We start from the raw sequence: 57,671 nt of genomic DNA on the forward strand, positions 1-57,671 counted from the left end.
ATTAATATGTAACTAATTAATACTTCAATTGTTACTATTGGCAATTCGTAGTTGCTAAAGCATTGAAAATCGTAGTTTTCTTTTTTTTCAACATAACTTTGCACCGTAATTTTTTAAAAAGGAAACTATGAGATTTCATACAAGAAAATTAGTGAAGCCAGGTGATTTGAATTCTAACGGAACATTGTTTGGAGGTCAATTATTAGCTTGGATAGATGAAGAGGCCGCATTATATGCAATTATTCAATTAGAAAACGGAAAGGTAGTTACCAAATATATGTCTGAGATTAATTTTATGAGCGCCGCTGTAAAAGGTGACGTTGTTGAAATAGGAATTGAAGTTGTCAAATTTGGTAAAACATCGTTGACCTTAAATTGCGAAGTTCGTAATAAAATGAACCATGAGACAATAGTAACGGTCGATAATATAATTATGGTGAACCTTGGGGAGAATGGAAAACCGACTCCGCATGGTAAAACAAAAATTGAGTTCGTTAAAGATCGTTTAGCAGCCTTGGGTGAAGATTATTAAATCTCACCCAATATTTTCGCCTGAGCTTGAACCTCGTCTAATACACGCATAAGGTTACCGCCCCATAATTTTGCAATATCTTCTTCTGAGTAACCACGTTCTACAAGTTCTAAAGTTACATTGAAGGTTTCTGATGCATCATTCCACCCCTCAATACCGCCACCACCATCAAAATCTGAACTTATACCGACATGGTCTATACCTATTAGTTTCACCATATAGTCAATGTGGTTAACAAAATCGGCAACATTTACTGCAGGTGGCGCATCAGTTTTATTTTCAACCAAGCCCTTACCAATTTCAAGTACTTTAGGGTAGTTTTCCATAAAGGCTTCTTTTTCAGTATCAGATAAACCTGAGAACTGAGAACGCTCATACCAAGCTATTTCTAATGAATCGGCAATTTTTTGGTAAATAGATTTCATATATGCGGCTCTGGCATCATGCTTTTCAGTATTTAAATAAGAGCTGAACGCAACGGTTTGTACAACCCCGCCATTTTCTTTCATCATCATTAACTGCTCATCATCAAGGTTACGGCTGTGTCCGCATAACGCTCGTGCAGACGAATGTGATGCTATAATTGGTGCTTTTGACAATGCTATCATTTGCTTCATCGCTTCTTTTGAAGGGTGCGAAACATCAATCATTATACCTAGCTTATTCATTTCTACTACTGCTTCCTTACCTAAATCACTTAATCCGTTATGTAACCATACATCATCTGCTTCACCGGTATTGGAGTCAGAAAATTGACTGTGACCATTGTGCGCCAAAGAAATATAACGTGCCCCTAAATCATAATAGGTTTTAAATTGGGTTAAATCTGTACCAATAGGGTATGCGTTTTCAACACCTATCATTGCAACTTTTTTTCCAGCCCCAGCAATTCGTTTTACATCTGCAGAGGTTAAAGCCAATTCTATTTCATCGGGAGCAATTTCTTCACACAATTTATGAATAGCCTCAAACTTTTGAATAGCGTTCTCTTTTGCCTTGGCATAGCCATCATCCGTCAACGTATCTTGACCTGTATAAACGATGAGCCAAGAGACGTCTAAACCACCTTCTTTCATCTTCGGTAAGTTTACTTGGGTATCTAACCTCTGACTGTAATTTACACTGTCTGTAAAGTTTTTAACATTGATATCATTATGGGTGTCAATGGTTATTACATCATCGTGAATTCGATGTGCTTTTTCTAAGGTAGATTCCTCAATTTTTTCTTTTTTTTCTCCACAAGAGAAAATGGTTGTAAGACACAGAAAATAGATAAGCTGCTTCATGAAGTGAGTTTAGACCTACAATTTAAGTGTATTCACAACAAATAACCACTCTTAGGGAACATTTTATTGTTCTCGCAACAGTATTGATGCATTTTTAGGTAATAATAAAAACCAACCCCCTTAAACTAAAGAATATTTATTTATGTCAATTTCAAAAACTAAGGATTTACTTGGTCAATTAGCCCAACTTGAAAGAACCGTTAGCGAGTTCTCTTTTGATGAGTTAAGTGCAGACGATGCCAAAATCTTAAAAGGTTCATTTAACACCTTTCGAGCTAGTTTAGAAAATCATATTTACAAACCTAAAAAAGGTGCGGTTGTTTCGCATGCTATCAAAGCCTCTAATGATGAAAATCAAGAGATTTCACAAAAACAATTTATTGCGCATATAAGTCATGAAATTAGAACCCCATTGAACAGTATTATTGGTTTCGCCAATTTACTGAACGACGAAAAACTAACTAGTGGCCAACATAAAAAGGTAGATGCCATACAGTTTGCTTCCAATACATTATTAAAGCTTATAAATGAAGTGTTAGACTATTCTAAGATTTCTTCTGGCGTTTCTAATTTTGAAACGGTCGATTTTAACTTACATAGTTTACTTAAAGATGTTATGTTTTTATGTGAAACTTTGATCGTTGATCGCAAAATTGAACTTTTAGTGGAGATTGATGACAATGTACCTAAAATTATAAAGGGAGACCCTTCAAAATTATCTCAAGTACTGCTCAATCTTCTTGGTAATTCTGTGAAGTTCGTTGAGCAAGGTTTTATAAAATTAGAGGTATTTAGTAAAGCATCTTATGATAACCATTGTGTGCTAGAATTTTCTGTAGCAGATACCGGAATTGGGATTGCTAAAGAAAAAATCGATACAATCTTTAAACGTTATACACAAGCAGAAGCAAATACTTCAAGTAAATATGGCGGTACGGGACTCGGTTTAACGATTACGAAAGAAATTATTGAGAAACTTAAAGGAGATATAGAAATTGATAGTACCATTGATAGTGGTACTACGGTAACCTTTCGATTGCCTTACACTATTGGCAAAAACATAGGTTTTTCTAAAATATCGAAAAAACCATATAAAAATTTAAAAGGTCAGCATTTATTAGCAGGTGCTGAGATTATGGTTTTTGAAGACAACCAAATGAATTCACTTCTAATTGTTGAGCAATTAACAAAATGGGGTTGCAAGGTGCATGCAAATGTTTCTTTAACCGAAGGTCTAGAAATTCTTGGTTCTAGTAATGTAGACCTTATTCTTATGGACTTAAAAATGCCTAACCAAAACGGGTTTGAGGTTTCAAAAATTATTAGAACTCACGAAAACAATAAAATCAAGTCTACACCAATTGTTGCCTTTAGTGCAGATTTCACCGAAAAGGATAGTATAGAATGTAAAACAATAGGAATTAACGATTTTCTGTTAAAACCATACAGCTTAAACGATTTAATGACGACCATTTTAAAGAATAAAAAAAGTAAAGTTGAACTCGAAGATTTTTCTTCAATACTTCAAAAGCCAATGATAAAGCCTAAAGAAACCACGGTTGTTGATCTAAATCATCTATTAAAAGATTGCTTTGGTGAGATAGATATGTTGAACGAGCTAGTAAAATTATTTAAACTGAACGCCATCGAATTCATTGGTAATGTTACTATTCATTTAAAAACCGATAACCTAAAAGAGATTGCCTTATCTGCACATAAATTAAAAGCAGGTTTTGCTATGATAAAGGCTGACGGAATGCGAAAGCTAATCGTTGATATAGAAGCAAGTTGCAAAGCAAATAAGGTAGAAAAAGTAAAAGAATTGTATGAAGTTTTCTTGATCGATTATCCAGTATTGGAAGAGAACCTTACCGCAGAATTAACAGTAATGAACAAAAAATAATATGAGTAAAACCGTACTATTAGCAGATGATGACCAACTATTGGCCTCTTTATTAAATTTTAGGCTTAAAAAGGGTGGTTATGTAGTACACCATTCGGCTAATGGTAAAGAGGTAAAAGAATATTTAAAAAATTCTATGCCTGATATTATAGTGAGCGATATAATGATGCCTTATTGTTCTGGTATAGAGCTTATTGACTATGTACGAAACGAACTAAAATCTAATACACCCATAATTATTATATCATCAGCGGGTAACGAACAGAATGTTCTCACCGCTTTTGAATTAGGTGCAAATGATTTCATCACTAAACCAGTAAGTCCAACTGAATTATTAGTTAGAATAGCCAGAGAAGTAGAGAAGTAGAGAATAGAGAATAGAGAATAGAGAATAGAGAATAGAGAATAGAGAATAGAGAAGTAAAAAAAGATAAAATTTGTTGATTCCCCCTAATCAAATTAAAATATCGCTGATCACTGCACCAGAATTCAATTTAGAATATCTCTGGTGGCTGACTATATTATTTTTTGTATTGGCGGTTATCTATTTTATTGGCGTTTTTGTCATAAGAAATAATATCAACACAAATAACCATCGAACGAAAGATAAGAAGATTGAATTTTCCCCCATGATTAACGAATTTTTGTTTTTTGAAGATTCAAATTCAAAAGAGGAGAAAATGAACTATCTAAATCTGAAAGTTACTATTAGAGAGTTGATCAAAAACGATTTTGATAGAAATGTGCTTACAGAGGTTTTACTTGATCTTCGAAAAGATTTATCTGGTGAATCTCAATCCGTGTTAATTAAATTATATAAAGACTTAGGTCTACACCACGATGCTTATAAAAAAATTGGTAGTAGAAAATGGCAAGTCGTTTCTAGCGGAATAGTAGAATTGACCACCATGGAAGTTGATGAGTCATATGGACTTATTATAAAATTCATAAACCATAGACAAAGCACTATTCGTAAACAGGCAGAAATTGCAGTAGTAAACCTAAGAGAAGAAGGCATTAAATATTTTCTTGACAATACAAAGTTTAAGATTGCTGAATGGCAACAACTAAAGTTGTTAGATGTACTTAGGCATAAACCTAATTATACTCCGCCACAATTCGCACTCTGGTTGACTTCTACAAATACCCATGTAGTTTTATTTTCTTTACGTTTGATTAAATATTATAGTCAGAACGGTGCTGAACAATCTATCATAACGCTTTTAAAACATAAGAACCGCGATATTCAGGCAGAAGCTATTGAGTGTATTAAAGATTTTCATTTCGTGAGTGCTTTAACGACATTGAAATTAGTGTATTCAAAGGCTAGTCATGATATTAAAATAGCAATTCTTGATGCTATTGGGGAGCTAGGTACCATAGCAGACGTTCCTTTTTTAGAAAATTTACAACTTACTGAACGCCATTTTAATATTAAAGGAAAAGTTATTGGTACGCTTAATAAAATCGATCCAGAAAGAATAATGCCTACCAAAAATATTTCGAGATCAGATTTTTATAAAACAGAACCCAATATCGATTCTCATTATGTTGAAGATGAAGTAATTTCTGAAAGTATAATTGAAGAACCTTTAGAAAACATTGTAGTAGTTTCAGATGAAGAAATTATAATAGAAACCGTTGATGTAACCGATAATGGTAACGGTATTGTTGCTGCCGAAGAAGAGCTAAAAGTGGCAATAATCGAAGAAGATTGTATTGAAAATCTTGAAGAGCAATCGGATAACATAATCGATTCAACTACAATAAATACAGAGGTTGTAACTAATATAGATGAAATTGACCTCTCATTTTTACCCCATGTTCATCATGAAACTGAATGGGTAGAAAAAAATAAAATTGAGGAAGAAAAATTAGAACTGAAGCAACATATAGACGAAGAATTAAGCATAGATTTTTTACCATTGGTTACCGCAGAAATACCTATTAAAGCCCCAGTTTCGACTTTTACACAAGAAGAATTTGAACCCTTATTTGAGTTAGATGACGATTATAGCGAACATAAAAAAGTAATTGAAACTGCAATTTTAAATGACGTTATACCGACAAAAGAAATTGAAAGTATTGATTGGTCATCGATTATTGCTAATAATAATTTGAATACTACTATTGAAGTAGGTGATGATTTAAATCCATTTGATTCTCTTGAAGAAAATGCTGTGTTTGTCGCTAATTTTATGCCTCAAGAAGAATTGGATACTATGGTGTTGCTAGAAAATATTGCTGAACTTGGCGATTGTAGAGAGTTAACAATACTGCATGAAATTGCTAATAATAATACATCAGACCTCGTAATAGAAAGAGCTAATGAGCTTATTACGAAATTCTCATATGAGACACCTAGACCTAGCGAATTATTTTCAGGAGAAAATGCTTTAGCTGAAAGTGTATTTACCGACATCTATAATCTCGCAGATCAAGAAACCAAGCTTATACTTTTAAACGAAATTAAAAGTATTGGTGATGAGAAAGAAATCCATTTATTGGAAAGTATCATAAAAACTGCGTCTGAAAAACTTGTAGAACAGGCTACAGAGGCTTTAGAGTACATAAAATCTCAATTAGAAATTACCGAACAACCCGAAACAGAAACAGAAGAAAGATCACTTTTTGAGGTTGATTTTGAGTTAGAACTGAACGAGTCAATTAAAAGAAGAATAGCATCTAACGACAACGGCTCTACTTTATTCGATCAGTTATGTTCCTTGTCCAACTCCTTATACAAAAAGAAAAATGGATAGTGAACTATTTGGTGTGGTATTGGAATATATCAATTTTGTATTCTTTGTTTTTACTATGATTCTTTTTACACTATTTTCTCTAATGGCATATTTCTCTACCAGAAATTCTATTCATTACAGAAATAAAAACAGTTTTACAGATATTTCTAAAATAATGGCTTCTCCTTTAGCACCGACAATTACTATAATTGCGCCTGCGTATAATGAGGGACTCACCATTGTTGAGAATATTCGTTCATTATTATCATTGCAGTATGTAAACTACGATGTAATGGTAGTGAACGATGGTAGTAAAGATGATACCTTACAAAAACTAATTGATTCATATGACCTTGAAAAAATAGATGTTGAAATGGATCCCGACTGGAAATCTAAAACAGTTCGTGGTATTTATAAATCTAAAAATAGGGCATTTGAAAAATTAACCGTTGTTGACAAAATGAACGGTGGTAAGTCCGACGCTTTAAATGCAGGTGTATCTTTATCTACTAGCAAATATGTAGGGTGTATTGATGTGGATTGCCTATTACAGCCAGATGCTTTATTACACGTTGTTAAATCATTTTTTCAACGTTCTAAGAAAAGGGTTATTGCCGTTGGCGGAGTAATTCGTGTTGCCAACTCTTGTATCATTCAAGGTGGTAAGCTTGAAGAAATTAGATTGCCGACGAATTGGCTGGCACGATTTCAATTGTTAGAGTATACCCGTTCTTTTATATTAGGTAGAATGGCATGGGGTAGAATCGATAGTTTGCTAATTATATCAGGTGCATTTGGTTTTTTTGAACGTGAAATAGCATTGGCTGTAGGTGGTTATGATACAGATACTGTTGGAGAGGATATGGAAATCGTTTTTAAAATGCGTCGTTATATGCATGATAGAAAAGAACCATATACTATTGAATATATACCTGATCCTCTTTGTTGGACAGAAGTTCCTGAAGACCTTAAAATACTTGTAAATCAGCGTGACCGTTGGGCTCGTGGAAATCTAGAAACTCTGTTCAAGCATAAAGACATGCTGTTCAATTCAAAATATGGTAGGCTTGGTTTATTAAGTTATCCGTATTGGTTTTTCTATGAATGGCTTTCTCCGTTATTGGAGTTTTTTGGCTTTTTCACCATCCTACTTTTTGCCTACTTAGGTATTCTAAATTGGGAATTCTTCTTCATGATTACGTTGGCAATATTCCTGTTTTCTATCATGATTTCGTTTTACGCCATTCTTTGGGATGTGTATTCGTACAACCAATACCGAAAAACAAAAGATATTCTAATATTAATGGGTCTGGCAATTCTAGAACCTTTCATTTTTCACCCAATTGTAGTGTATGCTGCAGTTAGAGGGAATTATAAGAAATTATTTAAAATAAAATCTGGTTGGGGATCCCAAGTTAGAAAGGGTTTTGCAAAAGCATCATAATAAGCAATGAACACAAGTCAAATAGATAGATATTCCTTAAAGCAGTATACCCGGCTTATGATATCCTTTTTCGGATGTTTGTTCGTGTTGACGCTTTTTCAATACGGCATGCTGTATTACAAAGGGGTTATAGATACTATTTTTTCGGTGAGCTTTTTAAAAGCTATTGTTCACCAAATAGGTTTTACCGCTTTAATGGGTATTGTTATGGTATTTCCCTTTAATTTTTGGGAAAATCTACGCTCTAAATATGGTTTTAATTTGGTCTTTGTTTTATTGAGTTTTATACTCATATTCGAAGCGCTACTTACTGCATATTACTGCACTACTTTAGTGCCTTTAGGTTCAGATATTTTAGGATATAGCTATGCAGATATAAAAATAACGATAGCTAATTCTGGCGGATTCATGATATCAGTTTATCTGCTCATTGGTATAGCTATATTAATAAGTCTGTTTTTGATACTTTACAGAATCACTTCTAAAGTCTATCATCGAATTAGCAAAATGTACCCGTTTACGATTGTCTTGTTCAGTCTTTTTATGGCGTCTTTATTTACAGATGGCAAGCCAATAAACCAAAATAAAGTACAATACCTGGCTGTAAACCTTTATAATTCTTCTACTGAAGACAATTCTTATACTTCTACGGAAGAATATCCATTAGTAGAAAGTGCAAATATCGAGAATGTACTTGGTGAATACTTCGAATTAAAAGAGGAGAAACCCAATATCGTTTTTATCATGGTTGAAGGTCTGGGTAGGGATTTTGTTGGTAAAGGTGCCGAATATGGTGGCTTTACTCCGTATTTAGATTCATTGACCACCAAATCTTTATACTGGGAGAATTTTTTGAGCAATACGGGTAGAACATTTGGAGTACTACCATCATTATTAGGTTCGTTGCCTTTTGGTAAAAGTGGCTTTATGGAATTAGAGGAGTACCCTAATAAGTTGACACTGTTCAGTGTGCTAAAAAATAATGGGTATCATACTTCATTTTACCAAGGTACCAATAGTTCTTTTGACAAGGTAGACCGATTTCTTAAAAGTGAGAATGTTGATTTCGTATTGGATAAATCAGGATTCGGAAATAAGTACCAACAACAAGCTGAAGATGCGGCTGGTTCTTCGTGGGGTTTTCCAGATTTAGAATTATTCAAAAAAAGTATCAGTTTAGAAAGAGGAGAAAATCAACCTAGGTTAGAAGTTTACATGACCATCAGTACACACGAACCATTTATTCCGCCAAGTCAAGATTTGTATGAAGCTAAAGTTGAAAATATCCTGTTAAAAGGAGGCTTCGATTCTAGGGTTGAAAAAATCATTGAAAAAAACGATAATGTATTTGCGACACTTTTATACACGGACAGTTCTATTAAGTGGTTTATGGAATCGTACAAAACGCAACCCAATTATGAGAATACAATTTTCATTATCACTGGCGACCATAGATTAATTCCTATTCCACAGCGTAATACTATCAGCCGTTTTCATGTGCCTTTAATTATGTATAGTCCAATGCTAAAAACTACACGAAAGATGAGCTCTGTTTCTTCTCATTTCGATGTTACCCCATCAATTTTGGCGCTTTTAAATGGTTCGTACGAATTAAAAATGCCTAAAAAAGTTGCTTGGATGGGTGGTGCCATTGATATGCAAACTGCTTTTAGGTCTACAAAGAATATTCCATTAATGCGAAATAAGAATGAGTTGAAAGAATATATAAGTGGCGAAACACTGTATACCGATGGCGATATTATGCAACTAGAAGAAAATATGGATATCAGTTCTACCTTCGGTGGTGGTTCGGTCCAAAAAACACTAGAGCGTTTTAAATCGGTGAATCATTACGTAACTACAGAGAATAAAATTATTCCTGATAGCTTGGCAATTTTCACCATTCAGAAAGAAAAGTTTACCGATAGTGAAACGGTTTGGTTGAACAGTGTTTACGATGGTAAAGATTCTGATAAGGGATATTTTGTTGCCAGGGATTTAGCATGGAATAAAAAATGGGACAAAGCGTTATTATTATGTCGCTACAACCTTTCTGGAGCACCTAGTCATATAGATACCAAAATATTAATGGGCAGGGTTTATTCATGGAAAGGAAACCATGATAAGGCTGCAGAGATATTGCAAGAATGTATTTCTATTAATCCGAATTACATAGATTCTTATGCTGCGCTATTTGATGTTTATTACTGGTCAGATAAGTTAAGAGAAGGTCTAGATTTAATAGACAAGGTTCAAGAAAATAGTTCTAGTGCCAATGAAATCGCAGATAAAATTTCACGGGCTCGAACCATTGCAAGAAATGCAGGTATTAAAATACATAAACCAGAAAAAAAAGAAACCGAAAAAACATTGGCGTCCGTTAAATAATGATCAACAAGTACTTTCATATTATTCTTTTGATTCTATTAGCCGGTATCTATCGTGGTACTGGTCAAGATTCTGCTGATAATTTTAATACGGCATATGAATTGGCTTATGAGGGCAAAACGAATACTGCCCATAATATGCTCTATGTATTAATCAATAATTCGGCTACCAATATAGATACTTCATTATTATGGGCGAAAACGTTGAGTTGGCGTGGTGATTATGATAGAGCTCGTTCATCCTTCAATACTATTTTATCCGAAACCAAAAAAAATAGAGAAGTATGGATCTCAGCCATTAAAAATGAATTGTATGCCAAAAATTATGCTACGGCATTGGGTCTGTCAAATAAAGCATTGGTGCATATAGAAAATAATCGTGAACTATTACGACTTCAAGCACTAGCTACTGAGGGTGTAAATGGTTTTTCGTATGATGATGATGGTTGGTATAATGTAGATAGTGCTGTCAAAACTAAATTAGTAACAGCCAAAAAACAGAAGGTAACCTTAGCAAAAGATATTGAAGATAAGAACGAAGTATTAGTTAGAAAAACACCGGTTACAGAAGAGAAACTAAAGAATTCTGTAATGGTAAATAGTTCTGTAACTGTTTTTGACCAGCGTTTTGATCCTATTACCACATCAAGCATTGCTTTTAAAAGACAGACTCCCTTGGGCTCTATCATACCTAGAATAAACAATAGTAATAGAGTAGGTAAAAACGGAATTCAATTAGACATTGATTTGTACCCAAAAATTGCAAAAGGCTTTTATGCTTATGTCAACTACGGTTATTCAGAATCGGATCTGTATCCTAATCATAAAGTTGGTAGCGATATTTATTATAACCATAAAAGCGGTTTAGAATTCTCTGGTGGTGGTCGGTACATAAATTTTGCAACTAGAGATATAAAATCAGTTACCAACTCAATAGGGTATTACAAGGGTAACTATTATTTTTCTTTACGATCGTTCATTACTCCTAAAGTGGATAACTTAACTAACGTTTCTGGAAATTTATTGGTACGTAAGTATTTAAAGGATGCTGAAAATTATATGGGAATTAACTTAGGTTACGGATTTTCACCTGAGCTGCGACAATTTACATCGGGAGATCAATTGTTAGCAGAAACACTTTTGTATATAGAATCGCAACGTTTAAGCGTAGAATACCAATTTACCAGTAAGAATAATTTAAGCGCTTATAGAACTAATGTGGGTGTTCTAAGGCAAGAACAGTCTTTTGATCCCGGAAGTTATTTTTATTCTATTTCTGCAGGACTAACGTATGAGTTTAATTTTTAGACTTCATAGTATCTATCCATTTGTCGGCATACATGCCATAGACCAAACCTAATTCATTATCATAAACATATTGTTCGTCTTTACCTGCATCAAAGTTTACATTATACACGTACACCTTAATACCTGCTTCTTTTAATTGCAGCATCAATTTCTTCTGACTTGCAATTATTCTTCTTGATAGTGCCACATGTTTTACATTATTCACTTTTAAGAAATTGACTTTATCACCTTTAATAGATATTAATGGATCTTGGGAAATCATGGCATGTATACCGTGCTCAGATGCTTTTTCAACTGCCATAACACTAAAGAGTTCCATTATTAAACGGTCTTTGTCAACAAAAGCGTCGGCAAAGGCTATGGGATCATTAACCTTGTCCGTAATTAAGGTAGCATCTGGGTGATTCTTGAACCAGGTATTAATGCCATCCATATCTAGCGTTGTATAATCACCATAAATTTTCTGTTTCATGAATTGAGAATGGGTAGGAGGTAAGCTTCCGGTATAATCGGTAAATCGAGCCCACATTTCCCAATCATGTGCGGCTACCAATTTCCCGTCAGATGTTTCTATAATGTCCAATTCAAAATTGCGGAATCCCTTTTTATAGTTTTCATCTAAAGCGTGTTTCGAATTGGTAGATTTTACTCCGTTAATCTCTCCGCCGGCATGGGCAATGTATCTATCTATTTTTGATTCAAATTCATACACCTCTTTTGGAAAGTAAATTGCCGTACTATAAATGCCTGATGTATTACTTAAGGTTTCTGTGATAGAATTATCATTTACCTGTTCGGTGATAACACCATTAAGATTATGCATAATGTATGCTTGCCTTCCTTTTAAGGCACTTAATTTTAAAAAACTTAAATCAGAAAGCTGCTTTTCAAAACCTGTTAATTGTGCAGCGGCGGAATCATGCGCTAATATGGCGAATATTGCTTTAGCTTCTACCATTTTAGAAAGTACTGCTACAAATGTCTTTACATCTTCTTTACTCCCATACGTATCAAATGTCTTGAATTCAAACTTGTTGTCTGCCTGTAGATGTATAATCGTTAATCCGCGTTCTACGGCTTCTGTTTGTGATGCGTAGGTAAAGGTGCTACGTTTATGTGTATTAAAACTATGGCTATTTAAAACTAATGCTGCAATTTCTAAATTTTGGGCAGGAGAAGATTTTAAACAGTTACCATCTGCTTTAACCGGAATTGTTATAAAAAGGATAGCTACTAGTAAAACCAATTTGTATATCAAAAGAATAGGGGAGAATCTCTTCATTAGATTTTAATTTTCAACTTTAGTAATATTATATTAATAGGGTCACTTTAAAAACGAATATATAGAACGGGTATTGTAAAAGGGTGATTCAATATGCTTTATTAATATTGCACATTGTCATGTTTAAGAAGAAATAAAAAATTTATAACCTTAATTTAAAGAACATATCATCTTTTTAGTTTATCAATTTTAACAGATAACTGCCTGTAAATAAGTCGTTTTTATAATCTATATCGATAAAATACCAATATATGGGATGAACTGCACATCTCTAAACCCCTATAAAACCTAGTGCTTGGGCATTTTCAAGCCTAAACAACACATTTTTGTATGTTTTACAACACTTTTAAATTGGTTCACCACATTTTGTTGTCACAATCTTATCATCGGTATATATTTACTTCAAGATATAATTACCCAAATCAAGTTTAACTTTTAAACCTACAATATGCTTTACGACACCTACGGAGAAGAATACCTAATTTTTCTTCAAGATTTAAATGAGATTCTTAGTATCAACGAACTGGCTGAGTTGGACTATATGTAAAAGTCAAATAAACCAAAACCAAAAAAAAATCCCATGGCACACCAAAATCAAGATTTTTCATCTTATCAAAACTTTATTCAGGATCTTAATAGCATCCTCGTAAATTTTAATATCAATAAATTAACCTATTCATAGTGTTTCAAAACAGTATAAAAAAGAAAGCGCCCGTATAAACGGGCGCTTTCTTTTTTTAAAACAATTGGTAAGGTTTACCCTAAATAGGTCTTTAACAATTTACTTCTAGAGGCATGACGTAATTTACGTATTGCCTTTTCACGAATTTGTCTTACACGTTCTCTTGTTAGATCGAATGTCTGTCCAATTTCTGCCAAAGTCATTGATTGTTGATCACCGATACCATAATAAAGCTTTACAACATCTGCCTCTCTTGGAGATAGTGTGTCCAATGCTCTATTTATTTCAGTATTCAGAGACTGTTGTAATAAAATATTATCTGGTCTTGGAGACTCGCCTGAACGCAAAACGTCATATAGGTTAGAATCTTCGCCTTCACGTAAAGGTGCATCCATAGATACATGTCTACCTGAATTCTTAAGTGATTGCTTCACTTCAGAAACCGTCATTTCTAATTCTTTTGCAATTTCTTCAGGAGAAGGCGGACGCTCATGTGCCTGCTCTAAGTAAGAAAATGTTTTTTTGATTTTATTAATTGAACCAATTTTGTTCAACGGTAAACGAACAACTCTAGATTGTTCCGCTAAAGCTTGTAGTATAGATTGCCTGATCCACCAAACGGCATAGGATATAAACTTAAATCCTCTTGTTTCATCAAATCTTTTTGCTGCTTTAACCAAGCCTAAATTTCCTTCATTTATTAAATCTGGTAATTTAAGACCTTGATTTTGATACTGTTTTGCTACGGAAACTACGAACCTTAAGTTAGCAGTGGTCAATTTTTCCAAAGCTGCTTGACTACCTTCTCTAATCTTCTGCGCTAGTTCTACCTCTTCATTCGCTGTAATTAAATCAATTTTACTGATATCTTGCAAATATTTATCCAGTGATTTCGACTCACGATTCGTTACCTGCTTGATAATCTTTAGTTGCCTCATATGTGTGTATGGAATTTAGAAGTTGTACAAGTTTACAGTATACCGCTTTTTATCCGTATTTCCTAATGAATACCACTATTGTTGTACAGCATTTATTAGCTTTAACAAAGATTTAAGCATTTGAGGCTTTTATAGTTGTATAGCCTATTTTTGATATTAGACACGAAATTTATATGAGTAAAAGAGCCTTAAAGACATATATATCCAAGCTTCCCAAAAAGGCTTTGGAACAGCAAATAATAGAGCTATATGAGAAATTCCCCACCGTAAAAACCTATTATGATTTTGCATTTAATCCCAAAGAAGATAAACTGGTACAAGATGCCAAAGCCAAAATATCCAACGAATATTTTCCGCTGAAGCGAAAAAGACCAAAAGCAAGACGTTCTGTTGCTCAAAAATTCTTGAAACATTTTATCAAACTAGGAGTTGACCCACATTTAATTGCCGATGTTATGTGCTATAATCTAGAAATTGCACAAACCTTTTCGATGGAGAAGAATGTACCCGATTCTTTTTACAGAAGCATGCTGAATTCATTTAACGAGGTTATTCAATTTACTACCGTTCAGGGTGTTTTTCCTGAATTTCGAGAGCGTATCTTAAAAATATATACAGAAACACAAAATCAGAAATGGCTTTTTGAGGATGAATTCTCAAAAGCATTAGATATTATAGATTAGCATATGGCAATAGTTGTTATCAGACGGGATAAGAAAATTGAACTTTGGAAAAATGCTCTAAAGAAAGCTAGCAATGGCATAAAAGTATATAGCTATCTAGAAAATCACCCAAAAGAAGAAATTACCATGGCGGTCATCTGGAAGCACCCAAAAGGTTCTTTGGCAGATTACCCTAATTTAAAATGTATTGCTTCTGCCGGTGCCGGGGTAGATTATATTTTTGAAGATGAAACCCGACCGATGAACGTTCCCATTACACGTATTGTGGATCCGTTTTTAGCGAGCGATATGTCTGAACATGTGCTAGCCGTGATATTGGCACATTTAAAAAACCTGAATGCCTATAAACTTGACCAAGTTGCAAATAATTGGGCACCAAAAGACTACCTGCGCATTAAAGATGTTACCATTGGTATTTTAGGTTTGGGCGAATTGGGGGCATTAACTGCTACCGATCTTACCAAATTCGGATTCAAAGTACAGGGGTGGAGCAGGAGTAAAAAGAAAATCGAGGGAGTAATAACCTTTTCTGGTGCTGATGCACAACAAGAGTTCTTAAAAACTACCAATGTGCTGGTGTGCTTATTGCCATTAACGCCAGCTACCGAAGGTATTCTAAATAAAGAACTGATGTCTCAACTACCTAAAAATGCCTTTGTAATTAATGTTGCCCGTGGCGGCCATTTAATTGACGAAGATTTAATTGAGCTGATAGATGCAGACCATCTTTCTGGGGCTTGCTTAGATGTATACCATACAGAGCCATTACCCGAAAGCCATCCTTTTTGGAATCATAAAAAAGTGCACATGACACCTCATTATGCCAGTGTTTCTGATACAACCTCCGTTATTCCGCAGCTAATAGAAAACTACAACAGGATAAGTTCTGGAGAAAAATTGCAAAATTTAGTAGATTCTGACAAGGGTTATTAATATTGTTTTTTTCAAGTTTTTTATTTCCTAGACCCATAAAAATCACATAATTTTATAAGGTTTTTGCATTGTTAACATAAATAAACGCCTACAAACCTTTTGAAGCTACATAACGAGATTACTGAAAAAACCCTTTATGATTATCAAGAGGAGGATCTTCATTCCATTTTTAAGTATTTAGATGAGAATGGCGATAATTCTAACCTGTTGTACCAATTACCTACCGGTGGTGGTAAAACCGTGGTATTTTCTGAAATTGCCAAACGCTATATTGCAAAGACAAACAAGAAGGTCATTGTTCTTACCCATCGTATAGAGTTAAGTCAGCAGACTTCTAGAATGCTAAAGGGCTTTGGGGTAAAAAACAAGATAATCAATAGCGAAGTTAAAGAGTGGCAAGACCAAGATGAGTTTATGTGTTTTGTGGCCATGGTCGAAACATTAAATAACCGTCTTCAAGAAGAGAAAGTCGAGATAAATAATATCGGACTAGTTATTATCGATGAGGCGCATTACAACTCGTTCCGTAAACTATTTAAATTCTTTGAGAACTCCGTTATTCTTGGGGTTACGGCTACTCCGTTGAGTTCTAATATTAAGCTACCCATGAAAGACAACTATAAAAAGTTGATTGTGGGCGAGTCAATAGAATCGTTAATACAGAAGAAATTTTTGGCAAAGGCAAACATGTATAATTATGATGTTAGCTTACAGACCTTAAAATTGGGTATTAGTGGCGATTATACCGTAAAATCTTCTGATGAACTGTATGGTAACCACAGTATGTTGAACAAATTGGTTTCTGCCTATAATGAAATAGGTAAAGGCACAAAAACCTTAATATTCAATAACGGAATTAATACCTCAAAATACGTTTACGAAATCTTTAAAAAGGCTGGTTATAATATTCGTCACCTTGACAATAAGAACAATGCTACCGAACGAAAAGATATTCTAAAATGGTTCAAAGAAACTCCTGATGCTATTCTTACTTCAGTGAGTATACTGACAACTGGTTTTGATGAACCTAGTGTTGAGACTATTATATTAAACCGTGCTACGCGCTCTCTTACCCTTTATTTTCAAATGATTGGTCGTGGCTCTAGATACTTACCTCAAAAGCAAGAATTCAACGTTATTGATATGGGGAACAACGTAGCTCGTTTCGGGTTATGGAATGCAGGTATCGATTGGCAAGAAATATTTCATTTTCCTGATTTCTACTTAGAGAACATTAAGAACGACGAAGAAATTGAACGGGAATTCGTGTATGAAATGCCGCCTGATCTCCGTGCAGAATTTGCAAATTCTACCGATATCGATTTTGATATTAAGGCAGAATATAAGAAGAGCTTTGCCAACGGTGAGAAATCTAAATTGGTACTTGAAAAGAGTATTCAGCAGCATGCTAAAATTTGCGTTGAAAATTCTGAAGATGTTTTTGATGCCCGTATTCTAGCCAAAAAATTAAAAGAGGAAATCAAATATCGTGTTCGCCAATATTCATATTGTATAATGAATAATACAAAGAACTATAAAGAATGGCTAGAAGAAGATTATGAGCGAAAATTGCGTTCTAAAATCTCTAAGATGTTTGCAGCGAAAATGTAAATTTTAAAGAAGTTTTAAATTCACAACTACGTTTGGTCTCATTATCAATTCGCTATTCTAGGTTGATGATAATTAGTTGATATTCAAAAATACCCTGTGGGTTATTTATATTCATATAAGTTGTTTAAATTCAAGTGCTAGAACCACCAGAATTTACCCTTCTAATGAAAAACCGCTTATTCTACTTCATTTCACTGCTTACACTTGTCTTTTATGCAATTGCCGGATACCACTTTTTAACCGGTTGGCATCCGCTTATAATGATGCTCATAGCCATTCTTTTAGGGGTAGTCATCAATTTTGGTGTTTATATCCTATTTAATTTTTTAGGAAAAAGAATCAGGAGTATACCACTGAAATCGGTTACGGCAATTTTGAGCGGTATCGTAGTTTTCATCATTTTAAAATATGTTGGTTTTGGGTGGCCTTTGGTACTCTATAGTACAATTGCCGCTGTCGGTATACTTTTGTGTATTGCCATTTATAGATTTCAATTAAAAAGAAATTTTTCTTCAAGTGCTTTTCTAATCATAATGCTCATCGGTATCGGTTATATCTTATTCATTTTAGCTAATTCAGGTACTGACCCTTATGATAAAGAAGTTCCTTTGGCTTTTTCTGAGAGTACTTCAATGGTTTCTGAAGTGGAGATAGAGAATCCTGCTGCTACTGGTTCTTACACGGTTAAAACATTTACGTATGGCAGCGGAACTGACGAGCAACGTGAGGAGTTCTCAACGGGAGTAACCTACACCACCAATTCCGTAGATGGTACCTGGCTAATTCCTGATTGGAAGGACAAAAAGAAAAAATGGCGTGAACGTTATTGGGGTTTCGGTGCTGAAAACTTTCCGCTAAATGGCAGGGTGTATATGCCCGAGGGCAATGGTCCTTTTCCATTAACGCTCATTGTGCACGGTAACCATAGTATGATCGATTACTCTGATGATGGTTATGGCTATTTAGGCGAACTTTTGGCAAGTAGGGGAATCATAACTGTTTCGGTGGATGAAAATTTTTTAAACGGACATTGGTCCGGTGATTTTATGGGTAAAGAAATGCCAGCTCGTGCTTGGTTGCTTCTAAAACATTTAGAACAGTGGCGAAACTGGAATAATGAAGATGGTCATGAGTTATCTCACAAAGTAGATATGGAGAATATTATGCTCGTTGGTCATTCTCGTGGTGGCGAGGCGGTTTCTATCGCAGCAGCTTATAATCCGTTACCCTACTTTCCTGATCAGGCGAATCAGAAATTCGATTTTAATTTTAATATTAAAGGTGTCGTGGCACTAGCGCCTACAGATTATAGATATGATCGCAAAATCATACTCAACAATATCAATTTTTTGAGCATACAAGGTTCTTATGATGCCGATGAAGTTAGCTTTTGGGGTATGAGACCGTATCGCCGTTTGCAGTATACAGATTCTATTAATCGATTTAAATCGGGAGTATATATTCACCATGCAAATCACGGCCAATTTAATTCCACTTGGGGTAATTCAGATTTTGGAGCACCGACAAAGTGGTTGTTGAATCTAAAGCCATTACTTAAAGAGAAACAACAGCAAGAAGCTGCCAAGGTATTTATTAGTGCTTTTGCCGATGCTAGTTTAAAAGGCAAAAAAGAATATCGCTCTATTTTTAAGAACGTTGCCGTAGCCAAACAATGGTTACCTGTGGAACATTATTTGACATCTTTTGAGCCATCTAATTTTCATACTATTGCTAATTTTGAAGAGGATTTAGATATCACTACCGCTAAAAATAGTACAAGTATTAATACGAGCAACTTAGGATTATGGAAAGAGCAATACCTGCCAACACGAGATGAAGGTAGCCAAGAGAATAATGCTGTTATTTTAGGATGGGATTATGAAAACCGGACTAGTTCTTCGGATAAAGGAGTGTATGAATTAAGGCTTTCTGCGGATGATTCTATTTCGTTTTCAGCAAAATCAAGTTTACAATTTACACTCGGGGCAGGAAATCATGAATGGCTAGATATTAATTTAACGGAAGCTCAGAAGGAAGCAAAGAAAGATGAAGAGAAACGGGAAGTTCCAGAACTGGATTTCACTATTCAGCTAACAGATGAATCAGGACAAACTAGTTCCTTAAAAGTGAGTGAGATTAAAGGCATTACAAAACCCTTAAAAACTAGGTTTACCAAATTCGCATTTTTAGATAAGCAAATGATCGGTGCAGATTGGGAAGTTCAACTGCAGACCTATCATTTTCCCATGAAAACCTTTTACATCATTAACTCCGAATTTAATGTGGATGCTATAAGTTCCATAAAATTCATTTTTGACCAAACGGATTATGGGGTAGTGGTGCTTGATGAAATTGGTGTTTCCGGAGATGATTAGTTGTTGGTTGTTCGTTGTTGGTTGTTCGTTGTTGGTTGTTCGTTGATGGGTGTTCGTCCTAGCGAGCAGAGCGCGGCTATCTGTTTGTTTGGAACACGCGAATATTCTATACAACTCTTTTGTCAGTTCGAGTGAATTTCGAGACACGAGAAATTAGCTTGCCCGCCGATTAGGAGGGTATCGAGAACCCTTTTGTGTACCAAAGTTCTCGATACCTGCCCGCCGGCAGGCAGGCATCTTTTAAGTTTCCGCTATGCTGCAACTAAAAGCCACTCGAAGTGACAGTATTACTAAACTAGAACATTGGAAACTGAAACTGAGTACTGAAAACTATTTTCTAGCAATCAACGAACAGATTGCCACATCGCGAAAAGCTCCTCGCAAAGACGAATTAAAACTGAATACGGCTAACTGAAACTGCCTACTGATACTATAAACTTGCCAACCAACAACCATTTCCCTTACTTTGTACTTAATACTTCGGACTTTGTACTTAAAAAATAACACCAAACAACTCCTCGTAATTGCACTTGTATGGCCAGAACCTGCATCTACAGCTGCTGGAGTGCGCATGATGCAATTATTAGATGTGTTTAAAAAGCAAGGGTATTCGATAACCGTTGCGTCGGCGGCTTCTAAGTCTGATTATTCGGCGGATATGGAAGCTCTTGGATATCAAACGGCAGATATTAAAATGAACGATAGTTCTTTTGATGTTTTTGTAAAAGATCTGAATCCTGATGTGGTGTTGTTTGATCGCTTTTTGACCGAAGAACAGTTTGGGTGGCGCGTGGCGGAAAACTGTCCCGATGCGCTTCGTATGTTAGATACCGAAGATTTACATTCGCTACGTCATGTACGTGAGCAATGCTTTAAAAAAGATATTCCATTTACTACAGATGCTTGGTTGGCAGATGATAAAACCAAACGTGAAATCGCAAGTATTTATCGATGCGATTTGTCATTAATTATCTCTAGTTACGAATTAGAATTATTGACCGATGTCATAAAAATAGACAAAAGTCTACTAATGTTACTTCCTTTTATGGTCGATGAAGTTACTAATGAAACTACTTGGAAAACCTTTAAGGAAAGAACGGATTTCGTATTTATTGGTGGAGGAAAACACGCGCCCAATATTGATGCGGTAAAATGCTTAAAATCGATTATATGGCCATTAATTCGTAAACAATTGCCAGAAGCCAAACTACATATTTACGGTGCTTATTTACCGCAGCAAATTGTAGAAATGAATAATCCAACAACGGGATTTCTAGTTCACGGTAGGGCAGAAGATGTGAATGAAGTAATGCAATCCGCAAAAGTATGCCTAGCTCCGCTACGTTTTGGTGCGGGAATTAAAGGAAAACTACTTTCTGCTATGCAAAACGGTACACCAAGTGTTACTACCACTATTGGTGCCGAAGGCATGCACGGCATTTTAGATTGGAACGGTGGTATAGAAGATGAGCCTTCTGAGTTTGCAAATGCCGCTGTACGTTTGTACACAACTGAACCTGAATGGGAAAACGCTCAAGAAAAAGGTAAAACCTTAGTGAATACTTTGTATGCTAAAACCAGTTTAGAAAGTATTCTTTTAGAAAAAATAGATCAACTTGAAAGGGGGTTAAAATCTCACAGAACAAAAAACTTCACAGGGGCTTTATTACAGCACCAAACCATGACAGCAACTAAGTTTATGAGCAAGTGGATTGAGGAGAAGAATAGAAGGTGATGATAAGTTTCGTTATCGTTTATGTGTAAGGAACTTTGCGTGATTGTGTGCGAGGATTCTCCGCAGGAAAATCAGAGTTAGCAAACACGCAACGACCAAACGGTTTAACTAAAATAAGCAATGTTTTTTACACGATGTTGTATGCAGTTTATTTTGGTCTAAATGTGTTTAATATTTCATCAATTACCTCTGCTGATACAGCAACCGAATAGCTTGAATTATTTAGTACATTATTTGAAATGTATGGGATGTATTGAGACACTACACCTACTAATTGGAAATTTCCTTCCGAATCATAACTATAGACTGGACCTCCACTATTGCCACCATAAGCAGGACAATCTAAAATTATAGTTCTTTTTACTTTATATATACCAGCTACTATTCCTTTTCTCAATAATGGTTTATTATAGTCGAATTGGGGACTTTTTTGTATTCCAAGTGTTTTCGGATATCCGAATATATATGTGTCTAATCCTAAAATAGTTTCCTCTATTGAAGCTAAACGTTTAGAATCTATTGTTGTCCAACTATTTCCTTCATAAACATTAATTTCTTTGAAATCTGCTGCGGTGACATAGTTTATTTTTCCATCAACGATTTTCCCTATAATTAATACTGCAACATCATTATCATCCAGAAATCTAATTAAATTATCATTAAGCATTTGACCTACATTAATACTGACAGTATTCATTTTTTCTTCAGTTACCTTACCAAAATATGATATGTTCAAAATGTTGTCTTTGAGATTAAAAACGCCATTGCTATCATTAGTTCCAAGTACATGTTTAGCTGTCACGAGATATACAAAATCTCCAACAGCAGTATTATCTCTTACTAAAAAACCACTACCAAATTCAATTTTGTTATTTGTTTTAAATTCGAGGTAAATGGAATTTTCAATTATTTTGTTTTTATTAATACTTTGTTGTCCATTCATGTTTAAAAATATCAGGAATAATATCGCGAGTAATTTATTTTTAATCATTTGTCAGTTTTATTGAAATTGCATACAACGTGGAGCTAAGAAGAGTTTCAATTCTTTTTAGCGGATGATAACGAAATTCGTTCTTTCAAAAATTGAAAGCAAGTACTTACACAATGAGTTGTAATCAAGTTATTAACGAAATAGTTAATTAAAAAGTCGTTCCTGCTTACTTTTCAAAACTACTTCTCACCAAATCCATTAATTCTTCGCCATGTAAATTTTTAGCAATGACTACGCCGTTATTATTTAGAATGAAGTTAGCAGGTATGGTACGTACACGTATTTTTTTCAAAAATGGTGCATCATCACCTTGTAAGTCAGATGATTGCAGCCAACGATCGGCACCATCGCGTTTTGCAGCGGCTTTCCAGCTTCTTTCATCGCTTTCTAAGGCATAGGCAAGTATTTGTAAACCTTGGTCGTGATATTCATCATAAAGGGGCGCTAGAACTTTTCTATTCTCTATTCTGCAAGGCGCACACCATGATGCCCATAAGTCCACAATCGTCAATTTTTTACCCAATACATCATTTAAAAGCACGGTGTCTTTGGTCATCATAGGCAATTGAATATTTGGAAATTCATCACCTATTAATACCGGTAAATTTTTGGGTTCGCTTTCTTTACACAGTTGCTTTACCCAAGGGTGATCGGCTTCTTTCACTTTCCACTTCGTACATTGATCCACTAAAAATTCGGGTATGCGTTCATAATCATTTTCTGGGCTAACCCAACGTAAGGTTACCATAGCTGGTAGTAGGTGCGGAGTGCTATTTGCAAATTCCATCAATGCTGTTTGGTATTGTAATACCGCATGTTCTTTTGCCATTAATTCATCACCTTCTTCCACATTCCATTGCTTGTTGGCAAGGTGGGTTTGGTAAGCTTCTTGTTTTATATTCCTTAAGTTCAGTAAAGCCCTATTTATCTCCGAAGGGTTATCAATAGAAAAGATTTTTTGAAATTCAGTAAACCTTGCGGTTATTTGTAAATGTTCTCCATTTTGCCAAATTATGGGCATATAATTGGCTCTGGTATTAAGGTCATTGTTGAAATAGTTGCCCGCTTTTGCTGTGGGTTGCACGGCTAATTCATATAATGTCGGTTCTTTGGTATCAGGTAGGTTATTGAACTTAAAACGACCATCAGAATGTACAATGGCAGAGTCTATGATTTTCCCTAAATAAGAAGCTGCCACATGTTGTAAGTCCTCCGGTTGAATTAAGTAGATTTTAGTGTTTTCCTTTTCGGCACCTTCTACTGTGCCCGATATGACTGCGGGAGAATTACATGCCGTAAGATTCAGAACTAAAAAGACGGCACCGGTAATGATTTTAAAAAAGTTTTTATCCATGTACATGTAATTATTCCCGGCGCTAACTAATTGAATTTTTGACTGTCTTGACTAATGGTAACGAAGTTCGTTTTTTCAAGAATAGAATGCAAGCGTTTAAAATTTGCGTTTTTTTAATTTGAATCATGTTTTCATAATTAACATGCTGACCGGTCGAGTGAATTTCGAGGTACGAGAATTTAGTTTACCTACTGTTTAGGACGGCGCAGTCGAGGGGAATGGAAACTGAACAATGCCTACTAAATACGCTAATCTACATGAAACAGATTACCACGTCGCGAAAGGCTCATCGCAAAGACGTTTTAATTTTACACTACCAACTGGTACGGTGTACTGAGAACTGAAACTGCCTACCGAAAACTTTAAATACGTTCAATTATTACGTAATTTTGAATAGTCAAAAAGAGGATAAAAATGGAGCTAAAAAAAATGCTAGAATATATTTCAAATGTCATTAAAAATATGCCAGAAGATTGGTTGAACCTAACGACCCATCGATTGGATATTTATAACGAAGAACTAGCGAAAGTTCAATTTTTAGACCAGTTCCAAGTTTTAGCGAAAGAGCATAATGCAAACTCAACTGCATTAGGAAATTTACCTACGGCTTATGACTATATTCGTTTAGGTCATCCGTTGTCTTGTATTTTAGAATGGGCTATTGGCAATATCAATCATCTTGCATCTGAACAAGTAATAAGTTTTCAGTCAGAGACCATGCCTATTTTATCCATCCTAAGAACAAATCTATTGAAGAATAGAAATACGCTTATTGCTTATACAGGAGAGTTGCCTAGTTCTATTGATGCGGAAATACTGCGAGCTGTTTATGGTTATACGTTTGATATAAAGCAAGTTGATTCAGCTTCTTCAGTTGAGGCTTTTGATGGTAGTGTCATTTTTGTATCTGAACAAGATAAGATTGCCGCCATGGACATCAACCCGAATATAGATTTTTATATCAATCTTCATGGTGATTTAGGTAGCGTGCTTTTGGTAAATGGTGAGCAGAATACAAGCTATATTTCAGACATTCAGCATGTGCGCAGAAGGGAAACCGTTGCCATGACTCCCGCAAACTGTCTGGTGGCTTTACAGTCTTTAGTGAAACAACCTTCTAATGATAATCAGAAATCATATGTAGCTGAAAACAAAGCTGCCGTGTTAGATTTAATTAGAGAGGTGAGCGGTGCCAATACATTACCATTGGTAGCTTCTAGCGGATTATCTATACAATACGCCATTATGATGGGCTTGGTGCATCATGCATTGGAAGACCATAAAGGGAAGGCAATCAAAATTGTGGTTCCTCCAAATTGTTATGGTGGTACTAACGACCAAGCAAGACGTGTTGCTGCTTGTAGCGATGCTATTGAAATAGTCGATTTACCTGTAGATGGAGACAACGATATGGTACAAAGTATTGATATGGTTTTGGCTAAACTAGCGAAAGAAGATGCTATACCTTTTATCATTGCCGAAATACCGACAAACCCGAGAGTTGAAGTCCCTGATGTTCATAAATTAAGAGATGTTTTAAGTGCTAAACGAAAAACGGCTAGCGGGAGCGAGGCTATCGATCCTGTATTTATATTAGATCAAACTTTTTGCCCCAATGTTCACTTTTTAGGGGATGCAGATATATTATCATCGGTTAGAACAATTTCATTCTCAAGTGGTTCAAAATTCCCAAGTGGCGGAAAATGTACGGCTGGTTATTGTATAGCGAATAAAAAGGCGGAAGCTTTGATTGAAAAAATAGACCTGCACCTAAATCTTTGTGATAACGAAGCTACGGACTTACAGTATGAAATTTTAGCAAAGCAAATGCCATCGATGAACAAAAGAATTCACGATGCGTATTTGAATACTCTTGGTTTTGTAAACTATATTAAGCAAACATTACCTGCCGCGAAAATCAATTTTGTATCTGAAGAATTGGCTGACGAAGGATTCACTCCCTCTGTTTTTTCATTAGACCTCCCAACAAAAGGCGATAGCCCTGAAGAAAGAGAAACGTACAAACGAGAAATGAACCATAGGTTAATCAATCTAATGATTACCGAAATACCAAATGAGAGTAAGTATTGTGTCAGCTACGGACAATTAAATGGTTGCTATTGGACAATACCGGCAACTTCTACCCAAGGCACTACGAAAGAAGATGATAAGGACTATATAGCCCGTGTATCACTTTCTCCGAATATGGATGTGGAACTGCACAAAAAAGTATTTCTGAAGTTTGTTGAAAGTATGTAGAAAATGTTTAAAAAAAGGCTATTCTATATAGCCTTTTTCACGCATCCAATCATCATTGAACATTTTGCCAATATAACGGCTACCATGGTCATGAAACAATACTACGACCACATCGTCTTTTGTGAAATGTTCTTTTAGTTGCAGCACTCCTTTTATGGCAGATCCGGCGGAGTTGCCTAAAAACATGCCTTCTTCTTTCGCTAAACGTTGCGTATACACTGCTCCGTCCTTATCGGTTACTTTGGTGAATCCGTCAATAATGCTAAAATCAACATTTTTTGGTAAAATATCTTCTCCGATACCTTCGGTTACATACGGGTAGATTTCCTTTTCATCAAAAATGCCTGTTTCATGGTATTTTTTAAAAACACTACCATAGGTATCTACACCCCAAACTTTTACATTAGGATTTTGTTCTTTTAAATACTTACCTACACCCGAAATTGTACCGCCAGTACCGACACCAACTACAAAGTGCGTGATTTTACCATCGGTTTGTTTCCAAATTTCTGGTCCCGTACTTTCGTAATGTGCTTTTGCATTACTTGGGTTATCATACTGATTTACATACCAGCTATTCGGAATTTCTTTTGCCAATCTTTTAGATACTGAATAATAAGATCTTGGGTCTTCTGGTTCTACAGCAGTTGGGCAAACCACAACTTCTGCACCTACAGCACGTAAAATATCGCACTTCTCTTTTGACTGTTTATCTGCCAGAACAAAAATACATTTGTACCCTTTTATAATAGCAGCTAAAGCAAGCCCCATACCGGTATTACCCGAAGTTCCTTCAATAATGGTTCCGCCAGGTTGTAGTCTTCCATCAGCTTCTGCATCTTCAATCATCTTCAATGCCATACGGTCTTTAACCGAGTTACCCGGGTTAAAAGTCTCGTATTTAGCTAACACTAAACAAGGTAACTCTGCTGTAAGTTTATTCATTTTTACAAGAGGTGTGTTACCAATTGTGCCAAGTATATTTTCTGCGTATTCCATAGCTGCTTTTAAAGTCTTTCAAAGTTATAAAACTAGATCGGCATTCGCAATATTGTTGCAGATACATCAATAATTGATTTTCCGTCATAGCGAGCGGAGTGCGGCTATCTGATTTTTTTGGGCTACGCCAGTTTATAACATTACGTTTGTTCAGTTCTAATGGCTTTTTGTATGAAGCAAAGCAGAAGCTACAAAGTTATTATCGAGAACCATTGGGATTTATAAGGGTTCTCGATACAAATTTCTCGTACCTCGAAATTCACTCGAACTGACAGTAGGTACTTAGAATATACTTAAATACATACATTCAACAGATTGCCACGTCGCGAAAAAGCTCCTCGCAAAGACGTTTTTAAATTTGTCATAGCGAGCGAAGTGAAGCTATCTGTTTGTTAGGAACACGCTCACTTCGGCTACGCTCAGTGATCTTGACTTTTTTATTCAACATTTTTTCAGTTCGATTGGATTTCGAGGGAAGAGAAATTTGCTTGCTCGCCCTATGTACTTACTTTTTCCCATTCAGCCTATCTTGTAGATCTAACAATCATGGTGTGCCGGAATAGTGAACCTGAAAAACCAATATCATCATCTTCATTTGGCGTTTCAATTAATTCAATAGTGCAGTAAATATCATCTTCAACATAAATTCTATATTTTTCTAGGTTCAAAGAGAAATCGCCCTTTTCTATATCAAGAGGAAAAATAATATTTTCATACACTAGTTTCTTATCTGGTAATCCGTTTTAAATGCTTTGAATATTCAATCGATACCTTCACTTCTTACTTTTCAAGGTAATTGTAATTATATCTAAAAACAATCTCAAAATAGAAAATAGCAGTATACCTAAAAATAGCATGAACAGAAAGAATGTAAAATAATGTTCTGTACTAAGAAAGTAATCTATGGATTTTATCATAACATAATAGATTCCACATAATGCAACATAAGAAATTATAAATACGCTTTTCGATACCTTTCTTTCAACAATTAATTGCTTTATGTAATTGGAAAATGAATAGGAAGAGAAAACGTTTAATAACATTATAAATACAAATAGTACTATAAAATAACCAGAGCCTATTTTATAATTCAAGACTTTAAGTGCGTCTAATAAAATAGCGATTACAATTGAAATCATAAACAGGTATAATGATATTTTTAGGTAAGGGTTTTTCATTTAATTATAACCCAAAATGATTAATTGGTCCGTTACCATGACCTAAGGTTTTGTATTGACCAGCGGCTATTGCTTTGTTGACATAGTCACATCCTTTTTTAATGGCAATTTCCATAGGTTCTCCTAAACTTAAAAAAGTGGCAATGCTTGAAGATAGACTACAACCGGTGCCGTGGGTGTTATTTGTAGCTATTCTTGGGTTGGTAATGGTAAAAGTTTTTCCTGTAGGGTATTCATAGAAAACATCGGTCATTTCGTTGTTATCAATTATATGTCCGCCTTTTAGAAGTACCGAAGTTTTATAATTTTCTGCTATTTTCTTTGCCATAGCTTCCATATTAGCCCCATTGATTTTTTCATCTATCAATAGTTCTGCTTCCGGAATATTCGGAGTAATTAAACTAACGTGTGGCAGAAAGTTTTTTAGACATTCAATGGCATCATCGGTAATTAATTTATGACCAGATGTGGTCACCATTACTGGGTCTAAAACAATGTTCTTTAGTTTGTATTCTGCCAGTTTTTCTTGTACTATTTTTATCACTTCGCAAGAATGAAGCATCCCAATTTTAATGGCTCCGAACTGAATATCACTAAGTACTGCGTCTAATTGCTTTTCGAAATGAGAAATCGGTATGGCGTGTATATCTGTGACTCCCAAAGTATTCTGTGCCGTAGTGGCTGTAATTACCGTAGCGGCATAAGCACCGCAGGCACTAATACTTTTAATATCTGCCTGTATACCGGCACAACCACCAGAATCGCTTCCTGCGATGGATAATACACTGTTGTATGGCGTCTTTATATTTTCCATGCTTCTTTATTATAGGCGCTGTCCCAAAACATCCATTCTAGTTTAGATGCTTTCTCGAAGACGGATTCCATTCTCTTTAAAACATCATCAGACGCGTTTGTAGCATATTTGTTGGTGATTGCAATGGCATTATTTACCGAGGTTGCAAATTCTTCGCCACCATAAGTATCTATCCAATCTTGATACGGATTATCTGCTTTATTCGTTTGGTTCGTCTGTATGTAATCTCCGATTTCTTTATAAATGGTAAAGCAGGGCAGTACGGCAGCCAATGCTTCTTCTAAAGAATGATTCGCCACTATACGGGTCAAATAACTAGTGTACAGTTCGCAAGTAGGAGAGGGCTCCTGTGCCAACTGATTATCCTTTAAAAATATTTGATGTAGCGCATTTTCTACATTGATGATCCCCGTGGCGGAATCTAGAAAAAACTGGGTATCATCTACATGCTCACATTTTACGCCAACAGTTGCCAGAACCTTTTTGTATTCCGATAAATACATGGCATCTTGATTAATGTAAAATTGAAATACCTCAGTCGATAAAGTTCCGTTTATCAGTTCTTTGATAAAGGGGTGCTCTTTTATAGCTTCCAAAATATAATCTGTATTTTCTCTTGCTAGTTTGTACCAGTCTTGCATACTATTTCTTTAAGTTCTTTTGTTGCCGCTTCAGGATGTTCTGCTTTAGAAATGGCAGAAACTACCGCTATTCCGTCTGCTCCATTTGCTATAATTTCTTGAGTGTTGTTTTTGTCTATACCGCCAATGCAGACAATTGGTTTTTTGTAGAATTCTCGTATTTTTTTTAATCCCGAAATGCCCAATGGATGCGCTAAATCCGTAGTCTTCGTAATGGTTGAAAAAATAGGGGAGATGCCAATATAATCTGCTGACTGAGCATCCTGTTGAACGGCTTGTTCTGTGTTACTAACCGATAGTCCAATAATCTTACTATTGCCCAATAATCTACGTGCAACAACATAAGGCATGTCGGTCTGACCAATATGTACGCCGTCTGCATCTATGGCAAGTGCAATATCCAACCGGTCGTTAATAATCAGTGGAATTCCGTAATTGTTACACAAATCTTTACATCGCATTGCACGTTTATAAAATGTCAACGTATCAGAAGTTTTCTCTCGTAATTGAATAAAAGTTGCTCCGCCTTGTAAAGCAGCTTCTAGTATGGCAAAAAAGGAATTGTCATCTCTAATGCTGTCATCGGTAACATACATTAAAGCGTAGTCTACTTTAGGCATTGGTCTTCACTTTTGCGTCTAAAATATCTGGAGTGATTTCATATAAACTATCGTAAAAATTCATTTGAAAACTCCCTGGTCCGGCACTTTTTTCATTTGCCATATCGCCCGCAACACCCATAATTGCCATTGCCGCAGTTGCCGCCAAATGCGCATTTTCTTCCACACCTAAACAGGCACCAACCATTGCAGTTGCCGTACAGCCCATACCGGTGATTCTAGCCATAAGCGGACTCCCGTTTTCAATTTTACTTACGTTATCGCCGGTAATTATATAATCAGTTTCACCACTAATTACTACCGTATTCTTGAATTTCTTTGATAGTAGGGTAGCACCTTCAATAGCATCTTGGGTATCCATCGTACTATCGACCCCTTTTGTAGAATTTGTTAATTTTGCCAATGCCATAATTTCAGATGCATTACCACGAATTACATTTGGCGTAGCCGCTTTTAAAATCATCTGCGCAACTTCTGTTCTGTATGCAGATGCACCAACACCGACAGGGTCAAATACAAATGGAGTGTTGGTTGCTTTTGCTTGTTCTGCAGCCATTAGCATACTTTCTACCCATTTTTCGCTCAACGTGCCCATGTTTATTACCAGAGAAGAAGAAATAGTAACAATGTCTTTTACTTCTTCTATAGCATGTGCCATAACAGGCGATGCGCCAACAGCTAACAGTGCATTGGCGGTATTGTTCATTACCACATAATTAGTGATGTTATGTACTAACGGACCTTCAGTTTTTACTTGTTCTAATACGGATGCAATACTGCTCATTATTATACCTGATTATTGATGAATGATTCATTTTAAACGGAATCAACTAAGATCGCAATAATCAAAAAAATAGCATGGAAAATCATGTTACGATTGTGATAAGTTATTAACGAGAGGTGTTCAAATAAGAAGTTTTAATTAGCAAATGTCATTAATCGCTATAAGGGAAATATCTTCCGTCAGATGCGGCAGAAGCGCTAACTTGTATTCTAACTTTTCCAAACCATGACCACTTTACCTCGTGTTCGCATCTTCTCAATGTGCGCTATAGCATGTGGAATTTGAGTATGTGGAAATGTCTTTTCTAGATGGACCTTAATTTTGCCTTCTTTTACTAGTGATGCCAAAATATCTAAATCTTGAGTATTGGCTTCGGCAGTAAATTGGGTTAAAGGGAACTTATTAAAAGCCTTTTTTAAAAGAACAGAAAACATATGACCTATAGTGGTGAAACCGACCATAATACCTCTTTTTCCCATTCTTGTGTAGTCAGAATGTTTTAGGTTTCCGTGGGTATCAATAATCACATCATAACTGTCATTGTGCTCGTGAATATTAACCTGATCATAAGTAATAACATTATCTGCACCAATAGATTTTACAAAGTCTATATTTCTTGAGGAACAAACTGCTGTGACTTTAGCTCCATAGGCTTTTGCAATTTGTACCGTAAAATGACCCACACCACCCGATGCACCATTGATTAAAATAGATTCCCCTTCTTTAATTTTTCCGTGGGTAATAAGTGCTTGGTATGCGGTTAATGCCGCAACAGGAATACCTGACATACTTGGGAAATCTGCATGCTCTGGCATTTTAGCACAAACATTTGCTGTTACGCATGCATATTCTGCAAAAGCACCACCACCTAACATTTCACCAAATACGTGATCACCGACTTTGAAATTGGTAACTCCATTTCCTACTTCTTCTATAATCCCTGAAAAATCAGCACCTAAAATAGTATCCTTTGGTTTGAACAACCCGAAAGAGAATCTTGCTATAAATGGTTTACCACGTAAAATGTGCCAATCTGCCGGATTAGCGGAATTTGCCATAACCTTTACCAAAATATGATTGTCTTTAACTACCGGTTTAGCCACTTCTTCTAACTGAAGTACCTCTGGTCCGCCATATTTATATTTGGTAAATGCTTTCATGAGTTTTATTACTGGATTATTCAAGAGCCTTTTCAACCTTCATATCTGGCTGATTCACAGCGTTATATTCAAAAATATCATTTCTTGAGTAATGACCAATAACATCGAAATCTAATTTGGCGTGCACTATTTTTTCTAAGTCTATTTCTGCAATCAATACACCAGCTTCGTCAAATAAAGGTCCGGCAATTATTTTTCCTAATGGAGAAACAATCACACTACCACCACGACATAAATTTTCAGGTTCATTTGTAACCAAATGCTGATATTCTTTTGGATACATTGACTTCGTATAAAACTGATTGCAGCCCAAGACAAAACATCTGCCTTCTAAAGCAATATGTTTCATAGTTGAAGTCCACTCGTCTCGTGAGTCTGCAGTAGGGGCTATGTAAATCTCCACACCTTGTCTGTACATTGCCATTCTCGCCAAAGGCATGTAATTCTCCCAACAAATTAGTCCGCCAAGCTTTCCGATTTTAGTATCGAAACTAACTAACGATGAACCATCATCTTCACTCCAAATAATACGTTCGCTACCTGTTGGTTTTATTTTTCGATGGACACCTAAAAAGCCATCAGTAGGGGAGATGTAGAGCATAGAACAATACAAACTGCCATTGTTAGATTGCTTCTCTGTAACACCAATAACCAAATATACCTTCTCGGTTTTGGCTAGTTTAACCAGTCTTTGTAATTCCTTACCTTCTAAATCTAAGCTGTTTTTATGGTAATCGGCATAAAGCTTTCTGCCCTCATCGGTTCTACTGCCAACCACGGCGCCAAAAGAAAAACCTCTTGGATAACCGGGAATAAAAGATTCAGGAAAAACAATTATTTCACATCCTTGCTTGGCATGGGTTTTTACTAGGCTTTCTATTTTATCGATTGTTTTCTCGATATCAAAGTAAACGGGGCTATCTTGAATGAGGCAGACTTTTAATTTCATGGGTAACGCTTAAGTACCCTTAATATATGTCATTTATTCCAATCCCTTTTTATCAGGATTCCAGAAAGGCTTTGTTTTTATCTGCTTGGCACTCCAATTCAATTCTTTTCTGAAATAATTGGTCAACGCAATACAAACGCGACTATCACCAGCAATATACACCATGGTATCGCCTTTCATCTCAGGAATTATACTATTTAATTTTTGTACAATTTCTGTGGATGGATTTTCACTCATCACATGAAAATCAAACGGATTTGACCCATCAACATCTGCAAAAAAGTCGGTGCTGTCTTGACTATAAACAACACTTTCAATCTGTTTATTATCCGGTAGATTTCGATTGATGATATACAAGTGTGATAGTGCCGATAAATCACCGATCATTAGATAACTATCTGCAGAAACATCAACTAAAAATTTTCCTTTTTTCCATTTAAAATATACCGTATCATTCGGAGCACAGGTTTCTACCCATTGTGCTCCGATGCCTTGACTATGTGTTGCTATAGCGATATCTAAAGTGTTTTTCTCTTTGTTGATGTCCCAAACACTATAGCTTCTGACTTTATCTTTTAAAGAAATATCATCTTTACCAATACCGACACCTAATCTTAAAAAGTGTCCTGGTTCAAAATCATAGTTACCAATACCATCACTCTGGATCCGGATTTTATAAACCGAATTTGACAGTTTTGTTTTCTTTATAATAGTTCCCTTTTCAAGGACTTTTTTTATGATGGATTCAACTATTCCCATATTCTATTATTCAAAATTAAAGACAAAGTATAAGGTATTTAGAACACCATATACTTTGTCTTTAAATGTAATTAGCCATTATTCTTAAAATCAGAAATCATCTCAAAAAGAGATTTTGGAGCTCTACCAGCTGCTTTCTCATAATCTGAAGGTACATTATTCGCTCCGCTTTTTATACCCTCGTAAATGCCTGCAATTACGGTACCCATAAAATCACCTAATGCAGCTTTTCTATCTGCTGCATAATTTTCAATTGTTACTGAATTATAGATTAGATTGGTACCATACACTTTATTGATGTTTTCTGCCAATTCACTTTGCGTTACAGGCTCACCAACTAGATTGTAAATATTACCGTTATGTTTGTCTTCGGTGAGTATTTTAGCATATGCAAAACCTAATTCTTCTCTACTCGTATAAGTACATTTTCCTTGACCTGCACAGTTCTCGATTCTGCCTTCTTTTACATAGGTATCTATATATTCAAGATCTGGTTCTATGTAAATTCCGTTTCTTCCAATTACCCATTGTAAACCTGATGCCTGTACGTCTTTTTCTGTCTGTCTGTTACTCTGCACAATAGGGCTGAAAGCATTTTTATCTTCATCACCGACAATACTGGTGTACACTATTTTTTGTACTCCGTTTTGCTTGGCTGCTTCTATTACATTTCTGTGTTGATCAATACGTTTTTGGGGTTCGTCCATTCCAGAAACTAAAAGAACTGCATCGACACCTTGTAATGCCTGGTTAAAGTCTTCGCGACTGTTGTAATCGCCTTTTCTAATCTCTACGCCTAAATACGTTGCTTTTTCAACGGTTCTGGCAATACCGATTACATTCTCTTTACCAATTAAACTTACTAGATGCTTAACAATAGATGCACCTAATTTTCCGCTTGCTGATGTTACTGCTATTTTCATGCCTCTAAATTTTATTTGATTTAATAGCTTCTAGTTCTTTCTCCAATTTTTCTGCTTTTGTCTTAAACTTTTGCATGGCAGCTTTTAACTGACCTATTTTTTTGAAGGCATCTTCGTCTTGTACGGCTTTATACGTAATTATACCGTCCTTTTCTTTTATTTGTGATTTGCTCCCACAATTGGGGCATATTGCTACTGTACTCATAATAGTTTATTCTTTTGAACAAAGTTATAAGTAATATGAGGTTTGCTAACGGTAAATATTAGATTAAGAATGGTAAAAATAATACCGATATACTCTATTTTAAATAACTGTCTTATTGGAACAATTATAAATAGTGTTTTATAATTTTCGTTTTTTTAGAACGATATTGGTTCTATAATTTGAGGCTGTCACGTAATAGGAATCGCAATTTTATTAGCTGCTACTTTTTGACCAACTTTTTCTTAAGTCTAATAATACCGCCAGAAATAAGGGCAGGTATACCAATTAGGACGGTAACTTTTACCAATGGTAGCACATACATCATCCAACTAGCACGGGAGTTTGGTTGACCACTATTTTCTGTATTTGATTCTACCCTAAAACTATCGGCCCAATCGGTAAAGTTTAATAACCAGACCGCAAATGATAATAATGTAGTAATGGTAATCAAGAAAATTAAATCTCGAGAATATGTTTTTATAATAGCACCAACACCTGTTAAATTATGAAGGTCAGCTTTTAGTTTAAGTTTTCTAAAAGCACCCAAAATCCATTTCCAATGTAAGGTAATATGAATACCTAAAACCACCATAAAAAGTGTGGCACTTATGTTATGAATTGTAGACCAAAAAGCATCTGGTATAAAATGAATGCCGAAAACGGGTAGTGCGGCTTCAGAAATAACAATACCAGAAACGGTAACTGTAATCATTAAAATGTAAAGCAACCAATTTAATACATAATCAAATCGAGTTTTATTAACTTCTTTTTTGAAGAATTTCCTTGAGTTAACGGTAATCCAATTCCAATTTATAATTACATGAATAAAGAAGGGAATAATGATGATAAAGCTTGCCCATTCGTGAATAGGTATGCCTGTAGATTGTGGTACTAATACTAAAATCATTAGTATAAAAAATAATAGGTCTACCAATATTCTAACCTTCGACGCTTTTTTAGGCTTTTTAACTTCATTCATTTCTAAATCTTTACTCATTGATTGCTAATACTTCATATGACCATTTTTAGTCACAAAGGTTTAATTTTAAATTGTTTTTTTTAATTTCAGTAAAATTGATAAACTATAGTAATCGTCTTAGTTCTGATGTATTAATACCACTTTACCTTGATTTTTAGACTGTAATCTAAATTTATTGTTCTTTGATATGGTTTTAAGAAACGCTTGGGTATCAGACATTTCTGCATTGTCTACATAAATGATGGTACCTTTATGAAAGTTCGGTTCAAGAATTTTAAATACAGGTAAATACAGATCTTTCCAACCGTCTAAAAGCAGAAAATCTACTACTTTATTATGATTTTTTAGAGTTTCAATAGCGTTACCAATTCTCAGTTCTATAAAAGAATCTACTCCCGCTTTTTTAAAGTTTTCCTTTGCTTTTTCTGCTTTAGATTCAATTAGCTCTGTGGTAATTATATTACCTTCTGTTTTAATTGCAGCCTGTGCCAAGAACAAGGTTGATATACCAAAAGAAGTGCCAAATTCGACGATATTCTTTAAGTTGTTCTGCGCTATTAATTTAACCAAATCTGCACCTTGAGATTTAGTTATAGCTAAGTAAGCCTCTTTAAAATCATTAGGTTGCATAGTTCTATTTTGAACATTTGCAAAAGCTTTCATAATCCTTAACTGATCGTATTTTGCCTCGTTATAAAGCTCGTTTAAGGTACTATTGATTTTATGTTGTTGTTGTTGTTGTTGTTGTACTGTATTCATATGCTTAAAAATGTAATTATTTCTTGCCAAACTTCTTTAGCAATTATTTTTTAGGACTTTAAAATAGTAGTCCCTAAACGATGCATACCATTAAAGGCATTCATCAAAATTTATTAAAAAAATAAGGGGAACTTTTGTTGATCTAAAACATGCCGTTTTTATGTGGCATATCTTTATCTGCAGGTACGGGTTCTACGACATCCCAGTGTTCAACAAGTTTACCGTCCCTAATTCGTAAAATATCTATAACTGCAGTTATACCTGCACTTGAAGTGACTTTTGAATAAACGACTACGATATCATTTTGAGCCAAAACATATTTAATATCATAGCAAAGCGCAGGAATTTTTCCGCTTTTAAAAATTTCTTTTACAGGAGCAATACCATCAGCAATCATCGGGTTGTGTTGTATATAACCTTCATACACCATATTGTCTAAAGCATTATCAAGCGCACCTTTGTTAAAAGCTCTGTTCAAAAATTTAACAGCTGTTTTTTTATTAGCCTCTTCTTGTTTTTCAGAATAGTTAACAGGCATTTCTACGAATTTTCCCGTTGTACCTGTCTCTGAATGTCCGGATACAGTTTTATCTGATAGCGGCTGACGAATATCCCAATGCTCGGCATATTTACCTTCATTATCAAAACGCATAATATCAACTATTTTACTCTTTGGAGTACCATCGCCACGGTTTACCTCTCTAAGCATTACTAAAAAATTACCATTATCTAGAAGCCCATCCGAACCGAGCCATTCTATTTTTTTAGATGAAAAACCTGCAGGCCTTTCGGTGGTTAATTTCCAAACAGGTTCCCAACCATCAGGCAAATCTGGACTATGTTGAATATAGGGATCTGAGGCTATATTCATAAATGCTTCAAAATTATTTGTCTTGGCAGTTCTGAATATTGCCGTTAATGCAGAACGTGAGCGATCACCGAATTGATGACCTTTTTCTGACGTGTAAGTATTATCCATTTCACAAGTAGTCGTAGATTGCTTACCAATACTTTTATTTGAATTACAAGACGATAAAACTAAAATTATAGCCATCGTTAAAATATTCTTTACTATTGTTTTTTGGAGCATTTTGAATGATTTTTAAGTTAATAAACTATATGTGCTAATAACATATAAACTTTCAGGAATTATTTTTTTTCAATTAAATTCATTTTCCTTATTGCCAAAATCTCTGGTATGATACATAGTAGTATTTAGACAGCATATATAATCGATACAGCTCCAATAATCCCTAAAACTATTTTGAACGCCGACAAAAAGCCGCTAGAACAAATGACCCATTGGTATTTTTATTTTATTCGGGAATATCAATTAAATTTATATGTGGTTTTATAGATATTCTGTTTGAAAATTATTTATACGTAAGTAGTATCAACATTATCGTAAACACGAATAGCCTTTATTTTACCGGTGTCTTTATTAATATCATAAATTGAAATGCCCGCCTGTGGTTTAAAACTGGCACTGCCCCAAACATCGCAGGTGTATTCTCCTGCAAAACTTCCTTTGTTTTTATCAAAAATGTAATTATGGAATTTTAAGGGCACACCGCCATCTGCAAAAAAATGTTTAAAATGTTCATGAAGTCCTGCTTTGGACTTATGGTTCCAACGCCAACCAGCAGGTTCTCTAAAATACACATCGTCTTCAAATGACAAGGTTCGCATGGTTTTCTCTATCGAACCTTTACTAATAGCATCAAAATAATGAACTACTTCTGTTGGCTCTACCAAGGGTATTAACCTATCAAAAATAGAAGCTCTATAAATATGACCTTCGGTAAGCGGGTAAACAGAATGATACGTTCGTATGCTATTATATTGAGCGCCGTTTTTAGTTATTACGGCTACCAAAGGTAAATCGAATGTATTTTTTAGTAAAATGTCATATTCTACAACTAATTGATTATCATCTTCGAACTGTCTAAAAATTTTGATTTCCGTTATCTCGTTTTCAAGATATTCGTTTTGTTTTTTCAAAAGTTCTAGACTCTTATTTTTACCTTTAATGGCACCCACAGTTTGTAAATCTAATTGCACATCGTCAGTTAACTGTTCTAGAATAGTTGCGTATTCATTGGAAATTACAAGTTCTATAAAATTCATTTTTGTTTATTGTTTGAAGTGATTTCTTTACTATTGAGAATTAACAATCAAGGGTCTAAAACTATTATGTGCATAAACATGGTTTGAAAATTTTCTGCCGCGTTCAACTCTATATTCCGTAGTTTTTTAGACCAATCGCTTTCTATTAGTTTTTGGGCACATAAATTCATTGCAGAGGTAATACCAGCTTTGTATTTATAATGTACCTCAAATTCAGCAAATCGTTTATCTGTTTGTTCACCCAACACTTGATAGACTGGAGACTTTACTACCTCAATCAATATATTTTTCATATCTACAAGCAATGCATTATACTTCTCCATATGTGCTTTTGTGCCTATTATTTTTTCGTGCCCGACCACTACAAAATCAAAGTCATAGGTATTCATCAATAAATCGGGTAGACCAAATGCAAACATAGGATCTGAAGACTCTCCAAAATGAATCCAAGGTGCTGCATCTGGATGGAACATATCTATAGCAATCAAGATTTTTTGTTTTGGTGCATACATAATAACATCTTGTTGCGAATGCCAATTTCTGCCCAAATCTTTCATCTCCAATGTGAATCCACCGGTGGTAAGTGTAAACGTATCTGTCCAAGTAACATCAGGAGCCGGACGCATTGGGTCATTGGCGATTGCCATAAACTCAGCCACTTTTTTGTGTGCAATAAGCTCAGCTGATTCTGGAAATAAATATGCTCCTTGTGAGTGATCTCGATGATGATGAGAATACACCACGTGTGTTATAGGTTTGTCAGTGACCTCTTTTATTACTTCAATAACCGTTTGTGATAAAGCAGGTTTAGGGTCTACCACTACAACACCTTTTTTAGTAACGAAGAAGACCATATTATCAAAATCATTATGAACAAAATAGGTGTCTTTAGCGACCTTGAAATAGTTGTACCCACGGTCCGGTAACGGTGTAAATACATAATCTCTAGTACTATATTTGGCGAGCACTTCGCTTTTAATTTGCTCATCTGTTTCTTGAGCAAATACGGTTACGCTAAACAGCAGTAAACAAAAGAAAGCAAATTTTATTATTTTCATAATTCTCATTTTTTAAATTTTTCTTATAAAATCTGCTGCTCTTTCGGCTATTAATACCGTAGGTGCCATAGTATGACCGCTTATTAGATTCGGGATTACAGATGCATCGGCAATTCTCAATTTTTCGATACCTCTAACTTGTAATTTGTTGTTAACCACAGCCAAAGGATCATCATCGTTACCCATTTTTGCAGTACCTACAGGGTGATAGATAGATTCTGCTCTATTTCTAATATAGTCTTCAATTTCGGCATCGGTAGAATCGATACTTAAAGTAATGGTACTATGATCTGTAAATGGTTTTAATGCCTTTGAATTGAAAAACTCCAATGCTTTTCTGATACCTTTGATATAAAGCTGTATATCCTCTTTATCTGATAAATAATTCGGATTTATTAATAGCGAATCTTTTGGATCAGCCGATGCCAAATGAAGCGTACCTTTACTTTTTGGTTGTACCAAACCTATATCAATGTGGTAACCAGCATTTTTTGTTGGTTCTTTTCCCCATTCAACAGGAGCATTGATATTGAACATCAACTCTAAATCTGCTACAGGAACATCTGGTGATGACTTAAAAAAAGAAGCACTGGTGTTTTCTAAAACCGATAGCGGACCATAGCCCGTTTTACGCCATTCTTCTAATTGTTTTGGATCTTCTGCATTTGCACGAAGCGATACACCCACACCATCAGGAGCCGTAACCCCAATATCTGTACGTAAATGATCGGCAAGGTTTTCACCAACACCAGGCAAGTCTTTATGCACTTTAATATTTAAACTTTCTAAGTATGCTGCAGGACCAATACCTGATAACATTAATATTTTAGGAGTCGCAAAAGTACCTGTACACAGAATAACTTCTTTGTTGGCTTTTATTGTTTGATATTTTCCATCTTTAAAGTACTCTACACCAACAGCTTTGCCATTTTCGATAATTACCTTAGAAACAAATGCCTCAGTTTCAATGGATAAGTTAGAACGTAGTCGCGCACCATTAAGATAGTTGTGAATGGTATTATGTCTTGTTCCATTTTTATAGATACATTGCCAAACATCGAACCCTTCATTATTTTCTGCATTAAGGTCTTCGGTTGCCCCCAGTCCTAATTCTAAACAGGCTTGCTTAAAGATTTGGGTCATGTAGGTGCCTTCTGGCGTTGTCTCTAATTTCATAGGTCCGTCGGCACCTCTGAATTCATTTGCACCACGGTCACTATTTTCAATTTTTAGGTACCATTTTAAAATTGTTTCCCAATCCCAATCGGCAATATTCCAGCTATTGTAGTTAATTGCTGTACCTCTTGACCATGAACCAATGTTTATTGCGGCCGAACCACCCATTACTTTTCCACGTGGTTGCATAAGTTTGCGTCCGTTTAATCCTTTTTGAGGTGTTGACATAAAACCCCAATTAGTATCTTCTGCCCACATTTGACCTACACCATTGACGTAGTTCATGGCTTCTTTTATATTTTCTTTTCCAGCTTCCAATATCACTACTGAATTTTCTGGATTTTCTGTTAAACGTGTTGCTACAACAGGTCCTGCTGTACCGCCACCAACAACTATATAATCATATGCATTTTCCATAAATTGTTCTTTTTAGAGTTAGAAGAAGATGGTGCTAATACCTTCTTTTAAAAATGTTTATTCTTCAGGCTATTATGATTTGATTTTTGAAAAAGCAAAAATCTCGATCAAACACATGACACCACCCATAATAGCGACTGGCATATTGCCTGCAATTAAATTATTTATAAGATCTAATCCGTCACTAACAATTCTTAGTAATAACACTAGTTTGATCATTGAAGAGTTATTTTTTACTAGAGCAAAAGCCGTTACCACTGCCGTTGCAACATTTCTAGAAAGAAAAAGCCCTAATGGTCCAGCCAAAGAAAGAGCTCCTGCAGCTAAAAGTGCCTCCCAAGTTTTTAGTAAAGCATCTGGTTTAAAATAACCTGCCAAGCTTGCAGATATGGTTATGAATGCTGTTATCCATAAATAAATCTTTATCCACCTTGGTATTGAAATTGTAACATGGTTTGTCATTTTTTTTGGTTTTAGATATTTATAATTTAATTGATATTGCGTAATTAATTTTCTATAAAATTTAGAATTAGACGTTTTTAAAAACACAAAAAACTCTCGTAAATCTGTTTGACCCAAGAGTTTTTTGCGTTAAAAAGCTAAGCGCTTAGACCTTATACTTTAAAAGACTTTTCAATTTAAAGTAATAGTAAAAGAGGCTCCTGGTTCAAATACAAATCCTTCTCCAATTTCTACAACTAAAATTGTATCAGAATCTATTCTAAGATTGACTGCAGGATCACTTGATGTGAAGCTTTCTACATTGTGTTCTAAACCAAAAGTGATATAATAACGATCAAACGAGCCCGCTTCAATAGTTCTAAAAAGAGAACCATAGTTAGGGTCACCTGCCTGAGCTACCAAAGTATACTCAATACTATTTTCGTTTACATCAACATCATACAACCCTAATAGATAAGCAGGAAATTCTACACCTTCTACAACTGTTGTTGTTGCCTCTAAAGAGCCAGCAGGAACTCCAAAAAGATCTTCTATTCTTTCTTCAACACCATCTGTAATTTCAATACCCTGAAAAGTATTTCTAATCGCTATACTTTCTCCATTTAAAATCTGAGGAGTCGTTGGCAAATCTTCACTTAATGTTATCGAAAATGATGCTCCAGGTTGAAATACAAATCCTTCTCCAATCTGAACAACCAAAACATTATCAGTATCAATTCTAAGATTTACAGAAGCATCACTAGATGAAAAGCTTTTAACATTGTGTGCTTTATCAAAATTTAAATAATAACGATCAAAAGATCCAGCTTCAATGGTTCTGAAAAAATTAGCGTATGTAGCATCTCCTTCTTCTGCTGTCATTTTGAAATCAATACTGTTTTCATTAATATCGACATCATACAATCCTAATAAATAAGATGGAAATTCTACACCATCTTCAACTATTGCTGTCCCAGACAATTCTGCAGGGTCGGCATCTGGAAAAAATGCTTCGATGGGCACCTCAGCACCATCAGTAAATGCAGGTCCCACACCTCCTTGGAAAGTATTGGTTATACTAACGCTCGTTCCCTTCTCAATTATAGGGCTTGCATTGTTATTATCATCATCATCACTACATGATACTAATGATATAGAAACTAGGGTAAGCAGTAAAAAACAGCTTGTTAATTTTATTTTTTTCATAAATTTTGTTTGAGTATTATTAATTTGATTTTAATTAAAATTTGCCATTGGTATTTTTCCACTCAGATTTTGCAGGAATAGGTGCAATAACATCCCAGTGCTCTACTATTAAACCATCTTCTAATCTGAATAAATCGTAGTAAGCAGTGTGGTCTCCTTTACCAAATTTACCTTCGCTTACGCTTAGTACAAAGTTACCTTGACCTAGTACCATATGAAGATTGTCATACTCCATTACCAATCCGTTTTCTGCGAAGTACTTCATTGCAGCTCCAAAGCCATCTAAACCATCTGCAACAGCAGGGTTATGTTGAACGTATTCTTTAGGATTGATGTAACTAGCCACTTTATCCATTTGGTGACCTAATAATACATTCTCAATAAATCCTCTAACTACAGCTTTATTAGCTTCTGTTTTATCTAAATCTGATAGCGTAGTTGTACCGTCGAACTGAGTATGTCCGCTTGGGTTTGGTTTTTGAACCGGTAATAGATTATCCCAATGTTCTACGATTAGTCCGTCTTCGAATCTGAATATATCAAATGCAGCTTTTGGACCGAAAAAATCATATTCTGTATGTGTAAATACGTAATCTCCATCTTGAAAAGCACGAATAACATTTGCTTTAAATCCGCCTTCTGGAGCATTGTGCATTAGCTCACCAAAACCTTTTAAACCATCTGCAACACCTAAATTGTGCTGAATATATTTATCTGGATTGATGTATGAAATTGGAGTTTGATCTCCCGTATTAAAACTGTTCAATAAAGCAACTACTTTATCTTTATTCGTTAACGTAACGTTCTTTAAAGACGTTAAAGATTGATATCTAATCATATCGATACTTGACTGATCCATCATGCCCATAAATTCTTTGGCAACTGCAGCATTCATAAAATCTTGAATTACAGCATCTGAATGTGCTTTAGTATCCCAATAGGCAAGGGCAACTTGTTCACCAGCGTCATTTTTACCTGTAATGCGTTGTAAAAAGCCAGTTTGTTTTTCACTAAATTCTGGTCCGACTCTGTCATTAACTTTATTAAAAACTTCGACGTCAATACCGTCTTTTGTTTTAAAGGTCATTACCTCTGTAAAGGTGCTATTGCTTGCCGTAAATTCATCGGTTATGGTAAATCGTGACATCTTCATTGTTTCACCATCGATCATGTTGGCATAATTGGCAACAGATGCATCTGCCATAAACTTATCCATAGATGCTTTTGCATCTGCTAAAGATTTCCAATAAACCAATACAACATATCTACCTTGATCATCTACACCACTTTGGCGTCTTATGTAACCAGGTTGTTTACTAGTAAATGTTTCTTCTATTTCGGCGTCCAGGGTGTTGAACTCTAATTCGCTTGCTGTAGTTTTTATATGGAAGCTAGTTACTTCTAATACAGTTTCAACTTTTTTGTCTTCATTATTACAACTAGCTATTGCCATTGTAAAAAGACTTAATGCTGCTATTTTAATTTTCATAATATTCTATTTAATTTTTTAGTTAGTAATTTTTTACACTACAAAATTAAAGGGAGACTACTCGTTTATGATAATCAAAATGATGCTAAGAATGGTAAATGTGCGATTGTGTCAATTATTTGTTTTTGAATGCTTTAGGAGATAATTGTACATTCTTTTTAAAAAATTTGGTAAAATTGGTCAGCTCATCAAATCCTAATTCAAAAGCTATTTCCTTAAAACTTAAATCCGTACTGACAATGGCGCGTTTGGCTTCTAAAATGACATAGTTATCAATAAAAGTTTTGGCGGTATCTAAGGTAAATTCCTTTACTATTTCATTCAGGTTTTTAGTTGTAATAGAAAGCTTTTCAGCATAATCTTTTACGTTTCTTGTTTTCGTGTAGTTTAGTTCTACTAAATTTTTGAAAGCTATAAAATGGGGAAAGTTCTTGGAGTTATTTCGGACTGTAATCTCCTTATTTTCTCGTTCTAATCGTAATAAATAGAGATTAATTAATGATGCAACAATATTATTCTGAGCAAAAGAAATATTTTTTGCGAGTTCGTTATTTAATTGATCTATAAATATTTTATTACAAGCCTCATTATCAGAAATAGGAGAGGTAATGTGGTAATTGTATAAATGTGAAATGATATTTATAGAAGATTTTGAGAAATGATGTATTACAAATTCTTCTGTAAATATTACTAAATATCCTTCATAAGTGGCATTTTTTTGAAAAGCATGAACTTGTCCTTTTGCTAATCTAAGGACGCTGCCTTTTTTTAAGGTATAATCTTTTAAATCTACCTGGTGTATACCGGTTCCCTTGGTAACTATTAATAAAGCAAAGAAATGAATTCTATGAGGTAGCCTAGGGTCGTGGTCTTCTATTTCTGGTAGTCTTTTAAAAAAATTGGTCAGATTTAAGCACTCGAAATTTTGTTCGTTTTCTGCATCTTGAAATGATATGTTGGGTATGTTTTTCAAACTTTAATTAAAAGAATTTCAATAACTAATAGTCAATTCTACTCTTTCCATGTCCCATGCAATATACATCACACCAACTCCTTTTTCTAAATCATCAAATTGAATAGAAAATTCTTCAACTGGCTGCTGGTTTTTTAAAACATGAGCACTTATTCTTAATACATCATTATTTACATCGTAGCTGTAATGACCCCAATGATCTATAGCGGTATTGAAAATGATTGTCCATTGTTCTTTAGTCGGTATTGCATACATAGAATACGTACCTTTTCTAAGTAATTTACCATCTATTTCTACATCTTTATAGACTTTGATTTCTGTAGCTTCATTAGCACCTAAGCGCCATATTTCATTGTATTGGACCATATCACCAAAAACTTGTCGCCCGTTTTTTTGTGGTCTACTATAATCAATTCTTAATGCAGGAGAATCAGGAAGATTTCTTTCTGGAGCAAATTTTATGTCATGGGCAAAATGGTCTGGTAAATAGACCCTATCTAACGGACTCTTATCTAACCCTCTAAATTCTTGAGCGAATCCAATGGTGGTAAATAAACTAGAAATGACAACTACAGCGATAAATCTTCTCATACTACTTTATATGTTGAATCTATTGGTATGGGAATTTAAGAATTATCAGCGAATTATGAGATAATGCCTAGTAAATCTATTTACTTTACTTCATTTGTCAACTCCTTATTATTCTTAAAAGCCTTTATATTATCAAGGGTTGTTATCGTTATTTGATCCATAGCTTCTTTAGTGAAATAAGCTTGATGCGAAGTAATTAATACATTCGGGAAACTTAATAACCTCAATATTTGCTCATCTTGAATAATATGTTCAGATAAATCTTCAAAAAATAAATTCTCTTCTTGCTCATATACATCTATACCTAAGTAGCCAATTTTTTTAGTAATAAGACCTTCGATAGCATCTGCAGTATTAATTAACGCACCACGACTAGTATTTATAATCATGACGCCTTCTTTCATTTCGGCAATTGAAGTTTTGTTGACTATATGTTTGGTGTGTTTATTTAGCGGACAATGAAGTGATACTATATCTGACCGTTTAAATACTTCTTCTAATGAAGCATATGTTACCCCCAATTCCAATAACTCTTGATTTTCGGCGACATCATAAGCAATAATATTACAACCGAAACCTTTAATTATTTTGCAAAAGGTAGCTCCAATTTGTCCTGCTCCGATAACACCGACCGTTTTTTTATGCAGATTAAATCCGATGAGATTCTTTAGGGAAAAATTACCTTCTCTAACTCGGTTGTAAGCTTTATGTGTTTTTCTATTTAAGGTTAGTATTAGTGCTAATGCATGTTCTGCCACTGCCTCTGGCGAATACGCAGGTACTCTGACTACTTTTATGTTATGACTTTCAGCCGCTTCTAAATCTACATTGTTATAGCCTGCACAGCGTAATGCTATTAATTTTACTCCATTAGCTGCCAAAACCTCAATAGTAGCTTTGTCTATAACATCATTTACAAAAACACAAACTACATCGCTATCTGTGGTAAGTTTAGCGGTATCTGAATTTAATGCAGTCTCATAAAATGAGAAGGTATATTGATGAGCGTCGTTATACTTTTCAAAGTATTCTTGGTCATAAGATTTTGTACTAAAAACAGCTATTTTCATAAAAATTCAATCGGTAAATTATTAAGGAATTAAGTTAATTAATGGAACCTAAAATTTTATGACAATTATCAGGTTTGTAATTTATGTTTTCGGGTCTCTTCTAAACAATTCAATCAAGTCAAATACTAGTACACAAAAAACAACCCAAATAAATCCGGCAATGAACCCGCCTGCGATATCCGAAGGAAAATGGACTCCTAAATATATTCTGCTAATGCCAATACTTAAAATAATTGTTATTAAAACGATAATCAATACATATTTCATCACCTTCTGAATATTGAACTTGGTAACTAAAAAAATTAGAAATCCGTAGAAAGCCATTGCACTCATAGCATGTCCGCTAGGGTAACTTAATGTTTCTACAGAAACCAAGTGTTCTATGCCCGGTCTTGCACGATCAATAAAACGTTTTAACATCATATTAGAAACGGTAGCCAACGCCAAAACCAAGGTCGCTTGAACAACATATTTCCAACGTTTAAAGACGATAAGAGAAACTAATAGAAAAATACTCAACACTATTAAATAACCATAGGTATCACCAATATTGGTCATAAACTTAAAGTAAGATGTTAAGCTCGGTGAGCGATGAGAAATTACGTAATCCGTAATCGCAGTGTCGTAGTAAGCAAGCGTTTCTGTCTTCAAGGTATCTGTTAATTCTATAAATAAATTTATGCCTACAACAACTATGATCAAAGCTACAATAACTGTAATTACATAAGGTAAGGTAGTATTGTACTGGTTTAATTTACTCGCTAAAAATTCACGTAGCGACTTTATAAATGTAAAAAGGGATTGTTTCATGAAACGCACTATTTGTTTAGCCGTAAACATAGCTTTTATTGGATAAAAGTAGTGTTTCAAATAAATTGATAACTGACTCGATTGAGTTAATACCGATATTTTAAATCAGGTAACCTAGTTTTCAAATTTGGAGAGGTATACCTTGAACCCTTATCTTTATACGATAATAGAATTGTTAGAAATTATGAAATCACCCAACTGGAAAACAGCTATAGAATTTGATGATATTACCTATAAAAAATGTGACGGCGTAGCGCGTATTGCATTTAACCGACCTAATGTGCGAAATGCTTTTAGACCACATACGACAAGCGAGCTTATAAAAGCTTTTTATGATGCTCAAGAAGATACCTCGATTGGAGTAGTTCTACTTTCTGCGGAAGGTCCTTCAACTAAAGACGGCATATGGTCTTTTTGTTCTGGTGGTGATCAAAAGGCTAGGGGAGAGAAAGGATATGTTGGTCAAGATGGTCAGCACCGTTTGAATATTTTAGAAGTTCAGCGGATGATTCGCTTTATGCCAAAAGTGGTTATATGTGTTGTACCGGGATGGGCTGTTGGTGGCGGACATAGTTTGCACGTTGTTTGCGATATGACGTTAGCGAGTAAAGAACATGCTATTTTTAAACAAACCGATGCCGATGTAACTAGTTTTGATGGTGGATACGGTTCTGCTTATTTAGCAAAAATGGTGGGACAGAAAAAAGCACGGGAAATATTCTTTTTAGGTAGAAACTATTCTGCACAAGATGCTTTTGATATGGGTATGGTAAATGCCGTAATACCTCATGATGAATTAGAAGATACTGCTTTTCAATGGGCACAAGAAGTTTTAGAAAAATCGCCTACATCAATAAAAATGCTAAAGTTCTCTATGAACCTAACCGACGACGGAATGGTGGGACAACAAGTATTCGCAGGTGAAGCAACAAGGTTAGCCTACATGACCGAAGAAGCTAAAGAAGGTAGAAATGCATTTCTAGAAAAGCGTAAACCAAATTTTGGTAAAGATAATTGGCTACCGTAATAATGGCCGCTAGCTTTTAGATGTTGGCTATTGGCTACATTAAAAAAAGTTCATTTTTCCTTTTGGAAAAATGAACTTTTTTAGGCTAAAGGCTAAAGGCTAAAGGCTAAAGGCTAAAGGCTAAAGGCTAAAGGCTAAAGGCGAATATTGGAAGGCGAATATTGGAAGGCGAAGCGTTTAAGTATCAATAAAACATTACTTAATACTTAGTACTTTTACTTCATACTTTTTTTCCTGAATACTAAAACTGCCAACTGAAAACTGAAATGGCTATAACTAAAAAGAGTCCGATCAGTGAAGATCAGACTCTTTTACGAGAACACTATATGAAAATGAAAATTTTTAATTCGTTTTTAATAACACTGTAAATGTATATATCATTTAGGGTTCTTTGAAACTATTGTTGCCATACAAGAGAATTTTGTTGTGAACTGCTTTAAAAATGTGGTATTGTATGCAAAAGGTTAAAATTTTGCCCCTTTTATCGAATAGATGCTATAATTTCTTTCAATAAGGTATTGAATTGTTCGTCGGTCTGCTCTTTTAATCCGGTTCTGACTACCACAAGATCTTTAGATGGTATTATAAAGATGCGTTGCCCTTGAAATCCGTTTACCGAATATAGGTCACGAGGAATGTCTTCATATTTACCTTCGGCATTCAACCAAAAGTGTGCTCCGTAGGTTCCGTTAGAATTGATTGTAGGTTTTGCTACATAGTCTGACCATGATTCTGAAAAAATGCGATTACCGTTCCAATCTCCCTTATTCAAGTATAGCAATCCGAATTTAGCCCAATCTCTCGTAGTAGCCCATCCGTAAGATGATAATATATAGTTCCCGCTTAAATCGGTCTCTAGAAGCATAGAGTTCATGCCAATTTTATCAATAAGTTCTTTATAAGGAAAATCTAAATATTCTTGATGCGAATTAAACTGTTCTCGTAGAATACCTGAAAGTAAGTTGGTGGTACCAGAAGAATAGTTCCAAATTTCTGTAGGTTGTGCAACGACATTTTTATTTCGTTGTGACAATGTCATATCAGAGTCTAAGAACAACATTCGGGTAACATCAGATATTTTAAAATAGTTCTCATCCCATTCCAATCCGCTTTGCATACGTAATAGGTGATTAAGGGTAATACTATTTTTGGGATTCTTCATTCGTATCTGATTAGAAAAAGGCTTGTATTCTATATCAATTTTATCTTGGTATTCTAAAATACCGTAAAGCGTAGCCAAGATACTTTTGGTCATTGACCACCCAAGAATTTTGGTATCCTTCGAAAATCCTCGAATATAACGTTCACCAATGATTTGGTTTTTATGAACTACTAAAAGAGATCTTGTTTTTTGCTCGGGATCTTGAAAAGCATTTTCGAATGCCACTTCTAGTTTATCATAAGCTACATTTTCTAAAACCGTATCGACAACTCCGTTATTTCCATAAGGGAAAGGCAGTGAATCTTGTACTTTAAATCTATTGGGAACAATATCGAAATTATGCTTAGAAAACTCTTTGTTGGTAAGTACAGCACCAAGTCCTTCTTTATAAACCGCTGTTCTAGGCATTAGTCCGTATACCTTGGCCGTGGCAGATGTATTCTCATTTGACACTTCTGTATCTGCCAATTTGATCAACGGCATATCATTATCGTTCAATGTTATATCATCTTGATCTCTATTTGCAATAAAGACACTGGAAGCCATGTTTTTAGAAGCATAGCCAGATATTAGATTTAGTTTAGGGTAGTTAAAATATGCCGCGGCAATGATACCTACTAAGACAATGCCTAAAAGCAGTTTTGTTTTATTCATTCTTAATGTGTTCTTGATAAGATTAAAATGTGTTGATATCTTGGGTTAAGATAGACTACTTTTTTGCCGGAATTATTTCACTTTCTCCCACGTTTTATCCGAGGTAAGCTTAAAGCTTCCAACATGATTAAAATTACATTCTTGAGGTAAAATCAATGATAGAAAGGTGCTTTCATCTTTAGCTTTATACAAGTGATATACCTTACCTACAATGGGTTCAAAATTGAATTTTGCACTGTATACCAAATTATTGTATTCAAAATTTGCCATCAGTTTCTTGTAGGTTTCTTGAAGTGCTTCATATTCTGCCTTAAACTGATTATTGGCACTAACAATATGTGTATTCTTCCAAGAAGTTACGTCTGGCGGAGTAATTTTTGGTGCTGATACTCCGGTTGCAAAAGGGGATAGTTTTCCGTGATACTCTTGGGTATCTTCATTGAAAACTACATTATCTGGTTTTTTTTCTTTTTTCATAGCGATACAAATTTAAAGAAAAGCCTGCATTTATCACTTGCAAGATTATAAGGGTATAAGTATCTTCCATTTTTCAATTCTGAATTCAAAGAAACAACCTAATTCTAATGGCTTCTAAATCTGTCTTCTACTTCATTTTATTATGCGTCATTGTATCGTGTAACACAGAAAAACGTTCAAGAGAAGTAGTACTATATGAAACCTATTGTGCCAGCTGCCATATAGCACCGAATATCAATGATTTACCAAAGGATATATGGCGAGATAATATACTACCTGATATGGGCGCTCGATTGGGAATTATTACACCCGAAAATCACCCATACTATAAAAAATCTTTCGATGAACAAGTTGCAATTATAAAATCTGGAATATACCCGGGTAAACCATTAATTAACGAACAAGATTGGCAACTACTGGTGGATTACATTATTAGTTTGGCGCCAGATAGTGTAGTCAACAATTCAATGAAAATTGAAAACGATAAGCTTTCGCAATTTAATACCAAACCGGTAACATTAGATAGTATTAAGGGTAATCTGTATACCTTTTTAAAAATCGATACACTTCGTAATCAAGTGCTAACAGGCAATAGGAGAGGAGTTTTAAGTAGCTATAATCTAAATACGGGCGAAAATAGGTATTTGGGTAATACTGATATGGCTATTACAGATGCTCGACTAATCGGCGATAGTATTTTTGTTACTACTATGGGCGTAATGGATCCTTTTGAAATACCTAGGGGGAAAACCATTCTCAAAAGTGGAAGTGCTACAGCTATTTTACAAGATTCGTTACATAGACCTGTACATACCTTGTATATCGATTTAAATAAAAACGGAAACGAAGAAATTATTATAAGTGAATTCGGTAACCTTAAAGGTAAACTTACACTGCTTGAAAAAGACAAATACGGATTCTATAAAAACACAACATTACTAAATGTACCTGGCACCATAAGAGTTATCGCCAAAGATATGAATGCAGATGGTCAAGAAGATTTAGTAGTCATGGCAGCGCAGGGCGATGAAGCGATGTACATATTATATCAAAAAGAAAATTTGACATTTGATACTGAAAAAGTGATTCGCTTTAGTCCCGTTTATGGCTCTAGTTGGTTTGAACTGGTGGACTATAATGGTGATGGTTTCGACGATATTATAACGGTCAACGGTGATAATGCAGATAAATCTATATTTAATAAACCTTATCACGGTATGCGAATTCATATCAATGACGGAAAAAACAATTTTACAGAAACTTTTTTCTATCCTTTAAACGGTGCTACTAGAGTTATTGCCAATGATTTTGATGAAGACGGCGATATCGATATTGCGCTATTAGCGACTTTTCCTGATTATGAAAAACACCCAGATTATAATTTTGTTTATTTAAAAAACGAGGATAGTGATAATTATTCTTTTAGATCTGAGCATTTTGCAGATATTAATTTGGGTAGATGGTTTTTAATGGATGCCGCCGATATTGACGGTGATGGCGATAAAGATATGGTGCTTAGTGCTTTAAATTATTCTTTTACTAAGGTGCCTAAAGACATCAAAAAAGCTTGGGACGAAAGTTATACCGACCTTTTAATTTTAGAAAATAAACTACATTAGTAGTTATGATAAAAAGGTTGTCCATTTTTTTTCTGCTACTCATAGCTTTTGGCTGTTCAGATAAATCTTTGGATAAAAAATATAATTGGATTCCAATACAAGTAACTGCAACTGCATATAATTCGGTTCCCAACCAAACATCATACGAGCATCCTGCAATTACAGCATGGGGAGATTCTATTAAACCTGGTCAAAAATGGATTGCTGTTTCTAGAGATTTGTTAAAGAAAGGATTAAGCTATAACACCATGGTGAAGATAGATACCTTTGAAGGCGTTTATATAGTGAAAGATAAAATGCATTCGCGTTGGCGCAACCGCATAGATATTTATATGGGAGAGAATATTGACCAAGCGAAAGAATGGGGAAGAAAAAAAATTACCATCTCATATGCCGTTGAAATAGATAGTTTGCAAATTGCTGAATGATGAAAAAACGTATACTTTATTTTACTCTGTATCTGGTCTTAGTATCGTGTTCTTCTACCAAAACAATTGTAGAACAACCGATAACCTTTAATGAAGAACGCAAAATACTAACGTTGGAGTATCTTCAAAATAGATACGGATTAGATCAAGATTCCCCAAAAATTGAGCCTAAAATGATTGTTTTACATTGGACGGTCATTCCAACTTTTCAAAAATCATTTGAAGCTTTTGACCCGGTTACGTTACCCAATTGGCGACCAGATATTAAAAATGTAAGTGGCTTAAATGTCTCTTCTCAATTTATGGTCGATAGAGATGGTACTATTTATCAATTATTACCAGAAACTACTATGGCACGCCATGTCATTGGTTTAAATCATTGTGCAATCGGAGTGGAAAATGTTGGCGGTACCGAAGAATTGCCATTAACAAAAGCGCAATTGAAATCTAATATTTGGTTGGTGAAGTATTTGAAAGATGAGTATGATATTGACTACTTGATCGGACACTACGAATACACTCTTTTTGAAAATCACCCTTTATGGTTAGAGACCGATGAAGGCTATAGAACTGTAAAAACAGATCCGGGACCTGAATTTATGGAGAATGTGAGAAAGGCAGTGAAAAATTTAGATTTTAAAGAACTACCCAACAAACAATAAAAAACATCTAAAGAACAACAGAAAATGAAAAACATATTTCTATCCATATTAAGTTTATGCTCGCTCTCGGTTATTGGACAATCAGATAATATTACTACCCAATTATACGATACTTACGAAAACTATAAAGAAAGTTCTATTGGTAAACGACGTATTAAAAGATCCGATATTCAACCACTTATTGACAAACTTTCTGCTAACAACAAGTTTAAAGTACATACGGTTGGTAAATCTATTGGTGGCAAAGATTTAAGTCTTATTAGTATTGGAACAGGAGAAACCAATGTCTTCCTCTGGTCTCAAATGCATGGCGATGAACCAACGGCTACACAAGCTATTTTTGATATTCTTAATTTCTTTGATAGTGAAGATTTTAAAGAGGAAAAAGAGGCAATATTAGCCAATTTAACGGTTCACTTTTTACCAATGTTGAATCCTGATGGTGCAGAACTTTATCAGCGTAGAAATCTGCTAGGTATAGATATTAATAGAGATGCATTGCGTTTACAGTCCCCAGAATCTCAAACTTTAAAAAGAGTACGTGATAGTCTTGATGCCGATTTCGGATTCAATCTTCATGATCAAAGCACCTATTATAATGCGGAACGTACCGAAAAGCCTGCTACGATATCTTATTTGGCTCCGGCTTATAATTATGAAAAGGAAATCAATGAAACCCGTGGTAACGCCATGAAAATTATCGTATTTATGAATGATATTTTACAGAAATACGCACCAGGACAAGTTGGTAGATATAATGATGATTTTGAACCAAGAGCTTTTGGAGATAATATTCAAAAATGGGGGACAAGCACTATTTTAATTGAATCTGGTGGTTACGCCGAGGATGTAGAAAAACAAGAAATTAGAAAATTAAATTATACTTCTATCTTATCTGCCATTTATACCATCGCTCAAAAATCATATGAAGCTATAGGAATTGAAGAATACGAGAAAATTCCGGAGAATGATAGGAAACTGTTCGATTTGAAAATTGTTAATGCTAATTATAATCTTATGGGTAATACATATACTATAGATATCGGTGTGAATCAGATTGAGGTAGATTACCCAGATCACAACTCTTTTTGGTACAGTAGCCGTGTTTTAGATCAAGGAGATTTGTCTACTTATTACGGTTATGAGACATTAGACGCTACTGGTTATACTATTAAACAAGCAAAAGTTTACCCGAAGAATTTAACGAATTTTGATGAAGTAAAAGCGTTGAATTTTAAAGATCTTCTAAAGAAAGGATTTGGGTATGTACGTGTATCGTCAATTCCTTTAAAAAATATCAATTCACCTTTTCCTGTTCATATATTAAGTACAAAATTTAAAATTCCTGAATTAAATTTAGCCCCAGGTATTAACCCTACTTTCTTCTTAGAAAAAGACGGTATTTCTGAGTATGCAGTAATTAACGGATTTTTGGTTGATTTAAAAAAGTCAGATATTCAAGTACCAAACGGAATGATCTTTAGATAACAGGTTTAGATTTTAAGCATAAAAAAAGGGAAGCAGTAGCTTCCCTTTTTCAATAGTATTTAATCCTAATGATTATAAGCTATCTTCTGCATCTAAAAGTGCAAAGAACTTATCTAAGTTAGGTAAAATGATGATTTTAGTTCTTCTATTCATCGCCATATTTTCTTTTGTATCGTTTTCTACCAAAGGCAAGTAGCTACTTCTTCCAGAAGCGATAAGTTGAGAAGGATCAACATCATATTCTTTCTGTAATTTACGAACGATTGAGGTTGCACGTTTTACACTTAAATCCCAGTTATCGGTTACCATTGGAGTGTTGATTGTTCTTGAATCAGTATGACCTTCAACCATAACTTCCATGCTTGGTTCTGACTTTATAACGTCTGCCAATTTTTTAAGAATTTTATCAGCTTTGTTACTTACATTATAACTTGCGGTGTTGAATAATAACTCATCAGAGATGTTGATCATTACTACAGTCTTGTCAATGCTAACATCAATATCTTCTCCTTCTTCAGAAATTGATTGTTTCAATTTATAAGAAACCGCCAAGTTCATAGAATCTTGTAATGTTTGTGCACCTGCTAATTTTGCCGGATCTACATTTTTCAATGTATTTCTCATTTTAGCTTTTGTATTATTGCTCATAACCGCTACATCATCAACACTTGTGAACTGGCTATCGTTCATTTCTTTTAATGAGTTGATTTTTGAATTATACTCTTCAACACGAGCTTCAATTCTTGTCATTTGACCTTGTAGCTCTTCTTTCTCAACCTGGGTCTTTTGTAATGCACTTTGTGTTTGAGATAAATTATCTTCTAATGCAACATATTTCTTTTTAGAAACACATGAAGTTAAAAGTGCTACCGATAAAATAGTAACTAAGGATACTCTTTTCATTTTGTTCTCTTTTAATTAATATTAGTGTAATCGGTTTTATATACGGCACAAATCGATAAACGGATGTTTAAACCTTTACGCAAATACGTTTCACACTGAAACTACATAGTTCAACAAAATGATTATCAATAGGTTGTTGTATTCACATTAGGGCAAAAAAAAAGAAGCATTTTCATGCTTCTTTCTATATTTTCATCGGTAATTACCTATTCGCAACCACCTGTAAATCCGTTTGCACTAAACTTGGTCTGTACTGCACCTTGTCTAGATCCTGTGTTGATTTCAATTGCTAAATTATTTTCGCCACTACCATCTCTTTTAGGGCTACAGTATTCGAATAAGTAAAAGCTGTTAGCTCTTTCAGAAACTTTTTCAGAGATATCTCTAAAAGTTCTTTCTAGTTCATCTTTATTCTGCGCGAATACACTTGCCGTTTTACCAATAGCAGATAATACTTCAGTATCTATTTCGGCACCTAAACCAATACTAAAGAATGATATGTTAGCGTTCGCCTCTTTTACTTTTTTCAAAGCAGCATCTTCTGTAAATCTAGAAGCTTGATCGGTACCATCGGTAAACAAAACTACAGATGCCGCACCAATTTTACCGCCAGCAGTAGATACCTTAACTAAGTCTGAAGCGATGTCGGTAGATTTTATAACCGCACCATATAAATCGG

At 34.8% G+C, this 57,671-nt stretch carries 51 protein-coding genes (1 of these 51 only partly in view); 19 read left to right on the forward strand and 32 right to left on the reverse strand.

What is annotated here, in order from left to right; translation table 11 throughout:
- Positions 1-127 precede the first annotated feature (127 nt).
- Positions 128-532 (forward strand): acyl-CoA thioesterase, encoded by a 405-nt coding sequence (locus CLV90_RS11025; RefSeq protein WP_133687533.1) that lies wholly within the window; start codon positions 128-130, stop codon positions 530-532.
- Here the strand turns inward: CLV90_RS11025 and CLV90_RS11030 are convergent.
- Positions 529-1,818, reverse strand: coding sequence for a dipeptidase (locus tag CLV90_RS11030; protein ID WP_133687534.1), 1,290 nt, complete (start codon positions 1,816-1,818; stop codon positions 529-531). The two genes, CLV90_RS11025 and CLV90_RS11030, sit on opposite strands and share 4 nt — an antisense overlap.
- Before the next feature lie 142 nt (positions 1,819-1,960).
- Here CLV90_RS11030 and CLV90_RS11035 point away from each other — a divergent pair, with 142 nt between their 5' ends.
- From CLV90_RS11035 to CLV90_RS11060, 6 genes are all read left to right on the forward strand, one after another.
- Positions 1,961-3,721: an ATP-binding protein gene (locus CLV90_RS11035; protein ID WP_133687535.1), complete on the forward strand. Its 1,761-nt coding sequence runs from the start codon at positions 1,961-1,963 to the stop codon at positions 3,719-3,721.
- A 1-nt stretch (position 3,722) separates the two neighbouring features.
- The gene (locus CLV90_RS11040; protein ID WP_133687536.1) at positions 3,723-4,088 is read left to right on the forward strand and encodes a response regulator transcription factor; all 366 of its coding nucleotides are present in this window, start codon (positions 3,723-3,725) and stop codon (positions 4,086-4,088) included.
- Positions 4,089-4,350: 262 nt separating this feature from the next.
- Positions 4,351-6,483 carry a HEAT repeat domain-containing protein gene (locus tag CLV90_RS11045; RefSeq protein ID WP_133687537.1) on the forward strand — a complete coding sequence of 711 codons (2,133 nt, stop codon included), beginning with the start codon at positions 4,351-4,353 and terminating at the stop codon, positions 6,481-6,483.
- Entirely contained in the window at positions 6,476-7,906 is a 1,431-nt protein-coding gene (locus CLV90_RS11050; RefSeq protein WP_133687538.1) for a glycosyltransferase family 2 protein, read from the forward strand. The genes CLV90_RS11045 and CLV90_RS11050 overlap by 8 nt, the downstream gene beginning before the upstream one ends.
- 6 nt (positions 7,907-7,912) lie before the next feature.
- The gene (locus tag CLV90_RS11055) at positions 7,913-10,294 is read left to right on the forward strand and encodes an LTA synthase family protein (protein WP_133687539.1); all 2,382 of its coding nucleotides are present in this window, start codon (positions 7,913-7,915) and stop codon (positions 10,292-10,294) included.
- Entirely contained in the window at positions 10,294-11,601 is a 1,308-nt protein-coding gene (locus tag CLV90_RS11060; protein WP_133687540.1) for a YaiO family outer membrane beta-barrel protein, read from the forward strand. Before CLV90_RS11055 ends, CLV90_RS11060 begins: the two co-directional genes overlap by 1 nt.
- On the opposite strand, the gene CLV90_RS11065 is transcribed toward CLV90_RS11060, so the two are convergent.
- Positions 11,591-12,883, reverse strand: coding sequence for a PI-PLC domain-containing protein (locus CLV90_RS11065; RefSeq protein ID WP_133687541.1), 1,293 nt, complete (start codon positions 12,881-12,883; stop codon positions 11,591-11,593). The genes CLV90_RS11060 and CLV90_RS11065 overlap by 11 nt on opposite strands.
- A 756-nt stretch (positions 12,884-13,639) precedes the next feature.
- Positions 13,640-14,503 (reverse strand): sigma-70 family RNA polymerase sigma factor, encoded by an 864-nt coding sequence (locus CLV90_RS11070; RefSeq protein WP_036154298.1) that lies wholly within the window; start codon positions 14,501-14,503, stop codon positions 13,640-13,642.
- Positions 14,504-14,676: 173 nt separating this feature from the next.
- On the opposite strand from CLV90_RS11070, the gene CLV90_RS11075 reads away from it, so the two are divergent.
- From CLV90_RS11075 to CLV90_RS11095, 6 genes are all read left to right on the forward strand, one after another.
- A complete protein-coding gene (locus CLV90_RS11075) occupies positions 14,677-15,186 on the forward strand; it encodes a DUF6155 family protein (RefSeq protein ID WP_133687542.1) in 510 nt (169 codons plus the stop codon).
- A gap of 3 nt (positions 15,187-15,189) precedes the next feature.
- A complete protein-coding gene (locus CLV90_RS11080) occupies positions 15,190-16,119 on the forward strand; it encodes a 2-hydroxyacid dehydrogenase (protein ID WP_133687543.1) in 930 nt (309 codons plus the stop codon).
- Between the two features lie 99 nt (positions 16,120-16,218).
- The gene (locus CLV90_RS11085) at positions 16,219-17,730 is read left to right on the forward strand and encodes a DEAD/DEAH box helicase (RefSeq protein WP_133687544.1); all 1,512 of its coding nucleotides are present in this window, start codon (positions 16,219-16,221) and stop codon (positions 17,728-17,730) included.
- 164 nt (positions 17,731-17,894) lie between these two features.
- A complete protein-coding gene (locus tag CLV90_RS11090) occupies positions 17,895-20,105 on the forward strand; it encodes a cation diffusion facilitator family transporter (RefSeq protein ID WP_133687545.1) in 2,211 nt (736 codons plus the stop codon).
- Between the two features lie 253 nt (positions 20,106-20,358).
- Complete coding sequence (locus CLV90_RS19265; RefSeq protein ID WP_166638568.1) at positions 20,359-20,520, forward strand: hypothetical protein; 162 nt, start codon at positions 20,359-20,361, stop codon at positions 20,518-20,520.
- 72 nt (positions 20,521-20,592) lie between these two features.
- Positions 20,593-21,840, forward strand: a complete 1,248-nt coding sequence (locus tag CLV90_RS11095) for a glycosyltransferase (RefSeq protein WP_243835380.1) — start codon at positions 20,593-20,595, stop codon at positions 21,838-21,840.
- A gap of 148 nt (positions 21,841-21,988) precedes the next feature.
- On the opposite strand, the gene CLV90_RS11100 is transcribed toward CLV90_RS11095, so the two are convergent.
- Together CLV90_RS11100 and CLV90_RS11105 are read right to left on the reverse strand one after the other, a co-directional pair.
- Positions 21,989-22,831, reverse strand: coding sequence for a S1 family peptidase (locus CLV90_RS11100; protein WP_133687546.1), 843 nt, complete (start codon positions 22,829-22,831; stop codon positions 21,989-21,991).
- Positions 22,832-22,997: 166 nt separating this feature from the next.
- The gene (locus CLV90_RS11105; RefSeq protein ID WP_166638569.1) at positions 22,998-24,185 is read right to left on the reverse strand and encodes a TlpA family protein disulfide reductase; all 1,188 of its coding nucleotides are present in this window, start codon (positions 24,183-24,185) and stop codon (positions 22,998-23,000) included.
- A gap of 414 nt (positions 24,186-24,599) precedes the next feature.
- On the opposite strand from CLV90_RS11105, the gene CLV90_RS11110 reads away from it, so the two are divergent.
- A complete protein-coding gene (locus CLV90_RS11110) occupies positions 24,600-26,444 on the forward strand; it encodes a PLP-dependent aminotransferase family protein (protein WP_133687548.1) in 1,845 nt (614 codons plus the stop codon).
- 18 nt (positions 26,445-26,462) lie between these two features.
- Here CLV90_RS11110 and CLV90_RS11115 read toward each other — a convergent pair whose 3' ends face one another.
- The 23 genes from CLV90_RS11115 to CLV90_RS11225 all read right to left on the reverse strand — a co-directional run bounded on the left by CLV90_RS11115 (position 26,463) and on the right by CLV90_RS11225 (position 48,572).
- On the reverse strand, positions 26,463-27,443 hold the full coding sequence (locus tag CLV90_RS11115; protein ID WP_133687549.1) for a PLP-dependent cysteine synthase family protein: 981 nt from the start codon (positions 27,441-27,443) through the stop codon (positions 26,463-26,465).
- 1,182 nt (positions 27,444-28,625) lie between these two features.
- Entirely contained in the window at positions 28,626-29,435 is an 810-nt protein-coding gene (thiD, locus tag CLV90_RS11120; protein WP_133687550.1) for a bifunctional hydroxymethylpyrimidine kinase/phosphomethylpyrimidine kinase, read from the reverse strand.
- The gene (tenA, locus tag CLV90_RS11125) at positions 29,423-30,076 is read right to left on the reverse strand and encodes a thiaminase II (protein WP_133687551.1); all 654 of its coding nucleotides are present in this window, start codon (positions 30,074-30,076) and stop codon (positions 29,423-29,425) included. Before tenA ends, thiD begins: the two co-directional genes overlap by 13 nt.
- Complete coding sequence (gene thiE, locus CLV90_RS11130; RefSeq protein WP_133687552.1) at positions 30,055-30,696, reverse strand: thiamine phosphate synthase; 642 nt, start codon at positions 30,694-30,696, stop codon at positions 30,055-30,057. The genes tenA and thiE overlap by 22 nt, the downstream gene beginning before the upstream one ends.
- Positions 30,689-31,480: a hydroxyethylthiazole kinase gene (gene thiM / locus CLV90_RS11135; RefSeq protein WP_133687553.1), complete on the reverse strand. Its 792-nt coding sequence runs from the start codon at positions 31,478-31,480 to the stop codon at positions 30,689-30,691. The genes thiE and thiM overlap by 8 nt, the downstream gene beginning before the upstream one ends.
- 209 nt (positions 31,481-31,689) lie before the next feature.
- Positions 31,690-32,640: an NAD(P)-dependent alcohol dehydrogenase gene (locus CLV90_RS11140; protein ID WP_133687554.1), complete on the reverse strand. Its 951-nt coding sequence runs from the start codon at positions 32,638-32,640 to the stop codon at positions 31,690-31,692.
- 16 nt (positions 32,641-32,656) lie between these two features.
- Entirely contained in the window at positions 32,657-33,589 is a 933-nt protein-coding gene (locus CLV90_RS11145) for a carbon-nitrogen hydrolase family protein (protein WP_133687555.1), read from the reverse strand.
- Between the two features lie 33 nt (positions 33,590-33,622).
- A complete protein-coding gene (locus CLV90_RS11150) occupies positions 33,623-34,348 on the reverse strand; it encodes an SIP domain-containing protein (protein WP_133687556.1) in 726 nt (241 codons plus the stop codon).
- 71 nt (positions 34,349-34,419) lie between these two features.
- Positions 34,420-35,271, reverse strand: coding sequence for an SDR family oxidoreductase (locus CLV90_RS11155; RefSeq protein ID WP_133687557.1), 852 nt, complete (start codon positions 35,269-35,271; stop codon positions 34,420-34,422).
- A gap of 4 nt (positions 35,272-35,275) precedes the next feature.
- A complete protein-coding gene (locus tag CLV90_RS11160; protein ID WP_133687558.1) occupies positions 35,276-35,476 on the reverse strand; it encodes a hypothetical protein in 201 nt (66 codons plus the stop codon).
- Between the two features lie 220 nt (positions 35,477-35,696).
- Positions 35,697-36,473 (reverse strand): DUF4405 domain-containing protein, encoded by a 777-nt coding sequence (locus CLV90_RS11165; protein WP_133687559.1) that lies wholly within the window; start codon positions 36,471-36,473, stop codon positions 35,697-35,699.
- Positions 36,474-36,572: 99 nt separating this feature from the next.
- Entirely contained in the window at positions 36,573-37,214 is a 642-nt protein-coding gene (locus CLV90_RS11170; RefSeq protein ID WP_133687560.1) for an O-methyltransferase, read from the reverse strand.
- Between the two features lie 142 nt (positions 37,215-37,356).
- Entirely contained in the window at positions 37,357-38,304 is a 948-nt protein-coding gene (locus CLV90_RS11175; RefSeq protein WP_133687561.1) for a nuclear transport factor 2 family protein, read from the reverse strand.
- Positions 38,305-38,591: 287 nt separating this feature from the next.
- Positions 38,592-39,341, reverse strand: a complete 750-nt coding sequence (locus tag CLV90_RS11180) for a hypothetical protein (protein ID WP_133687562.1) — start codon at positions 39,339-39,341, stop codon at positions 38,592-38,594.
- A 47-nt stretch (positions 39,342-39,388) separates the two neighbouring features.
- Positions 39,389-40,399 (reverse strand): MBL fold metallo-hydrolase, encoded by a 1,011-nt coding sequence (locus tag CLV90_RS11185; RefSeq protein WP_166638570.1) that lies wholly within the window; start codon positions 40,397-40,399, stop codon positions 39,389-39,391.
- Positions 40,400-40,411: 12 nt separating this feature from the next.
- Positions 40,412-41,992 carry a GMC family oxidoreductase gene (locus CLV90_RS11190; protein WP_133687564.1) on the reverse strand — a complete coding sequence of 527 codons (1,581 nt, stop codon included), beginning with the start codon at positions 41,990-41,992 and terminating at the stop codon, positions 40,412-40,414.
- 72 nt (positions 41,993-42,064) lie between these two features.
- Positions 42,065-42,454 (reverse strand): hypothetical protein, encoded by a 390-nt coding sequence (locus tag CLV90_RS11195; protein WP_133687565.1) that lies wholly within the window; start codon positions 42,452-42,454, stop codon positions 42,065-42,067.
- A gap of 171 nt (positions 42,455-42,625) precedes the next feature.
- Entirely contained in the window at positions 42,626-43,639 is a 1,014-nt protein-coding gene (locus CLV90_RS11200; protein ID WP_133687566.1) for a hypothetical protein, read from the reverse strand.
- 34 nt (positions 43,640-43,673) lie between these two features.
- On the reverse strand, positions 43,674-45,128 hold the full coding sequence (locus CLV90_RS19455; RefSeq protein ID WP_243835390.1) for a nuclear transport factor 2 family protein: 1,455 nt from the start codon (positions 45,126-45,128) through the stop codon (positions 43,674-43,676).
- Between the two features lie 115 nt (positions 45,129-45,243).
- Entirely contained in the window at positions 45,244-46,101 is an 858-nt protein-coding gene (locus tag CLV90_RS11210) for a helix-turn-helix domain-containing protein (RefSeq protein WP_133687567.1), read from the reverse strand.
- Positions 46,102-46,119: 18 nt separating this feature from the next.
- Positions 46,120-46,692, reverse strand: a complete 573-nt coding sequence (locus CLV90_RS11215) for a DUF2911 domain-containing protein (RefSeq protein WP_133687568.1) — start codon at positions 46,690-46,692, stop codon at positions 46,120-46,122.
- Positions 46,693-46,772: 80 nt separating this feature from the next.
- Entirely contained in the window at positions 46,773-47,762 is a 990-nt protein-coding gene (locus tag CLV90_RS11220) for a 2-hydroxyacid dehydrogenase (protein WP_133687569.1), read from the reverse strand.
- An 81-nt stretch (positions 47,763-47,843) separates the two neighbouring features.
- Positions 47,844-48,572 (reverse strand): phosphatase PAP2 family protein, encoded by a 729-nt coding sequence (locus tag CLV90_RS11225; protein ID WP_133687570.1) that lies wholly within the window; start codon positions 48,570-48,572, stop codon positions 47,844-47,846.
- 184 nt (positions 48,573-48,756) lie between these two features.
- Here CLV90_RS11225 and CLV90_RS11230 point away from each other — a divergent pair, with 184 nt between their 5' ends.
- The gene (locus CLV90_RS11230; protein WP_036158183.1) at positions 48,757-49,599 is read left to right on the forward strand and encodes a 1,4-dihydroxy-2-naphthoyl-CoA synthase; all 843 of its coding nucleotides are present in this window, start codon (positions 48,757-48,759) and stop codon (positions 49,597-49,599) included.
- A 481-nt stretch (positions 49,600-50,080) separates the two neighbouring features.
- Here CLV90_RS11230 and CLV90_RS11235 read toward each other — a convergent pair whose 3' ends face one another.
- Complete coding sequence (locus CLV90_RS11235) at positions 50,081-51,415, reverse strand: serine hydrolase domain-containing protein (protein ID WP_133687571.1); 1,335 nt, start codon at positions 51,413-51,415, stop codon at positions 50,081-50,083.
- A 72-nt stretch (positions 51,416-51,487) separates the two neighbouring features.
- Positions 51,488-51,892, reverse strand: a complete 405-nt coding sequence (locus CLV90_RS11240; protein ID WP_133687572.1) for a DUF2452 domain-containing protein — start codon at positions 51,890-51,892, stop codon at positions 51,488-51,490.
- 107 nt (positions 51,893-51,999) lie between these two features.
- On the opposite strand from CLV90_RS11240, the gene CLV90_RS11245 reads away from it, so the two are divergent.
- From CLV90_RS11245 to CLV90_RS11260, 4 genes are read left to right on the forward strand one after another with little or no spacing between them, the layout of a single operon-like run.
- The gene (locus tag CLV90_RS11245; RefSeq protein WP_133687573.1) at positions 52,000-53,511 is read left to right on the forward strand and encodes an FG-GAP-like repeat-containing protein; all 1,512 of its coding nucleotides are present in this window, start codon (positions 52,000-52,002) and stop codon (positions 53,509-53,511) included.
- A gap of 5 nt (positions 53,512-53,516) precedes the next feature.
- Entirely contained in the window at positions 53,517-53,939 is a 423-nt protein-coding gene (locus CLV90_RS11250) for a 3D domain-containing protein (protein ID WP_133687574.1), read from the forward strand.
- Positions 53,939-54,601, forward strand: coding sequence for an N-acetylmuramoyl-L-alanine amidase (locus CLV90_RS11255; protein WP_133687976.1), 663 nt, complete (start codon positions 53,939-53,941; stop codon positions 54,599-54,601). The genes CLV90_RS11250 and CLV90_RS11255 overlap by 1 nt, the downstream gene beginning before the upstream one ends.
- A 24-nt stretch (positions 54,602-54,625) precedes the next feature.
- Positions 54,626-56,089, forward strand: coding sequence for a M14 family metallopeptidase (locus CLV90_RS11260; protein ID WP_133687575.1), 1,464 nt, complete (start codon positions 54,626-54,628; stop codon positions 56,087-56,089).
- A gap of 72 nt (positions 56,090-56,161) precedes the next feature.
- Here CLV90_RS11260 and CLV90_RS11265 read toward each other — a convergent pair whose 3' ends face one another.
- Together CLV90_RS11265 and CLV90_RS11270 are read right to left on the reverse strand one after the other, a co-directional pair.
- On the reverse strand, positions 56,162-56,992 hold the full coding sequence (locus tag CLV90_RS11265) for an OmpA/MotB family protein (RefSeq protein ID WP_133687576.1): 831 nt from the start codon (positions 56,990-56,992) through the stop codon (positions 56,162-56,164).
- Between the two features lie 206 nt (positions 56,993-57,198).
- Positions 57,199-57,671, reverse strand: the 3' portion of a protein-coding gene (locus tag CLV90_RS11270) for a vWA domain-containing protein (RefSeq protein ID WP_133687577.1). Its footprint extends 619 nt past the window's final position; only the last 473 of its 1,092 coding nucleotides appear in the window; its start codon lies beyond the right edge, outside the window — the gene reads right to left on this strand; it ends in the stop codon at positions 57,199-57,201.

This window comes from Maribacter spongiicola, from assembly GCF_004364165.1.
GTDB lineage: Bacteria > Bacteroidota > Bacteroidia > Flavobacteriales > Flavobacteriaceae > Maribacter > Maribacter spongiicola.

Excerpts from the sequence above, each read along its gene's own strand:
- CLV90_RS11200 (WP_133687566.1), bottom strand. The coding sequence starts at position 43,639 with ATGAAAAAAATAAAATTAACAAGCTGTTTTTTACTGCTTACCCTAGTT.
- CLV90_RS19455 (WP_243835390.1), bottom strand. The coding sequence starts at position 45,128 with ATGAAAATTAAAATAGCAGCATTAAGTCTTTTTACAATGGCAATAGCT.
- CLV90_RS11175 (WP_133687561.1), bottom strand. The coding sequence starts at position 38,304 with ATGCTCCAAAAAACAATAGTAAAGAATATTTTAACGATGGCTATAATT.
- CLV90_RS11185 (WP_166638570.1), bottom strand. The coding sequence starts at position 40,399 with ATGAAAATAATAAAATTTGCTTTCTTTTGTTTACTGCTGTTTAGCGTA.
- CLV90_RS11180 (WP_133687562.1), bottom strand. The coding sequence starts at position 39,341 with ATGAATTTTATAGAACTTGTAATTTCCAATGAATACGCAACTATTCTA.
- CLV90_RS11260 (WP_133687575.1), top strand. The coding sequence starts at position 54,626 with ATGAAAAACATATTTCTATCCATATTAAGTTTATGCTCGCTCTCGGTT.
- CLV90_RS11070 (WP_036154298.1), bottom strand. The coding sequence starts at position 14,503 with ATGAGGCAACTAAAGATTATCAAGCAGGTAACGAATCGTGAGTCGAAA.
- CLV90_RS11030 (WP_133687534.1), bottom strand. The coding sequence starts at position 1,818 with ATGAAGCAGCTTATCTATTTTCTGTGTCTTACAACCATTTTCTCTTGT.
- thiD (WP_133687550.1), bottom strand. The coding sequence starts at position 29,435 with ATGGAAAATATAAAGACGCCATACAACAGTGTATTATCCATCGCAGGA.
- CLV90_RS11250 (WP_133687574.1), top strand. The coding sequence starts at position 53,517 with ATGATAAAAAGGTTGTCCATTTTTTTTCTGCTACTCATAGCTTTTGGC.
- CLV90_RS11090 (WP_133687545.1), top strand. The coding sequence starts at position 17,895 with ATGAAAAACCGCTTATTCTACTTCATTTCACTGCTTACACTTGTCTTT.
- tenA (WP_133687551.1), bottom strand. The coding sequence starts at position 30,076 with ATGCAAGACTGGTACAAACTAGCAAGAGAAAATACAGATTATATTTTG.
- CLV90_RS11110 (WP_133687548.1), top strand. The coding sequence starts at position 24,600 with ATGGAGCTAAAAAAAATGCTAGAATATATTTCAAATGTCATTAAAAAT.
- CLV90_RS11255 (WP_133687976.1), top strand. The coding sequence starts at position 53,939 with ATGAAAAAACGTATACTTTATTTTACTCTGTATCTGGTCTTAGTATCG.
- CLV90_RS11025 (WP_133687533.1), top strand. The coding sequence starts at position 128 with ATGAGATTTCATACAAGAAAATTAGTGAAGCCAGGTGATTTGAATTCT.
- CLV90_RS11075 (WP_133687542.1), top strand. The coding sequence starts at position 14,677 with ATGAGTAAAAGAGCCTTAAAGACATATATATCCAAGCTTCCCAAAAAG.
- CLV90_RS11245 (WP_133687573.1), top strand. The coding sequence starts at position 52,000 with ATGGCTTCTAAATCTGTCTTCTACTTCATTTTATTATGCGTCATTGTA.
- CLV90_RS11065 (WP_133687541.1), bottom strand. The coding sequence starts at position 12,883 with ATGAAGAGATTCTCCCCTATTCTTTTGATATACAAATTGGTTTTACTA.
- CLV90_RS11105 (WP_166638569.1), bottom strand. The coding sequence starts at position 24,185 with ATGGATAAAAACTTTTTTAAAATCATTACCGGTGCCGTCTTTTTAGTT.
- CLV90_RS11155 (WP_133687557.1), bottom strand. The coding sequence starts at position 35,271 with ATGAAAATAGCAGTAACATCAGCAAGCGGAAAATTAGGTGCATCTATT.
- CLV90_RS11140 (WP_133687554.1), bottom strand. The coding sequence starts at position 32,640 with ATGAAAGCATTTACCAAATATAAATATGGCGGACCAGAGGTACTTCAG.
- thiE (WP_133687552.1), bottom strand. The coding sequence starts at position 30,696 with ATGCCTAAAGTAGACTACGCTTTAATGTATGTTACCGATGACAGCATT.
- CLV90_RS11170 (WP_133687560.1), bottom strand. The coding sequence starts at position 37,214 with ATGAATACAGTACAACAACAACAACAACAACAACATAAAATCAATAGT.
- CLV90_RS11265 (WP_133687576.1), bottom strand. The coding sequence starts at position 56,992 with ATGAAAAGAGTATCCTTAGTTACTATTTTATCGGTAGCACTTTTAACT.
- CLV90_RS11100 (WP_133687546.1), bottom strand. The coding sequence starts at position 22,831 with ATGATTAAAAATAAATTACTCGCGATATTATTCCTGATATTTTTAAAC.
- CLV90_RS19265 (WP_166638568.1), top strand. The coding sequence starts at position 20,359 with ATGCTGCAACTAAAAGCCACTCGAAGTGACAGTATTACTAAACTAGAA.
- CLV90_RS11165 (WP_133687559.1), bottom strand. The coding sequence starts at position 36,473 with ATGAGTAAAGATTTAGAAATGAATGAAGTTAAAAAGCCTAAAAAAGCG.
- CLV90_RS11150 (WP_133687556.1), bottom strand. The coding sequence starts at position 34,348 with ATGGGAATAGTTGAATCCATCATAAAAAAAGTCCTTGAAAAGGGAACT.
- CLV90_RS11035 (WP_133687535.1), top strand. The coding sequence starts at position 1,961 with ATGTCAATTTCAAAAACTAAGGATTTACTTGGTCAATTAGCCCAACTT.
- CLV90_RS11145 (WP_133687555.1), bottom strand. The coding sequence starts at position 33,589 with ATGAAATTAAAAGTCTGCCTCATTCAAGATAGCCCCGTTTACTTTGAT.
- thiM (WP_133687553.1), bottom strand. The coding sequence starts at position 31,480 with ATGAGCAGTATTGCATCCGTATTAGAACAAGTAAAAACTGAAGGTCCG.
- CLV90_RS11160 (WP_133687558.1), bottom strand. The coding sequence starts at position 35,476 with ATGAGTACAGTAGCAATATGCCCCAATTGTGGGAGCAAATCACAAATA.
- CLV90_RS11195 (WP_133687565.1), bottom strand. The coding sequence starts at position 42,454 with ATGACAAACCATGTTACAATTTCAATACCAAGGTGGATAAAGATTTAT.
- CLV90_RS11080 (WP_133687543.1), top strand. The coding sequence starts at position 15,190 with ATGGCAATAGTTGTTATCAGACGGGATAAGAAAATTGAACTTTGGAAA.
- CLV90_RS11060 (WP_133687540.1), top strand. The coding sequence starts at position 10,294 with ATGATCAACAAGTACTTTCATATTATTCTTTTGATTCTATTAGCCGGT.
- CLV90_RS11190 (WP_133687564.1), bottom strand. The coding sequence starts at position 41,992 with ATGGAAAATGCATATGATTATATAGTTGTTGGTGGCGGTACAGCAGGA.
- CLV90_RS11055 (WP_133687539.1), top strand. The coding sequence starts at position 7,913 with ATGAACACAAGTCAAATAGATAGATATTCCTTAAAGCAGTATACCCGG.
- CLV90_RS11220 (WP_133687569.1), bottom strand. The coding sequence starts at position 47,762 with ATGAAAATAGCTGTTTTTAGTACAAAATCTTATGACCAAGAATACTTT.
- CLV90_RS11235 (WP_133687571.1), bottom strand. The coding sequence starts at position 51,415 with ATGAATAAAACAAAACTGCTTTTAGGCATTGTCTTAGTAGGTATCATT.
- CLV90_RS11215 (WP_133687568.1), bottom strand. The coding sequence starts at position 46,692 with ATGAGAAGATTTATCGCTGTAGTTGTCATTTCTAGTTTATTTACCACC.
- CLV90_RS11115 (WP_133687549.1), bottom strand. The coding sequence starts at position 27,443 with ATGGAATACGCAGAAAATATACTTGGCACAATTGGTAACACACCTCTT.
- CLV90_RS11050 (WP_133687538.1), top strand. The coding sequence starts at position 6,476 with ATGGATAGTGAACTATTTGGTGTGGTATTGGAATATATCAATTTTGTA.
- CLV90_RS11230 (WP_036158183.1), top strand. The coding sequence starts at position 48,757 with ATGAAATCACCCAACTGGAAAACAGCTATAGAATTTGATGATATTACC.
- CLV90_RS11040 (WP_133687536.1), top strand. The coding sequence starts at position 3,723 with ATGAGTAAAACCGTACTATTAGCAGATGATGACCAACTATTGGCCTCT.
- CLV90_RS11225 (WP_133687570.1), bottom strand. The coding sequence starts at position 48,572 with ATGAAACAATCCCTTTTTACATTTATAAAGTCGCTACGTGAATTTTTA.
- CLV90_RS11045 (WP_133687537.1), top strand. The coding sequence starts at position 4,351 with ATGATTAACGAATTTTTGTTTTTTGAAGATTCAAATTCAAAAGAGGAG.
- CLV90_RS11240 (WP_133687572.1), bottom strand. The coding sequence starts at position 51,892 with ATGAAAAAAGAAAAAAAACCAGATAATGTAGTTTTCAATGAAGATACC.